The following is a 57,671-nucleotide window of genomic DNA, read 5'->3' on the forward strand; positions in this document are numbered from 1 at the left end:
CTTCCAGTGCCGCCGCCGCCGCCGCAGATTCCTGCACCAGCGAGGCGTTCTGCTGCGTCACGCGATCCATCTCGGCGACCGCCAGACCCACCTGGTCGATACCGCGGCTCTGCTCGTCAGAAGCAGAGGCGATTTCGCCCATGATGTCGGTCACGCGGGTTACCGCACTGACGATCTCGCCCATGGTTTCACCGGCGCTCTCAACCAGGGTAGAACCCAGCTCAACGCGACCCACGGAGTCTTCAATCAGGCTCTTGATCTCGCGGGCTGCCTGGGCGCTGCGCTGCGCCAGGTTACGCACTTCACCGGCCACCACCGCAAAACCACGACCCTGCTCACCGGCACGCGCCGCTTCAACCGCGGCGTTCAGCGCCAGGATGTTGGTCTGGAAAGCAATACCGTCGATCACGCTGATGATGTCGGCAATCTTCTGCGAACTGCCGGCGATGTCAAGCATGGTCTGCACCACGTTATCCACCACTTTACCGCCTTTCTGCGCGGTTTCGGACGCGCTCAGCGCCAGATGGCTAGCCTGACGGGCGTTCTCGGCGTTCTGCTTCACGGTAGCGGTCAGCTCTTCCATGCTGGCAGCGGTCTCTTCCAGGGAAGCGGCCTGCTGCTCGGTACGGGAGGAGAGATCGTTGTTGCCCATGGAGATTTCGCTCGCACCGCTGTAAATGGCATTGGCGCCATTACGCACGTCGCCCACGGTACGCATCAGTTCAGCCTGCATATGACGCAGCGTATCGGCCAGCTGACCCATCTCGTTAGAGCCTTCCACCTCGATGCGCTTCACCAGGTCGCCGCTGGCGATATGGCGAATGCTGTCGGTCAGGCGGTTCAGCGGCACGATCAGGGCGTGACGGATGCCACCCCAGACGGCAACGATCACCACCAGCACCAGGATCAGCACGCTGAGCAGGATCCAGATGGCCTGGCTGTAGGAGCTGTTGCTGTCATCGACGGCAGTCTGGTACAGATGATCGTTCTGCTGCAAATAGTTAACGTACTGCTTCTCAAAACCGTCCTGGTAGCTCTGGGTAGGCTGATCGAAGAACTCGTTAATCTTGCCTGCGCCCAGGAGCTGGATCAGCTCGGCCAGCGCACCGTGATAGATGTCGTAGTTACGTTTGATTTCCAGCGCGGCGCCTTCGCTCTGACGCGGGTCACGCGGCAGGGCTTCGTATTCCGCCCAGCTTTTTTCCGCCTGCTTCAGGGAAGCAGAAGCAATCTGCATCAGATCGTTTACGGTCGCACCGCTACCGATGTTGTTCTGATCCATCATGTAGCGGATACCCGCGCGGTTCAGGGTATTACGGGTTTGCAGCAACGCGACCCAGCTGCTGTTAAGCGTGGATTGTTGCTGACGAATGGTTTGCAGGACGGTGAAGTTTTCTTTGTCATGCTTTAAGGCATTAAAGAAAAGACCACCGGATGTGAGTTGTAAAAGGCCAAAAATAACCAAAACCAGCAATAAGCTGGTAAAAATCTTGATACGATTTAACATGATTTCTCATTCCACCAGACAGGTACAGAATTTTCGGCCTGGGAAGCGAAAACTTTACGGAAATCGTGCTGATGAGCGAACGTCCCTACTCATCTTCCTGTCTGGCATTCTGCCGATCGCCCAGTGCAATAAACTCCCGCAGCAGCGCGGTCAGCTGTTGCATCTTCTCTGGCGAATATTGCGCCTCGAGTTGCCGGTAAACCTCTTCCACCTGCGCCTGCGCGTTTTCATACAGCTTCTGCCCGGTCTGCGTCAGGGAGACGTACAGCTTGCGCTGGTCGTTGAGCGGCTTTAAGCGCAGCACCAGCCCGTCGCGCTCCATGCGCGTGAGGATGCCGGTCAGGCTCGGACGCAGAATGCAGGTGCGAAAAGCCAGATCGTGAAAATCCATCGACGGGTGTTCCGCCAGCACGCGTACGATCCGCCACTGCTGCTCCGTCAGATTGTGCTGCTTGATAATCGGGCGAAAAAAAGTCATCGCGGTTTCCCGCGCCTGGAGTAGTGCGATAGTTAACGAATCGTGCATGGCGCTCCCACCTCAACATCATTAATAACGAAACAATCAATGCCTCATGCGGCTTTCCGGCACCTGCGGCGCGGACAAAAAGTCTAACAGATATCACATAAAAATATTATGTCGATGATTTATAAAATAAAACTAAAACACATGTAAATTTATTGTTATTGATATCACAAATTATTTACTTCTGTTTGCCAAATGCACAGCGAGGGGCTAAAACCTAATCATTAACATATTAATGAACTCAAAACCCGTTAACCGGGCCTGAGGAGAAAGGAATGAAAGGTACTGTTTTCGCGGTGGCACTCAATCACCGCAGCCAGCTCGACGCCTGGCGCGACGCATTTAACCAGCCCCCTTACAACACGCCGCCGAAAACCGCCGTCTGGTTTATCAAACCGCGCAATACCCTGATCCGCTCCGGCGATGCCATCCCGCATCCCGAAGGCGAACAGGTGCTGAGCGGCGCGACGGTCGCGCTGATTATTGGTAAAACCGCGAGCAAAATCAGACCGGAAGAAGCCGCCGACTACATTGCGGGGTACGCGCTGGCGAACGAGGTAAGCCTGCCGGAGGAGAGCTTCTACCGCCCGGCGATCAAAGCCAAATGCCGGGACGGGTTCTGCCCCGTGGGTGAAAGCGCGTCGATTAATAACGTCGATAACCTGACGATCGTCACCGAGATCAACGGCCAGGAAGTGGATCGCTGGAGCACTGCCGATCTGCAGCGCAACGCCACCACCCTGTTGAGCGAACTGAGCGCCTTCGCCACCCTCAATCCGGGCGACGCCATTCTGCTGGGCACCCCGCAGTCCCGCGTGGCCCTGCACCCGGGCGACCGCGTGCGCGTGCTGGCTGAAGGGCTGCCGACGCTGGAAAACAGCGTGGTCAACGCCCGCGAGCTGGCAAAAGAACGCACCTTCGCCTGGCCGCTCTCCACCAGCGGCACGCTGTTTGCCCTGGGGCTGAACTACGCCGATCACGCCAGCGAGCTGGACTTTAAACCGCCCACCGAGCCGCTGGTATTTATCAAAGCGCCGAACACCTTTAACGAGCACAACCAGACTTCCGTGCGCCCGGACAACGTCGAGTACATGCACTATGAAGCCGAGCTGGTGGTGGTGATCGGCAAAACCGCGCGTAACGTCACCGAAGCCGACGCCATGGACTACGTGGCGGGCTACACGGTCTGCAACGACTACGCGATCCGCGATTACCTGGAAAACTACTACCGTCCGAACCTGCGGGTGAAAAGCCGCGACGGCCTGACGCCCATCGGCCCGCAGATCGTCGATAAATCGGCGATTGCCGATCCGCACAACCTTACCCTGCGCACCTGGATCAACGGCGAGCTGCGTCAGCAGGGTAGCACCGCGGATCTGATCTTCAGCATCCCGTTCCTGATCGCGTATTTGAGTGAGTTTATGACCCTGCAGCCGGGCGACATGATCGCTACCGGCACGCCAAAAGGGCTGGCCGACGTGCGCCCGGGCGATGAAGTGGTAGTGGAAGTGGAAGGCGTTGGCCGTCTGGTCAACCGGATTGTCAGCGAGGAGGCAAAGTAATGAAAAAGATAAACCACTGGATCAACGGCAAAAACGTGGCGGGTAGCGAGACTTTCCACACCACCAACCCGGCTACCGGCGAGGTGCTGGCGGAAGTGGCCTCGGGCGGTGAAGCCGAAATTAACCAGGCGGTAGAGGCGGCGAAAGCGGCGTTCCCAAAATGGGCCAACCTGCCGATGAAAGAGCGCGCGCGCCTGATGCGCCGTCTGGGCGATCTCATCGACCAGAACGTGCCCGAGATCGCGGCGATGGAGACCGCCGATACCGGCCTGCCGATCCACCAGACTAAAAACGTGCTGATCCCCCGGGCGTCGCACAACTTCGAGTTCTTCGCCGAAGTGTGCCAGCAGATGAACGGCAAGACCTACCCGGTCGACGACAAGATGCTCAACTACACCCTGGTGCAGCCGGTAGGCGTTTGTGCCCTGGTGTCACCGTGGAACGTGCCGTTCATGACCGCCACCTGGAAGGTTGCGCCCTGCCTGGCCTTGGGCAATACCGCGGTGCTGAAGATGTCTGAACTCTCCCCGCTGACCGCCGACCGTCTGGGCGAGCTGGCGCTGGAAGCCGGTATTCCGGCAGGCGTGCTGAACGTGGTGCAGGGCTATGGCGCAACGGCAGGCGACGCGCTGGTGCGCCATCACGATGTACGCGCCGTCTCCTTCACCGGCGGCACCGCCACCGGACGCCGCATCATGCAGACCGCCGGACTGAAAAAATACTCGATGGAGCTGGGCGGCAAATCTCCGGTGCTGATTTTTGAGGATGCCGATATCGAACGCGCCCTGGACGCCGCCCTGTTCACCATCTTCTCGATCAATGGCGAGCGCTGCACCGCCGGCTCGCGCATTTTCATTCAGCAGAGCATCTACCCGGAATTCGTCAAACGCTTTGCCGAGCGCGCCAACCGCCTGCGCGTAGGCGACCCGACCGATCCGAACACCCAGATTGGCGCACTCATTAGCCAGCAGCACTGGGAGAAGGTCTCCGGCTATATCCGCCTCGGCATTGAAGAAGGTGCCACCCTGCTGGCGGGCGGCCCGGACAAACCAGCCGATCTGCCTGCCCACCTGAAGGGCGGCAACTTCCTGCGTCCGACAGTGCTGGCGGATGTCGACAACCGCATGCGCGTGGCCCAGGAGGAGATCTTCGGCCCGGTGGCCTGCCTGCTGCCATTTAAAGATGAAGCCGAAGGGCTGCGGCTGGCGAACGACGTGGAGTACGGCCTGGCCTCCTACATCTGGACCCAGGACGTCAGCAAGGTGCTGCGCCTGGCCCGCAACATCGAAGCGGGCATGGTGTTTGTGAACACCCAGAACGTGCGCGATCTGCGCCAGCCGTTTGGCGGCGTGAAGGCCTCCGGCACCGGCCGCGAAGGCGGGGAATACAGCTTTGAGGTGTTCGCGGAGATGAAAAACGTCTGTATCTCCATGGGCGATCATCCGATCCCAAAATGGGGGGTATGAGATGGGCAAGTTAGCGTTGGCCGCAAAAATTACTCACGTGCCGTCGATGTATCTCTCTGAGATACCGGGTAAAAACTTTGGCTGCCGTCAGGGGGCTATCGACGGACATAAAGAGATCAGCAGACGCTGCCGCGAGCTGGGGGTCGATACCATCATCGTCTTCGACACCCACTGGCTGGTAAACAGCGCCTACCACATCAACTGTGCGGACCATTTTAAAGGCATCTACACCAGCAACGAGATGCCGCACTTTATCCGCGACATGACCTACGACTACGACGGCAACCCCGAGCTGGGCCAGTTGATTGCCGACGAAGCGGTAGCGATGGGCGTGCGCGCCAAAGCGCACAACATCCCGAGCCTGAAGCTGGAGTACGGCACCCTGGTGCCGATGCGCTACATGAATGACGATAAGCACTTCAAAGTGGTCTCCATCTCGGCGTTCTGCACCGTGCATGACTTTGCCGACAGCCGCAGGCTGGGCGAGGCCATCGTCAGCGCCATTGAAAAATATGACGGCACCGTGGCGGTGCTGGCCAGCGGCTCGCTGTCGCACCGCTTTATCGACGACCAGCGCGCAGAGGAAGGGATGAACAGCTACACCCGCGAGTTCGATCGCCAGATGGACGAGCGGGTGGTGAAGCTGTGGCGCGAAGGCCAGTTCAGGGAGTTTTGCAGCATGCTGCCGGAGTATGCCGACTACTGCTACGGCGAAGGCAATATGCACGACACGGTGATGCTGCTCGGCATGCTCGGCTGGGACAACTACGACGGTAAGGTGGAGTTTCTCACCGAGCTGTTCCCCAGCTCCGGCACCGGCCAGGTTAACGCCGTCTTCCCTCTGCCCGCTTAAGGACGCCCCATGCCGCACTTTATTGTCGAATGTACCGACAACATCCGCGAGCAGGCCGACCTGCCGGGCCTGTTTGCCCGCGTCAACGAGGCGCTGGCCGCCACCGGGATCTTCCCCCTCGGCGGGATCCGCAGCCGCGCGCACTGGGTGGACACCTGGCAGATGGCCGACGGCAGGCACGATTACGCCTTTGTGCACATGACGCTGAAAATCGGTGCCGGGCGCAGCCTTGAGAGCCGTCAGCAGGTGGGTGAGATGCTGTTTGCGCTGATTAAAGACCATTTCGCCGGGCTGATGGACGCCCGTTACCTGGCGCTGTCGTTTGAAATCGAAGAGCTGCACCCGACGCTGAACTTTAAGCAAAACAATGTGCACGCCTTATTTAAGTAGCGCGCCCTCACGCCCGGTGGCGCTTCGCTTACCGGGCCTACAACGTCAACGACCCCGAACCGTAGGTCGGGTAAGCGAAGCGCCACCCGGCACAGCAGCACCGAACCGTAGGCCGGGTAAGCGAAGCGCCACCCGGCAACAGCAGCACCGAACCGTAGGCCGGGTAAGCGAAGCGCCACTCGGCAACAGCAGCACCGAACCGCAGGCCGGGTAAGCGTAGCGCCACCCGGCAATGCCACAGGAAACCGCCATGCTCGACAAACAGACCCATACCCTGATTGCCCATCGCCTGCATCAGGCGGAACAGACCCGGGAGCAGATCCGCGCGATCTCGCTGGATTACCCGGCGATCACTATTGAAGACGCCTACGCCGTGCAGCGCGAATGGGTGAGCCTGAAAATCGCCGAAGGCCGCACCCTGAAGGGCCACAAGATCGGCCTGACTTCAAAAGCGATGCAGGCCAGCTCGCAGATCAGCGAGCCGGACTACGGCGCCCTGCTCGACGACATGTTTTTCCACGACGGCAGCGATATCCCCACCGACCGCTTTATCGTCCCGCGCATCGAAGTGGAGCTGGCCTTCGTGCTGGCGAAACCGCTGCGCGGCCCGAACTGCACGATGTTCGACGTCTATAACGCCACGGATTACGTCATCCCGGCGCTGGAGCTGATCGACGCCCGCTGCCACAACATCGATCCTGAAACCCAGCGCCCGCGCAAAGTGTTCGACACCATCTCCGACAACGCCGCCAACGCCGGGGTGATCCTCGGTGGCCGCCCGATCCGCCCGGACGAGCTGGATCTGCGCTGGATCTCCGCCCTGCTCTACCGCAACGGGGTGATCGAAGAGACTGGCGTCGCCGCGGGGGTGCTCAACCACCCGGCCAACGGCGTGGCCTGGCTGGCGAACAAGCTGGCGCCGTATGACGTGCAGCTGGAGCCGGGACAGATCATCCTCGGCGGCTCCTTCACCCGCCCGGTCACCGCCAGCAAGGGCGACACCTTCCATGTCGATTACGGCAACATGGGCTCCATCAGCTGCCGCTTTGTATAAGGAAAGAGCATGAATAACGCCTTTAAAGACGCCCTGAAAGCCGGAACACCGCAAATCGGCTTATGGCTGGGGCTGACCAGCAGCTACAGCGCCGAACTGCTGGCCGGAGCAGGCTTCGACTGGCTACTGATCGACGGCGAGCACGCCCCCAACAACGTGCAAACCGTCCTGACCCAGTTGCAGGCCGTGGCCCCCTACCCCAGCCAGCCGGTGGTGCGCCCGTCGTGGAACGATCCGGTGCAGATCAAACAGCTGCTGGATGTGGGCGCGCAGACCCTGCTGGTGCCGATGGTACAGAATGCGGACGAAGCGCGTCTGGCGGTGCGCTCGACACGTTATCCGCCTGCGGGCATTCGCGGCGTCGGCAGCGCGCTGGCGCGAGCGTCACGCTGGAACCGCATTCCCGATTACCTGCATCAGGCCAATGAGGCCATGTGCGTGCTGGTGCAAATTGAAACCCGCGAGGCGCTGAAGAACCTGCCGCAAATCCTGGACGTGGACGGGGTGGACGGCGTCTTTATCGGCCCGGCGGATCTCAGCGCCGACATGGGCTTTGCCGGTAACCCCCAGCACCCGGAGGTGCAGGCCGCCATTGAGCAGGCGATCGCGCAGATCCGTGCCGCGGGTAAAGCCCCCGGCATCCTGATGGCCAACGAACAGCTGGCCCGTCGCTACCTCGAACTCGGGGCGCTGTTTGTTGCCGTCGGCGTGGATACCACCCTGCTCGCCCGTAGCGCCGAGGCGCTGGCGGCACGCTTTATCGATAAACCGGTTACGTCAGTTAATAACAATAAATCCGTCTACTAAACGTAAGATCTGGAGCGCACCATGACGACCTCTACCCTGCAAGATAATAAAGCCGTTGAACATCGCGTCATTAATAAGCTGTTCCGTCGTTTGATCGTGTTTCTCTTTATTCTGTTCGTCTTCTCGTTCCTCGATCGCATCAACATCGGCTTTGCCGGGCTGACGATGGGGAAAGATCTGGGCCTGACTTCAACCATGTTTGGCCTGGCCGCCACGCTGTTTTACGTCACCTATGTATTGTGCGGGATCCCCAGCAATATCATGCTGGCGAAGATCGGCGCGCGCCGCTGGATCGCCGGGATCATGGTGGTGTGGGGCATCGCCTCGACCTGCACCATGTTCGCCACCAGCCCGCAGACGCTCTACGTTCTGCGTATGCTGGTGGGCATTGCCGAAGCCGGCTTCCTGCCGGGGATTTTGGTCTATCTGACCTGGTGGTTCCCCGCCTATCATCGCGCCCGCGCCAACGCGCTGTTTATGATCGCCATGCCGGTGACCATGATGCTCGGCTCGATCCTCTCGGGCTATATTCTGGCGCTGGACGGGCTGTGGAACCTGAAGGGCTGGCAGTGGTTGTTCCTGCTGGAGGGACTGCCGTCGGTGGTGCTTGGCGTGGTGACCTGGTTCTTCCTGAACGACACGCCGGATCAGGCCACCTGGCTGGACGACGAAGAGAAGCAGACCCTGAAAACGATGATCGCCCGCGAGCAGGAGAACGCCGTGGCGCATGCCGCTACGCCGCGCTCGACGCTACGTGAAGTGCTGACTCCGGCGGTGCTGCTCTACACGCTTGCCTATTTCTGTCTGACCAACACCCTGAGCGCCATCAACATCTGGACGCCGCAGATCCTGCAGAGCTTTAACACCGGCAGCAGCAATATCGTGATTGGCCTGCTGGCGGCGATCCCGCAGTTTTGTACCATCCTTGGCATGCTGTGGTGGAGCCGCCGCTCGGACAGGCTGAAAGAGCGAAAAAAGCACACCATCCTGCCGTATCTCTTCGCAGCGGCGGGATGGATGCTGGCCTCGGCCACCGATCACAGCCTGATCCAGCTGCTTGGCATCATCATGGCCTCAACCGGATCGTTTACCGCCATGGCGATCTTCTGGACCACGCCAGATCAGGTTATTAGCCTGCAGTCCCGGGCGGTGGCGCTGGCGGTGATCAACGCCATCGGCAACGTCGGCTCCGCCGTCAGTCCGCTGCTGATTGGCATCCTGCGCGATGCCACCGGCAGCTTCAGCTCCGGGCTGTGGTTCGTCGCCGGGCTGCTGGTCGTGGGTGCGCTGGTGCTGACGCGTATTCCGATGTCCCGGCAGGAGAGCCGTGCAAGCGTGCCAGACATAGCGACGCAGAAGATCCACTGAGGAGCGGTTATGTGCCAGAGCCCGATTACCAATATCGACATCAGCAAAGAGTACGACGAGAGCCTGGGTACGGACGATGTGCATTACCAGTCCTTTGCGCGTATGGCGGCCTTTTTTGGCCGCGATATGCAGGCCCATCGCCACGACCGCTATTTTCAGATGCACTTTCTTGATACCGGGCAGATCGAGCTGCAGCTGGACGATCACCGCTACTCGGTGCAGGCCCCGCTGTTTGTCCTCACCCCGCCATCGGTGCCGCACGCGTTTTATACCGAATCAGACAGCGACGGACACGTACTGACGGTGCATGAAGATCTGATCTGGCCGCTGCTGGAAGTGCTCTATCCCGGCACCCGGGAGACCTTCGGGCTGCCGGGCATGTGCCTTTCATTAGCCGATAAACCGGATGAGCTGGCGGCGCTTTCTCACTACTGGAGGTTGATTCAACGGGAATCCACCGCCCAGCTTCCCGGGCGGGAGCATACACTGGTGCTGCTGGCCCAGGCGGTGTTTACCCTGCTGCTGCGCAACGCCAGTCTTGACGATCATGCGGCCAACGGCATGCGCGGCGAACTGAAACTGTTCCAGCGTTTTAACCAGATGGTCGACGGCCACTTCCACCAGCACTGGACGGTGCCGGATTACGCCAGCGCGCTGCACCTTACCGAATCGCGCCTGACCGATATCTGCCGCCGCTTCGCCAACCGCCCGCCGAAGCGGTTGATCTTCGACCGCCAGCTGCGCGAAGCCAAGCGGCTGCTGGTCTTTTCCGACAGCGCGGTAAACGAGATTGCCTGGCAGCTGGGGTTTAAAGACCCGGCCTATTTCGCCCGATTTTTTAACCGGCTGGTGGGGTGCTCGCCGAGCAGGTATCGGGCGCAGAAGGTACCGGTGTCTTAACTCTTACTCCCCTGAAATAGCCAGGTTCGCTCTTTCCAAGATGGCGCTATACTTACCGAAGCTATGTAAATATTGATTTACGTGCACCCCTTCAGATACTGCTCTGCAGAGGGATCTGATGTGATTTTGCATGCTGGGCAAGGATAAGGTAGATAGTAATCCCACTTACTGAAAGGGCGCTCTTGGTAACTAGATGTGCCCTAAATAGCTGCGCGGAATAGTAGATCACTGAAAGGGAACTCAGCCCGGATTGTGCGATCTGATCAATCGCCAAACCAACCAAAATCACCAACCGGACTGAGCGATGCCGATCATAGTACCAATACCCCGTGGCGAACGACGCCTGATGCAGAAAGCTATTCATAAAACGCGTGATAAAAATCATGCCCGCAGACTCACGGCCATGCTGATGCTTCATCGGGGTGAACGGGTCAGCGATGTTGCCAGAACTCTCTGTTGTGCCCGTTCATCCGTTGGTCGCTGGATTAACTGGTTTACGCACTCAGGTATTGAAGGCCTGAAATCCTTACCCGCAGGGCGCTCCCGACGCTGGCCTTTTGAACATATCTGCACCCTGTTACGTGAGCTGATAAAGCATTCTCCCGGCGATTTTGGTTATCAACGTTCACGCTGGAGCACCGAATTACTGGCAATAAAAATCAATGAGATAACCGGTTGCCAGTTACATGCAGGAACCGTTCGCCGCTGGCTGCCATCTGCGGGGCTTGTATGGCGCAGGGCCGCGCCAACTCTGCGTATCCGTGACCCACATAAAGATGAAAAGATGGCGGTAATCCACAAAGCGCTGGATGAATGCAGCGCAGAGCATCCGGTATTTTATGAAGATGAAGTGGATATCCACCTTAATCCTAAAATCGGTGCGGACTGGCAGTTGCGCGGACAGCAGAAACGGGTAGTGACGCCGGGGCAGAACGAAAAATACTATCTGGCCGGCGCACTGCACAGTGGCACGGGTAAAGTCAGCTACGTGGGCGGCAACAGCAAAAGTTCAGCGCTGTTTATCGCTCTGCTGAAGCACCTGAAAGCCACTTACCGGCGGGCGAAAACAATCACGCTGATCGTTGATAACTACATTATCCATAAAAGCCGCGAAACACAGCGCTGGTTGAAAGCAAATCCCAAGTTCAGGGTAATTTACCAGCCGGTTTACTCGCCGTGGGTGAATCATGTGGAACGGCTATGGCAGGCACTTCATGACACGATAACCCGTAATCATCAGTGCCGCTCAATGTGGCAGTTACTGAAAAAGGTCCGCCATTTTATGGAAACCGCCAGCCCATTCCCCGGAGGAAAACATGGTCAGGCAAAAGTGTAGCGGTATTAGGCGCAGCTATTTAGGCATTAATCATAATTAGTGTAGCTACAGGATTCTAACAAATAAAATTCAGCTGCTTGCCGTAGGGAACCTTGCGGTTAATTATAAAGATTCTGTCGTTTATACAGAAAAATATTTGAAAATAGATTTCCTCAAAAATAAATAGATAACTTTTGCCTTGTTTATGAGGCTGTAATTATGAAGAGAAGTATGCTTTGCATGAGTATGGCAGGGATTAGATAAGTAGAAACTTCTCTCATATCATTTTATTCAGCATTGGCTGCGAATTATCAGCGTGAAAACAGATATACAGTCTGTTTTATTGATTTGTAAGTATCCGTATAATTAAGTTATTTGCTTTTGAAGCCCTTTCAAAAATAAGCGGAGGCATTCCTTCCTGTTGAGTATTTTAGGAAACAGACCACCCTGCATCATTTAAAAATGTTTATCGTTCGGGCAGACAGAGCACTCTTTAGTCTGATATTGGCAGTTGAACGATAGTCAGGAAGGTAATTTCTCATATATTAACACGTTCTTATCAGTTATACTCATTAAGAGTATTATACAGAATGCTATTAAACTCACTATCATTCTTTAACAGATATCAGCCCACCGAAACTAAAGTCTTTCAATCACGCTGTCTTGGCCTCCCTCTGCGAGATTTATCGGGTATTGAGCTGAATCTGCTGAGAACTCCATCAGGCTTTTGCTCTGTCTTTGCCATATAGCTGAGAATATATTTCATGGCTTTCACACCCGATTCGTTATCATGTTCAGTCATCTCTTCACTCCTGACTCTATAATGGCGCTGAGGTGTGCATCGATGGGCGTACCCTTCATTGTCAGTGACACTCTTCCACTGTTTCTCTATCTCAAGGAATATCGGCCAGGCTTTATTACGTAACTGTCCATTAATGAATACTGCACAGTGAGCATGATAGCGATGATCCGTTCCATATTCGGCCACCCAGGTATAACCGGCAATGCCATTGATATCGACTAGCCGGGTTTCCAGTAGAACCATATCGGCACACAGGCCATGAACATCCTGATGAGTGAATTCAGATAAGTGACTCAGATAAGCAAAGTCAATTCTCAGCAGAATAAGCTTTGAATATCTTCGGAAGAGATTATCAACATGATGGTGTAACTGAGATTCCAGTTCAGGGTTTGTCGGGTGATTAGGATTTGTAATACGGTGTGCTCTCATGGTGTATCCCTCATTATGTCGTTTCATGAACATGTGAGGAGGACGTAAGTTTTAATCTGATTGATGTTGGTGACGGTTTTAATGGGTTTGCTTGTGAGGGTTAATATTCATAGCGGGACAGATATTATTCAGAATAACAGTAATAACCTTATTTAATCCTAACTGCCTCACACTTTGGGTTACGGTATCCAATCCATCTTTTTACGCCTCTGTTTATCAGGCTCCAACGGCAGAAAAGCTCCCACCGCAGACTCGTAAAACTGTGTGGTTAAATCGCAATTTTTACACTCATTGAGACTGGTTCATATCAGTGATGATAAAGCTCGGGTGTTCAAGTAAGTCACGCTGAATTCTTGATAAAAGCGCTATAGTTTTATGATAAAACAACCATAAAATCACTCGAATTCATGATAAAATCACGGTGTGAATTTTTTGAATAGGTGAGTACTAATGGATCGTGATTATGTTTCAGAAAAAGATGTCAGAAAATGCCAGTTTTATGTTCGCTACATTGAACAGGTTAATAATGCAAAAATAAAGGTTAAAACTGACTTTAACTGGAATGATAAATCCGGGAATGTTGATGAAACATGCTACTGGATTAATAACGTTCTTAATTCTTCCTTTAGGGGAGATGAAAGAGATATAAACGAGTTCGTGAAAAGAATGGAGTCCTTCTGCAAAGATGAAATTTTACCACTAACAGAATTTGACTGAATTAAAAATAACAAAAGGATTTGTTTATGGTTATGGCATCAAACTATTCATTATAGTTACAGACGTGGTGATGCATTTCCAGAACACAGGGGGAGATTCGAAGCTCTGGTAGAATATTTTGATTCCCTGAATGAATCAGGCAACCGAAAAAGAGAATTACTCAACAACTTCAAAGGTGACTGGCAAAGAAAAGAAAATACATCTGACCCATTTGTTAATGAAAGTGCAGATGTAATAAATTATCTGTGGCGTTACTCAATAAAACTGCATGATAATATCACCAGACACTTCTCCCCGATTAGTGATGAAGACAGGAAGATATGCCTCACCGGTTTTTATGATTGCATTCTGGATACACCAGAGAAAAAAGAGTTGTTTCTGCGAAAGATAAAAAGCGCACTGTCCTCGCATAAACACCGGGAAAAGGCGGGCAAGGGCAATATTAATAAGAATTTTTTGCTATCCCTGAATAACAATGAAAAACTGAATGAGATGATTATGCTCGCTGGAATCAAACGTGATGATTTTATGAATCGCCTGATTGCTGAGGAATATGAAAGGCATAAAAGTAAATTTGGACAATTTTAAATAATTCTCAGCTATATATTACTCCAGTGAATCTGCGAGGGATACGTAAGTATTCCTCTTCTTTTAGCTATTCACAAAGGTGATATCTATGGACGAAAAGTCTGCATTTAAGCTGTTACACTCCCCCCTTGAAATCCTGCCCTCAACTGTAGCCCAGGGGATTATCCAGCGTCTGGACAGTGTCATTAATTACCAGCCAGTGATTGGTATTATGGGCAAAACGGGGGCGGGAAAATCCAGCCTGTGTAATGCCCTATTTCAGAAGCCGGTATCAGCAGTTGGTCATTCCCGGGCCTGTACTCGTGAACCCCAGCGTTTTCACTTAAAGGCGGGTAACCGCATTGTGACGCTTATTGATTTGCCCGGTGTGGGAGAAAGTCAGGAATATGATGAAGAATATCGTGCACTATATCAGTCAGTATTGCCTGAGCTGGATTTAATACTATGGCTGATTAAGGCAGATGACCGGGCGCTGTCGGTTGATGGGGAGTTCTGGCATAATGTCTTACGACCCGGCACACAACATAGCGATAAGGTTCTGGTTATCGTTTCGCAGGGAGACAAAACAGAACCCTGTCGTGAATGGGATGGTGCGTTGAATACGCCTTCAGCTGCTCAATTAGTTCACATGCAGGATAAAACTGACGTTATTCGCCTCTTATTCCGTGCCCCGTCACTCCCTATCGTGACAGTCTCTGCGGACACTGGCTGGCAAATGCAGGCGCTGGTAGAAAAAATGTTTAAGTCTCTTCCCGCCCGCTCCAGCAGTGCGGTCAGTTCCCTGGTTAACCCGCTTTACCGTAACGAAACCGTATTAAAAAAAGCCCGTCAGGATTTCGGTGATGTGCTCGATGAAACGCTGAGCGCGTGCGTTGATGAGTTTCCGCTTCCCCGCGCGGTCACCCATGTTGTCCGCAAAGTCATTGATACCTTAGTCAGCACAGCCCGCAGCATCTGGAATTTCTTCTTTTGACTCCCTCACGGCTTCTGCCACAGGCAGAAGCCGTGAGCCCACTATCAGAGAGCCCATTATGACCCAATTAGCATCCCGCTTTGGTGCGGTGAATCTCGTTCGTCGTGACCGTCCTTTAACCCATGAGGAACTCATGCATTATGTACCGAGTGTATTCAGCGAAGAAAACATGAATCCCGCAGCGCGCGTTATACGTACATTCCCACTTTCACACTGCTGGATAATCTGAAGAATGAAGGGTTCCAGCCCTTCTTTGCCTGCCAGACCCGTGTCCGGAATCCGGATAAACGTGAACATACCAAACATATGCTTCGCCTGCGTCGTGAAGGACATGTTACCGGTAAACAAGTTCCGGAGATCATTTTGCTGAACAGCCATGATGGCTCCAGCTCCTATCAGATGTTGCCGGGTTTATTCAGATCAGTTTGTCAGAATGGTTTGATTTGCGGAGAGAGTTTTGGCGAGGTGCGCGTGCCTCACAAAGGCAACGTGGTGGAGAAAGTCATTGAGGGGGCGTACGAAGTGCTGGGCATCTTTGACCGTGTGGAGGAGAAACGCGATGCCATGGAAACCCTGTTGTTACCTCCACCCTCCATGCAGGCGTTAGCACAAGCGGCATTAACCTGGCGTTTTGGGTAGACTACCTTCTGCACATTATTAGCGTTGTTGTGACTTCAACACGGCAATTTATCGCTATCCTGCTACTTAACACATTTAATCCTGAAATTAAGGATATGAAAGATTAAACCGCTTCATTGCACGTATTATCGGGCGTTATTCCGGTTAGAGGATCATTATTAATACCTGTTGCCGGTCACGTCGGAAATGACGGTGATAATATTCCATATAGTCTCATTAATGATTGCAGTGATGCAGCGAACCTGGGCTTACGCGTCTACATCTACCAAAGCCTGTTAAATCAGCAGAATATTGATCTGTCTGGCCAGTATGCACGCTGAGATGCAGCTTTCCAGAGCCGTGTTGACTAACAGCTTTACGACCACATCTCATGATTCTTTCTTTCCTTGTACAGGCCGCTGTTGCACGCAACAGCGATTTTTTTAATTAAAGGAGCTGCTGTGTCTCAACTGACTTTCGTGTCGAATCTATCGATCAATGAACAACGCCTTATCCATCGCGCGCTGCGTCTGCTGGAGAAATACCGGCGCCAACCGGGGCAGTCATTTACTTCCGCCAGCATGACTAAAGCCTGGCTGCAATTAAAAATGGTCAGCCAGGAGCGGGAAGTTTTTATCGTGATGTATCTCGATAACCAACATTGCTTGCTTGAGCAGGAAACGCTTTTTGCGGGCACACTCAGTCACACCGAAGTGCATCCCCGAGAAGTCGTTAAAGCAGCTCTGCGCCATAATGCGGCGGCAGTCATTCTGGCGCACAATCATCCTTCGGGAACGGCCGACATTAGCCTGGCTGACCGGCATATCACTCAGCGGTTAGTAAAGGCGCTTGCTCTGGTGGATATACGGGTACTAGATCACATCGTCGTGGGGAGTGAAGTTGTGTCTTTTGCCGAACAAGGCTGGTTATAAGCATACCAGCTTATAAATGGAGGGGTAATTACGTCGTTTTCAATCTTTGAGGAATGGGAGGCTGCAAAGTGCTCCCATCCCGCACTTTGGGGTAAGACTGGTTCAGTAAGGAAACTGGCTGCATAACCTGGATGACAGGGCTGGTTTAACGGGAAGTTTTAACCCGTAGCACTTCAAAAACTTGGCCTGACTTTTCCGCTGTTCATAGAAAAGCTGGAAGCAATGCTGTTTTCCGGTGAGTTAAATCCACGCCAACAGCATCAGGTGGCGAGTCATTTTCCCGGGCTGACCTGCATAGCGGAGACTTAAGCCGGTTACGGCTACGTTTATATCGCTATTTATCCTCAGGCTTCAGACTATTGAGGCAGAAATGATTCTTAATGATGCGATGTATTGCATGACTGAACGCTAAGAACAGGTTGGCAATGATTTCAGTGGATTCACCAGGCAGGAACAAGCTCTGTTAATGACGATCACCGACGTCCTGAATGCCACGCGAGCGACTGGATTAATAATTAGTTAAATGTTTCAAGCCCCTTTTCTGACTTTTACCTCAGCGTCTTTCTCTCTTTTTCCTCCTTGCCTATCGCGCCTGCCATTTCTGGGAGCTTTTTTGTAGTGATTAACTAAAACGGAACTACCACCGCAGCGACATAATCCTTCCCCTTAGCCTCCTGGCCGCGAATTTCTCTTCGTGCTAACCATCTCTCAAAGGAATAAATGATAAAAATTCAGACCGGTATCTCCGGTAAAATCCACCCCGATCACAAAACCCGTACCCGCCTGAAAAGTACCCGCCGTTGACCCAATCGTCCCTTCACGTCCCGCCTCTCTCACGCTTCAATTAAACAACAAAAACAACACATAAATTTAACATTTAATATCCGATAAATACTGAAGAGGTCGCCATGAAACCTGAAGATTTCCGCGCTAGCACTACCCGCCCGTTAACCGGCGAAGAGTACCTGAAGAGCCTGCAGGATGGCCGGGAGATCTACATCTACGGCGAACGCGTAAAAGATGTGACCACCCATCCGGCGTTTCGCAATGCGGCGGCCTCGGTCGCGCAGCTGTACGATGCGCTGCACAAACCCGACATGCAGGACACGCTGTGCTGGAACACCGATACCGGCAGCGGCGGTTACACCCATAAGTTCTTCCGCGTGGCGAAAAGTGCCAACGACCTGCGTCAGCAGCGCGATGCCATCGCCGAGTGGTCACGTTTGAGCTACGGCTGGATGGGACGCACCCCGGACTACAAAGCGGCCTTTGGCTGTGCGCTGGGCGCTAACCCGGCTTTTTATGGTCAGTTCGAGCAGAACGCCCGCAACTGGTATACCCGCATTCAGGAAACCGGCCTGTACTTTAACCACGCTATCGTCAACCCGCCGATCGATCGCCACAAGCCGGCCGACGAAGTGAAAGATGTCTATATCAAACTGGAAAAAGAGACCGACGCCGGGATCATCGTCAGCGGCGCGAAAGTGGTCGCTACCAACTCGGCGCTGACCCACTACAACATGATTGGCTTTGGCTCGGCGCAGGTGATGGGCGACAACCCGGACTTCGCCCTGATGTTTGTTGCCCCGATGGATGCCGAAGGCATGAAGCTGATCTCCCGCGCCTCCTACGAGCTGGTGGCCGGCGCGACCGGCTCCCCTTACGACTACCCGCTCACCAGCCGCTTCGACGAGAACGATGCGATCCTGGTGATGGATAACGTGCTGATCCCGTGGGAGAACGTGCTGATATACCGCGATTTCGACCGCTGCCGCCGCTGGACCATGGAGGGCGGATTCGCGCGAATGTACCCACTCCAGGCCTGCGTACGTCTGGCGGTGAAGCTCGACTTCATCACCGCCCTGCTGAAAAAATCGCTGGAGTGCACCGGTACGGCCGAGTTCCGCGGCGTACAGGCCGATCTGGGTGAAGTGGTGGCCTGGCGCAATATGTTCTGGGCGCTGAGCGACTCCATGTGCTCGGAAGCGACCCCGTGGGTGAACGGCGCATACCTGCCGGATCACGCGGCGCTGCAAACCTACCGCGTCATGGCGCCGATGGCCTACGCGAAGATCAAAAATATCATCGAGCGCAACGTCACCAGCGGCCTGATCTACCTGCCGTCCAGCGCCCGAGATCTCAACAACCCGCAGATCGATAAATACCTGGCGAAATACGTGCGCGGCTCCAACGGCATGGACCACGTGGAGCGCATCAAGATCCTGAAACTGATGTGGGATGCCATCGGCAGCGAGTTCGGCGGCCGCCACGAGCTGTATGAGATCAACTACTCCGGCAGCCAGGACGAAATCCGCCTGCAGTGTCTGCGCCAGGCGCAGACCTCCGGCAATATGGACAAGATGATGGCGATGGTCGACCGCTGCCTGTCTGAGTACGACCAGAACGGCTGGACGGTTCCGCACCTGCACAACAACACCGATATCAACCTACTGGACAAGCTGCTGAAATAAGGCAGCGGGAGGTCACTATGCAACATGATGAACAACGCCTGCGTTTTCGCGATGCTATGGCCAGCCTCTCTGCGGCGGTCAATGTCATTACCACCGACGGTGAAGCCGGACGCTGCGGCATCACCGCCACCGCAGTCTGCTCGGTAACGGATACCCCGCCGTCGGTAATGGTGTGCCTGAATGCCAACAGCGCCATGAACCCCGTTTTCCAGGGTAACGGCAAGCTGTGCATTAACGTGCTTAACCACGAACAGGAGCTGATGGCGCGGCATTTTGCCGGGATGACCGGCATGGCGATGGAGGAGCGGTTCACTCTCTCCTGCTGGCAAAAAGGGGTGCTGTCCCAGCCGGTGTTAGACGGGGCGCTGGCAAGCCTGGAAGGTGAGATTAGCCAGGTACAGACCATCGGCACCCACCTAGTCTACCTGGTGGCAATCAAAAATATCCACTTAAGTGAGGACGGACACGGGCTGATTTACTTTAAACGCAGATTTCATCCGGTGTTGTTTGAGCAAGAAGTAACCGTTTAATTCCCTCCCCCCAGCCAGTTGCACTCGCGGCTGGCTATTTTTTAGACGATTTAGTTTACCTTAGAAATAATCACTTACATTAATTCCCATAGTCCAATAAGAATTTTCTCGCCCCCCCAGAGTTAATAGGCTTTTGCTATTTTTACGTGTTTGATGTCCAATTTGAATGAATTTCAAATGACAGATTACTCCTAATTATGTAATCTTCGGCACACAAACATTTTAGTGAATAATAAAAGTCAAATTAGTTGTTGGCTGAATAGTACCCCTGCGTCATTACAATTAAAGTTGCTCATTTTTTAGCCGGAATGGTACATTTCCGTGCGGTAGCCTACCCTTTTTTTTGGATTTTCTTACTTAACGCCTGCGTTTTTGCTTCTCCTGCGCCTGCAAGATTTCTCAGCTGGATTGCTATTAAAATCAGCTGAATACCATCAAAGTTTTATATCACATTCCAGTTTTAGAATTGTTGGAAAATATTGATCTTATGAAGAACGCAACTCGCCTTCTGGTGATTTCGCTCGCCCTCATGCTGAGTGGCTGTGCATATTCCCCGAAGCAGGTTGAAGCATCCCGACCGCTTGTGAATCAGACTGCTTCTACCGACCTCCAGGCTATGGCAGCCAACCTGCAACAACCTCTGAACACACTGCCGCAGGGCGCCGCGCTCAGCGCCAATGGCAGTACATACACTTTAGGCCAACGCTATGTCTCTGCCCTTGGGCTGGAATGCATTGAACTGCTGCGTAACCGCAACTACAACCAGTCCCAGCGCGGTGTGACCTGCAAGAGCGGTGAAACCTGGTATCTGGTACCGCAGCTGGAACAGGCTTCCGCCAGTAACCTGCTTGCCGTGCAATAATTTTGAAGAGAAATGTTGTGAAGATAACGAATTTACGGCAATTGAGTACCGTTCTGTTGCTGGCCTGCTTCTCCTGCGCCTCTTTCGCCGCCCCCAACCAGCAAGATGCCCAGGCTTTTGGCATGAACACTCCGGCAGATAACGGCGATGGCCGACTGCAGCTTGGCGGCGAGCAGGCAATGAGCGGCCAGGCGAATACCTCCTCTACCACCGGGACTTTCGCGCAGCAAAACCGCCAGGGCATGTTACTGCCGGGCGAGTCCGACGTGCGTAAATTGCTCCCGCAGTCTGAGTCTGGCCTGCCCCCTCCTTACGGCGCCAACCTGTTTGCCGGTGGCTATGAAACCGAGCGCAGCGACGGCTTAAACGATAATTACCTTATCGCTCCCGGGGATAAGCTGAACATCTGGATCTGGGGCGCTGTGAATTTCTCCAACGTCGTGACCGTTGATAATCAGGGCAATATTTTCATTCCTGATGTCGGGCCGATTAATGTGAAAAACGTTGCGGCGAGTAAGGTTAATAACTTAGTCACCAGTCATATCAGCGAAGTGTTCACCAATAACGTTAATGTTTACGTTAATTTATTGACCGCGACGCCGGTCAGCGTATATGTCACCGGGCCGGTGATCCGCCCTGGACAATATGCCGGACAGTCATCCGACAGCGTTTTATATTTTCTGAAACGCGCCGGAGGGATCGACTCCGACCGCGGAAGCTATCGTCACATTAAAGTATTGCGCCAGAACCGCGTCATCCAGCAGATCGACCTGTACGAGTTTATGCAGCAGGGCAGAATGCCGAAGCTGTCGCTGAAAGATCAGGACGTGATCCTGGTTGAACCGCAGGGGCCGATGATCAACGTGGCGGGTAAAGTGCGTAACCCGTTCCGCTTCGAGCTGAAGAACAGCACCGCGCTGGGCTCTGAACTGATCGACTACGCCCTGCCGCTCGCCAAGGTGAGCCACGTGGGCGTGATTGGCGATCGCTCCAACGGTCCGTTCTCGGTCTATATGCCGTATAAAGATTTCGACCGCATTCAGCTGAGCGACGGCGACAAAGTGCTGTTCAACGACGACATGCATGCGCAGGTGTACGACGTGCAGGTGATGGGCAGCTACCGTGGACCGTCTTATTTCACCGTGCGTAAAGAGACCCGTCTGCACGATCTGCTGAACCACATCCCGATTGACCCGAACATGGGGGATTACGGCTCGATCTACATCATGCGTAAGAGCGTGGCCGCGCGGCAGAAAGAGATGCTGGAAGATTCCCTCAACCGCCTGGAGCGCAGCGTGTTTACCGCGCCAGCCAGCTCCGACGGTGAAGCCTCCATCCGTACCAAAGAGGCCGAGCTGGTGATGCGCTTCGTGGAAAAAGCCCGCAAGATCCAGCCGCTGGGCAAAGTGGTGGTTTCCGATAAGGGCGTGATCGCCAACATCCTGCTGGAACAGGGCGACCAGATTGTGATCCCGAACAAAACCGACCTGATTCAGGTGGGTGGCGAAGTGATGATGCCGCAGGCGGTGGTCTACAACAAAAACGCCAGTCTGGAAGACTACGTGGCCTGGGCAGGCGGCTTTACCGACCGTGCGAACGACAGTCGCATTGCCGTGGTCCATGCCAACGGGCTGATGGAGTTTAAAGACGGCGGTGATGTGATGCCGGGCGATCAGATTCTGGTCATGCCGAAAGTGGACAGCAAGATGATGCAGTCCATCAAGGACATCACTCAGGTCATCTATCAGGTTGCCGTGGCGGCCAACGTGGTCCTGAATTAACCCTCAAAGCGGGCTCGCTTCATCGCGGGCCCGTTCTGTTACATCGGCCTTCTTATGCTTAAACCTGTTCTCAATCAAACGCCCCGCAGCTCGTTCCAGGTGCTGCGCGATGTGACGTTTGGCCTGCTTATTCGTGAACTGAAAACAAGATTTGGCAGTTATCGGCTGGGGTATGCCTGGGCGCTGCTGGATCCGCTGTTGATGATTGGTGCTTTTAGTTTGATTTTTGGCATGCGCGGGCATAGCGGATTTGGTGGAGCTCCGGCACCACTGTTTATTACTGCAAGTTATCTGCCTTTCCTCTTCTTCAGGAATGTGGTCAGCAAACTGCAATCTGCCGTTAATGCGAACAAGGGCTTGTTTTGCTACAGACAAGTTACCCCCTTCGCGACCTTTGTTTCCCGTTTTATCCTCGAAACAGTTATTGGCATGGTTGTGGGCTGCGTACTGGTACTAGGATTGCTGTGGTTTGGTTTTGATGCCATCCCCAGCGACCCTTTAGAGGTCGTTCTTATCTATTTCATGTTAATGATCTTTTCGTTTTCGCTGGGCATTATTTTTTGTGTACTGGGTAATTTATTTAAAGAAGCTGATAAGTTCCTTAGCCTGCTGATGATGCCCTTGATGTTTATCTCCTGCGTGATGTACCCCCTCGCGACCATACCCTCAAATTATCAACACTGGTTTTTGTGGAACCCGTTGGTTCATGCCGTTGAGCTAATCCGAAGCAGCTGGATCTCCGGCTATGCCAGCCCGAATGTAAGCGGGATGTATTTTTCGGCTGTAACGTTGGTACTGCTGACGTTCGCGATGAGCTGTTACCGCCTGAGTCATCGTCGCTTGATTGCCAGCTAAAGTAGAATAAGCATGATCATTCTGGAAAACGTCTCGAAGTATTACCCCACCAAATTTGGTCGCAACTACGTTCTGCGTGACGTGAGCATCACGTTACCCCGCGACCGCAATATCGGTATCTTAGGCGTCAACGGAGCAGGAAAATCTACTCTGTTGCGTCTGCTGGGCGGGATGGATATGCCCAGTAAGGGAAAACTGACACGTCACTGTCGTGTATCTTGGCCTCTGGCGCTAAACGGAGGTTTTCAGGGCAGCATGACCGGGCGTGAAAATACACGTTTTGTCTGCCGGATTCATGGCGTTCGCGATACGCTGGCTATCGAAGAGTGGGTAAAAGAGTTCTCGGAAATTGGTCAACATTTTGAACTGCCGATTAAAGGCTACTCCAGTGGAATGAGATCAAAATTTTCCTTTGCTGTCAGTATGGCCTTTGACTTTGATATCTACCTGACCGACGAAATTATGTCAGTGGGCGACGCCCGCTTTAAACAAAAATGTATTGATGTTTTTAACCAAAAACGCGAGACCGCCAGTTTGATCATGGTCTCGCACGATATGAAAAACTTACGCCAACAATGCGATATGGGTATTTTGCTGCGCAACAGCACCCTTGAGTTGTTCGACGATATCGAAGATGCCATCCGTATTTATCAGGAACTATAACAAGCCCAAAAATCATGATTCAGCCAACCCGCTCTAACAAATCCTCCGGTTTGATGCGCAAGCTAAATAAATTAAAGACCAAACCCAAACATTTCATTGTTGACTCCAGCGGTTTCAAGCTTGCCCACCGCTCATGGAAAAAGAGCCTTAAACTCGGCAGTTTTTTATGGGTAGTAGTATGTTTTGCTATTGCTGCGCTTTATTTCTGCGTCATTGTTTCGGATCGCTATGTCAGCCGGGCAGAGCTGGTAGTTAAGCAGGCCGACCAGATCAAAATGTTGCCCGATGCTCTGTCGATGCTGGGAATTGGTGGCAGTAATCATGAAGACATACTGATCATTCAGGATTACCTTAAATCCCCCGATCTACTCGACAAACTGGATAAAGAGCTGGGTTTGAAAGCCCATTATCAAAGTTCTAAAGTCGATTACTTTTCCCGCCTACCTGATAATGTCAGTCGGGAAGAGTTTATTAAATATTATCGTCAGCACCTGTCATTACATCTGGATGAGTTATCTGGCGTGCTGACGATTGAGCTACAGGCATTTGATCCTGCCTATGGGCAGCGCGTTGTTGCATTGATGCTCCAGGAATCTGACCGATTTATTAATAAACTGGGGCATCAGGTAGCGTTGGAACAGCTGGCCTTCGTCGAGAAAGAAGTCGATCGCGCCTATCAGCGTGTGCAGACTGAGAAAGCTAAAGTCCTCGATTTCCAGAATAGCCATCACCTTATCAGCCCGGAGTCGACCAGCAGTGCACGTCTTGGTGTAGTAAGTCAGATTGAAGCTCAACTGGCACAACAACAGGCCCAGTTAAAACAGCTGCAAAGCTATATGAAAGAAACCGCCCCAGCTGTTGTTTCCGTGCAGGCCAGGGTTGATGCCTTAACGCAGCAACTGGCTCAGGAGCAATCCAGACTTACCGGTGCTGATAAAGATGCGATGAACGAAGTGACGGCTCGCTATATGGATGTGCAAACCCAAGCGACCCTGGCGGCAGATCTGTATAAAACCGGACTGATTAGCCTGGAACAAGCTCGCGTGGAGGCGTACCGCAAACTTAAGCACCTGCTGGTTATCAGCCAGCCAACGCTGGCAGAAGACGCAGAGTATCCACGTCGTCTCTACAACCTTCTGACCACAGGGGTTCTACTCTGCTTGCTATATGGTCTGATTGTGATGGGTATTGCGACTCTGCGTGAGCATCAGGACTGATTATGTCGAACAACCTTTAAGTTCTACATCGCATCCCTACATAAAAGTATTTTGTAATATAAACTTTAGAAAAAATTAAAAGGGGGGGGTGATAAATCATCATAAAACCACATACCCTTTTTTCAACATTAGGATTCAAAGAGCAAAGCAAATAATATAGCAGAAATCATTTAACCATTAAAGGATATTCAACGCATAAGGAGATTATAACTTGCATGATAATTATAGCTGATTTTATAAATTAATAATTACATAAAATTAGCAAATACAACAGGGAAAATTCATGAACATGCCCGTATTTACAGGCTTCGTAGTGTAGCAGGTTCTCAAATTTTGAACTTTATGAGTTAGCGCTATCACACAACAATCAATTATCCGATGATCGATTTGTAGATCATTTTCAGTGTTTTCTAATACCTCCATAGACAAATTGGAGGTCCAACGATGAGTAACCAGCACCCATTTATGCATTTCGATGCCATCCCAGATTATCGCCAACAAGGTAAAGTCGAGCACAAGTTAACTGATATCATTTTGTTAACAATTTGCGCGGTGCTTTCCGGTCAAGATGACTGGAAAGCTATCCATCTTTACGGCACTAGATGGTTAGATTTTTCTCAAACGCTTTGGTGATTTTAGTCATGGTGTTCCCTCTGCCATTACCATTGCAAGAGTGATGGGAATGATTAGCGCGACACGCTTACAAAAAGTGTTTTATCGAATGGATGAAATCCTGCTGTGAACTGACGGACGGTGAAGTGATCGCCATAGACGGTAAAACCGTGCGTGGCTCTTATGATGATTCCCGTGGGCTTGGTGCTATCCATATGGTTAATGCGTTTGCGACAGAGAATGGCGTGTGCCTTGGACAACATAAAGTTTACGAGAAGTCCAATGAGATAACCGCTATCCCTGAGTTGCTTCAACTGCTTGATATATCGGGTTGTTTAGTCACAATTGATGCGATGGGATGCCAAAAGAAAATCGCGCAAAAGATCCTTGAAAAACGCTGATTACTTGCTGGCCGTGAAAGGAAATCAAGGCCGACTTGAGCAAGCTTTTGATAACTATTTTGATATGAGCATGCTGCAAAAACATGATGGTGATTCTTACAGTACCCAAGAAAAATCGCGAGGCAGACAGGAAACACGACTGGCTTTAGTGAATGAAGATTTAAGTGTTTTGGGCGATCTTGAGTTTGATTGGCCAGGGCTAAAAACGATGGGAATTGTGGTATCGATTAGACAAGAATCAGCAGTGGCCCAAGAGTCAGAAGTAACGGTGCGATATTATATTAGTTCGAAAGCGCTCAGTGCTAAAGAATTGTTAAATGCTTCACGCTCGCACTGGTTAGTCGAGTCGATGCATTGGATGTTGGATACTGCATTTGGTGAAGATGCTTGCCGTAAACGAGCGGAAGAACGAGCAGAGAATTTCGCAAGGATCAGACAGATGTGTTTAAACATGCTAAAAAGTGAAACGACACTAAAAGCGAGTATTAAACACAAAAGAGCGATGTGCGCGATGGATCCGGAGTACCTTTTGAAGGTTCTGGGAAGCCTTTATTTACGGGAATGTTCATGATTTTTCCGTGTATATGAAATCGACAGCACCACAAGTGGTCGCCGTAGAAACCAGCGTTAATGCACTGAATAAGCAGCTCCAGCAGGAGCAGGGGAAATTAACCGGAGTCGATAAGGATGCCATGAACGAAATCACGGCCAGTTATCAAGAGGTTCAAGCCCGTGCCTCCTTGGCCGCCGATTTTTATAAAACCAGCTTGATTAGTTTGGAGCAAGCTCGGGTGGAGGCCTATCGTAAAATTAAACATCTTTTAGTTATCAGCCAACCCACGTTGGCGGATAAGGCTGAATATCCACGCCGTCTCTATAACTTGGCCACAGTCGGCGTTCTCCTTTGCCTGTTTTATGGCTTGGTCGTGATGGGCCTTGCGACTTTGCGTGAGCATCAGGACTAAACAAAACTTTGGACACATCTATCGAGACCCCACATCTCTTGTATATCGATAAATAGGAACTGTGTATCGACATAGAGATGTTATATTTTCATATGAATTATTTTGAGGAATATTTGTGAATATATATGTATCAGGTGGAATAGCACCCAACATAGAAAAATATGACAATCATAGAATACAATACATTCCATATGAGGATTGGTTGTCTAAATTAAATAATGATAGCCCAAATGACATTGTCATTTGGCAATATCAATATCCTTGGCACAATGAAGAAAGAAATTGTTTGTTGAGTTTCGAAGTAATGGATGAGTGGTGTATCCAGCAACAGGTCATCATAGACTTGATTAAAAAAGAAAAAAAGGCTATTTTTGTATTTAATCAAGAAAACGTTTCAATATCTGATGCATTAAAAAAGATACTAGATCCAGCAGGTGCTGGAAGTGAATCATTATTTCCTGAAAATAAAAATAGTGACATCGATAAACATTTTCTTAGTCTAATAAGTGTATGGGGTGAATCATATTGGAATATAATAAAAAAATTAGAAAGGTTATCCTTTTTGCCCAATGACATCAAACAAGTCAGAAGAAAAAAATTCGCAGCTAAACATAAAGAAATTTTAGAATATTGGCTAAATTTTCTATCGTCAACACGTCAGCTTCATAATGAAAATATAGCACTCAAAAATAAAATATCTCAACGTGTTGATGAATTGGCAAAATTAACCGCTATGTTAGAAAATGCTCATGTGGCCATAAGCGCAGAAAAACAAAAAAATACAACCATTACCTCTATGATGGATGCGAACTCTGCCGAGTTAATAACAGTTATACAGCAATTAAAAGAAAGGGATTGCAGAGTTTCTGATGTGCAAAAAAAATATGAGATACTTCAGGGACAGTATGAAAAAGCTAAAGATTTGTTCAATAATAAAAATGCTATTCTCGAAAATAAAATAAAGGAAAACAATAGTAAGATCGATGGGCATTTAGAAGAGATTAATCTGCAGAAGCAAGAGATAGCTAATCTGAAAAACGAAATTAACATTCAAAAAGAAAAGAATGAGAAAGTAAATAATAAATGCTCCTTCCTGGTGGCTGAGATAGAAGCGAATAAGCAATCAATTAATAACCGATACTCTGAGCTCGCAGCTATCACCAGTATGCTAGAAGCCTCGAAAAGAGAAGCAATAAATTTACGTGAACAACTTGCGGCAGCAAATGAAAAAAACATTGAAATTAAAAATAGTATTTCATGGAGGGCAACTGCACCTATACGTGCATTGCGTCACCCCACGAAGCTGAAAAAAGATAAAAAAATCAAAAAAATTGAAGAAACAATTAATCTGATTAAAAGATCTAACCTTTTTGATGCGCAATGGTATTTAGAGCAAAACCCAGATGTTAGGGATTCAAAAATCGATCCTGCTCGTCACTATTTGCTATTCGGAGGGTTCGAAAGACGAGACCCATCAACAAATTTCTCCAGTCAAGGCTACCTAGAATTATACCCAGATGTTAAAGAAAGGGGCATAAACCCTCTTGAACATTATATTCGTTATGGTGTAATAGAAGAAAGAACTGTTGTTAAAACAATAGATTTAAAATAATTTGCATGGGTGCAATATGTTAGAAAGTGATGTTATAGATTTAATTGATAAATCTGGCTTATTCAATGATGAATGGTATATGAATGAGTATCCAGATGTTGCTGCCACTGGGCTCTCCTCACGAGATCACTTCGTTAAATATGGTATTCATATTGGACGGAATCCAGGTCCAAAATTCGATGCTGATTATTATTTAAAACAAAATCAGGATGTAAAAAAAGCAGGTATTAACCCTCTGATTCACTATATTAAATACGGAATGAAAGAAGGGCGCCCCCCCGTATCTACAATTATAACAGAGCGCGACTGTGCTATCCGAATAGATATTATTGTTCCTGTATATAATGCATTAGATGATGTTAAAAATTGCCTTCACTCCTTAAAAGAGAAGCGAGATGGGTATGCCGTAAGAATCATTGTTGTTAATGATGGCTCTGATGAAGAGACTACAAATTGGCTTAGAAAATATTGTCATGGGGATAGTATTTTTGAGCTGCATGAACATTCGGTAAACCGAGGTTACACTCAGGCAGTTAATACCGGCCTGCGAGTGTCTGATGCTCCTTATATCATTACTCAAAATAGTGATACGATAGCTACTCATGGATGGCTACGTGGTCTGGTTCGCTGTATTAATTCTTCGGATAAAATAGGTATTGTTGGCCCCTTGTCTAATGCCGCCAGTTGGCAAAACGTTCCGAATTTATATGATGAAAATAGGAATTTTGCAGTCAACGACATACCCAATAACTTGAAGCCTGATGAAATGGCTGCCTTAGTGGCCAAGGTATCTGAAAGATGTTATCCAAAATTACCATTTGTTAATGGCTTCTGCTTTATGATAAAAAGAGAAGTCATTGACAAAATAGGAATCATGGATGAAGAGAACTTTCCTATCGGGTATGGGGAGGAAAATGATTTTTGTATTCGTGCTGCTGATGCTGGTTATGAGCTTGCAATTGCTGATGATACATATGTATATCATGCTAAATCAAAAAGTTTTGGCCATAGTCGTCGAGCGAAGCTATCTAAGCAAGGCTCTGATAATTTAAAGAAAAAACATGGTCATGAAAAGTTTGCATCCCTTGTTGAAAAGGTAAAAAATACTACTCAACTCGATAGAGTTCGCTCGAACATTACATCTGCTTTAGAGCACAGCCATACCTACTGCCAGACAAGACCACAAAATATCATGTCAATGAAAATTCTCTTTCTCCTGCCGGTGAAAGGGGGAAGTGGTGGTGCTCATTCCGTGGTTCAAGAAGTCACGGAAATGCGCAGATTAGGTATGGATGCTAATATTGCTGTAAGGAAAGTAGATCTTACACACTTGCGTGACCTCTACCAAGATATTGATGATGTGAATGGGATTTTTATTGGATTTGAAAATGATAATTTGATTCACATTAGTGAAAAATTTGATGTAGTAGTGGCAACCATATTCACATCTGTGTCTTTGCTTAAGAAAATAATTGATGTAAATCCACATATCTTGCCGGCTTATTATGCACAAGATTATGAACCAATGTTTTTCCCTGAGGAAAGTGATAATTGGCATGTTGCTCGTGAATCATATACCTTGATTCCTAACTCCCTTGTTTTTGCAAAAACCCATTGGATTGCTGATAAAATAAAGCAAGAGCACAGTGTGAAAGTTTTTAAGGTTTCACCAAGTATTGATCATTCTACATATAAACCAACTAAAAAAGTAGATGATAACTTCATTCATATATCAGCAATGATAAGGCCACAGACTCCGCGGCGTGGTGCTGAGAGGACTATGAGGTTATTTTCTCGATTAGCGAAGATACATAAAGATAAAATTATCTTTCATCTTTTTGGATGTGAAAGTAATGATGAGCGTTTTAAATCCTTGCAATGTGATTTCGAGTTTGAAAATCGTGGAATATTAAAAAGGCCAGAAGTGGCTTCACTGCTCTCGCAAAGTGATATCTTTGTTGATCTTTCTGATTATCAGGCGTTTGGGCGTACGTCACTCGAAGCGATGGCATGTGGTGCGACAGCTATGTTGCCAATACATGGTGGGGGAGACGAGTATGCTCGAGACAATATTAATGCGATTGTTGTCGATACTTTCGATGAGGATGTTTGCTTTAATAGAATGAATGAGTTATTGCTAGATCTTGATAAGATTAGGAGCATGCAATCCGCTGCGTTATTGACGGCAGCTAGTTTCTCGGTACATCAAGCTGCAATATCTGAGATATGTCTATTTAGTAAAGAGTTAGCTAAACATAGAGATAAATATCCCAAAAAAGATAAACCTGTGCTGATGTTGATGCCAGAACGGCGTGGTGATGATTTGCCAACAGAAGGTGGGTATGTGCGAGTTGTATTGCCATATACTCACCCAAGTGTACAGCGTTATTGGCGTGTGATAGAACTAAAAGATCATACGTTGCCTGAGCCTGGCTCGGCACATTCTATTGTGATTCAGCGTCATGCAGGTTCATTAACTGTAGCCGAACTCGAATCATGGTTAGTAAAGTGGCGTGCTGCTGGAGGCCGGTTTATTTATGAAATTGATGATGATCTGCTTGATGTTGAAGGATTAATCCAGAGAGGATTTAAAGACAATACTGAGTTACTTGTACAGAAGGTCCGTTGGTTGGCCAGTAATGCCGATGTTGTGATGGTTTCTACCTCTGAATTGATGAAAATTTTTTCTGCATATAACTCGAAAGTGTATCTGGTTCCTAATTTGCTAGACGAAGAGTTATGGCGTATCGGTAAACCAAAACTCACCGGTAAAGGGATTTATCAACGGAAAGATGGGGATCCTATCAGAATTGGTTATGTTGGGAATCCTACCGATCTTGCTAACCTTGAGATGATTGCTGATGCAATGAAAAAAATTGAGCAAGAGTTTGGTGAGAAAGTTGAGATTGAGGTCATTGGTGGTTTCCAAAATACGAAGCCACTTTTTGGAAAACGGGTTGGATTACCCAAAAAAGATGACTACCCAAATTTTGTAGATTGGTTACAAAGAAGAGTGCATTGGGATATAGGTATTATCCCACTAATTAATAGTGGTTTTAGTAAAGGTAAAAGTCACCTTAAATTTATTGAGTATACAGCACTGAGTCTATCTGTTGTGGTGTCAAATATTGAAAGTGATAGTGGTATATACCGTAATTATGAGAATGCTATCGTAGTGGATAATACAGTAGAACAATGGTATGAATCTTTAAGGCAGTTGATAATAAGTATTGAAAGTAGAGATAAAATATTAAAGAAAGCTAAATCGGATTTGATTGAGATGCATTGTATTGGTAGTTCAGACACTCTGGTTAGTGTTATAAAAAACAATTTAGAATAATTTGGAGGGACGATGAAATATATTAAAAGAGAAAATGTATTAAGATTGAAGATGGCTGACTTCATAACAAAGATCACTTCTTTTGAGAGTGATAATACACCACCTCTTTTTTATTTTTCTTGTTGCATAGATAGTCCGACACAACCAATTTCAACCATCTTTTATCCCAATAAAAAAGATCAAAGAAGTAGCCTAAATTCCTCGTCACTGCGCTTGCGTGCAGAAAATGTTAAACCAGAAAACTGGACAGACCTAAAATATAACCAACCAATGGATTTAATTTGCTATTTCGGAAAGGATATGTTTTTAACTCCAGGAGGTTATAAACAACCACAGTATCTTCCATCAACAACCAAAATAAATGGGCGTAGAATCGGTTTATTTAGTGGTGGTGCTGGGGTGTTTCTCAAAGATGGCAGTATAATCGAACCCACATTCTCAACCCAAGATTCGCATCTATCTCTTTCGTCAGATTATTTTTACGAAAAAGATGGCGAAATATTTAAGCGAGATGTGGTAACTCTCCATGAGGATACAGTTGAAGGCTTATGTTATTTTTTAGGTAATTTATTGCCACACTGGGGACATTTTTTACTTGATGGCATATCAAGGCTTTGGTTTTTACTTCGTTTACCTAATGAGCTGAGAGAAAAATTAAAGTTTATCTGTTATGATAATCATATTCCCACTTGGGGATGGGAGCTTTTAAATGCTTTCGGAATAAATGAACGTAATCTCATTTTTATGAAGAAAGGCATGCTAGTAAAAAATCTAATTATGCCTTTAGAGTCCTATCGAACCCATATATCAGCTAGTTCAGAATTTCAATGCGTATTTGACACAATTAGAGATTTTTACTGTAATCGATTAGATGTAAAACCAACAAGAAAAGTTTATTTATCTAGGCGTAACCAATTGGCAAGGAGGTTGTCAAATGAGAGTTGCATTGAATCGCTACTATCTTCGGAAGGTTATGAAATAATTATTCCTGAAAGCTTAAGTGTCGCTGAGCAGGTTCAGTTAGCTGCGTCGTCCAAGATTTTGATAGGAACTACAGGCAGTGGACTATATTTAGCCGCTTTTCAAAAGCGAGGTTCGTCAACAATAGTTATCCATCCTAATGATTTCCTTCTTTTTGATGATTTTATATTGAGCGCTATTGGTCATAGGAACGCATTTTTTATCTCAGGCGGTGATCAGGTTACTAATGGTAGTAGTAAAAAGGCGCGAAGAGAATCTTCATGGGAGTTGATGGTTGATAATCATCTAAAAGAGTTTATATCTGAGATATCCTCCTAGTTTATACAATTTCCTTATAGGATTAATATGAAAATAACAATTTCCGGTACTGGTTACGTCGGTCTTTCCAACGCGGTATTGCTGGCCCAGCACCATCAGGTGATTGCGCTGGATGTGGTACCAGAAAAAGTTGAGTTGATTAATCGCCGTCAATCTCCCATCGTTGATAAAGAGCTGGAGCATTATCTGGCCAACAAGCCGCTGAATCTTAGAGCAACACTGGATAAGTTCGAGGCCTATGAAGCGGCCGAGTTTGTGATTATTGCCACCCCCACCGATTATGATGCCGAGACCAACTACTTCAATACCGGTACAGTCGAGGCGGTGATCCGCGATGTGATAGCCATTAACCCCCATGCGGTGATGGTGATCAAGTCGACCATCCCCGTGGGCTTTACCGAGCGGATGCGCAGTGACTTGGGCACCGAGAATCTGATCTTCTCCCCCGAGTTCTTGCGCGAGGGCAAGGCGCTGTATGACAACCTACACCCTTCCCGTATTGTGGTGGGTGAGTGCAGCGAGCGGGCCAAACGGTTTGCCGAGTTGTTGCAAGAAGGGGCGATCAAGCAGGACATTCCGGTATTGCTGACTGGCAGCACCGAGGCGGAAGCCATCAAGTTGTTTGCCAACACTTATCTGGCGATGCGGGTGGCCTATTTCAATGAGCTGGATACCTATGCCCAGTCTCATGGCCTGGACAGTCGCCAGATTATCGAAGGAATTGGCCTGGATCCGCGTATCGGCAGCCACTACAACAACCCTTCCTTTGGTTATGGCGGTTACTGTCTGCCCAAAGATACCAAGCAGTTACTGGCCAACTACAACAAGGTGCCCAACAACCTGATCCGCGCCATCGTCGATGCCAATACCACTCGCAAAGACTTTATTGCCGACAGTGTGCTACGCCGGAAACCCAGAGTCGTAGGCATCCATCGCCTGGTGATGAAGGCGGGCTCCGATAATTTCCGCTCTTCTGCCATTCAGGGCATTATGAAGCGGATTAAGGCGAAGGGAATTGAGGTGGTGGTTTTCGAACCGACCATTCAAGAGGATGCCTTCTTTAACTCTCGTGTTATTCGTGATTTGACAGAGTTTAAGGCATTGTGTGATGTGATCCTATGTAATCGGATGGACAGCGATTTAGTTGATGTGGCAAATAAAGTTTATACGAGAGATTTGTTTGGCTCAGATTGAATTAGTGTAATAAAGAAGTGGCTCATCTTTAGGTAACAGGTGTGCGCATTTTTGTTGTAATACGGTTTATTTAATAGAGAGTTTTTTTTGAGATTATTTATTGCAGCTATTGTCAAAAATGAAATTGACTCATTACTGGAGTGGATCGCTTTTCATCGGGTTGTAGGTGTTAGTGGCTTTATTATTGCCGATAACGGAAGCACTGATGAATCTCGCCCGCTCTTGGCTGCTTTGGCAAAATTGGGTATTGTCACTCTACTCGATCATCCAACTATTGGGGAAGAAAAACCCCAGCTGCCTGCTTATGAGCGAATTTTGCGCACTTGTGGTAAAGAAGTAGAATTACTGGCTTTTATTGACGCCGATGAATTTTTATTACCTTTATCTCCGGATTTGGGTTTGGTCGATTTTTTCAATTCTCGATTCCAAGATGAGAGTGTTAGTGCCGTCGCGCTGAACTGGGCTAATTTTGGTTCCAATGGCGAGTTGTTTGCCGAAGAAGGTTTGGTCACGGAACGCTTTACCAAGCGGGCACCACAAGCGTTTAATGTCCACCACAACTTCAAGAGTATTGTTAGACCACACCGTGCTGCCCGTTTCCACAATCCTCATTTCGCCGAGTTGCGTTACGGTCGTTATGTTGATGCTCGTGGTGATGATTTAATTTTGCATGCTAAACACGGAAAAGGGGTCAGTGCAGAAGTGATTTGGGACGGGGTGCGTGTCAATCACTATGTTGTTAAATCGCTTGAAGAGTTTCTGCTGGGCAAACATCTCAGAGGTAGTGCTGCAACAGCTAATCGGGTCAAGCATAAGGCCTATTTTATGGCTCATGACCGTAATGATGAAACCTGCTTATTGGCTGCCACACTGATGCCGAAAGTAAAGGCTGAAATGCATTTTCTGGTTGAAAAAATTGCAGCATTGCCTCTAGACAATCCGGCTCCAAGTTCTTCCTGGTTGGCAACAAAAATAAAAAAATTGAAGGGATAACTTATTTGTATTGACCTTCTTTACTCTCCTGTCTGGTCCGTCAATTTCATGGAAAAACGGGGAGCCTTCTTGTTCGATGGTGAATCTTGTTATGCATAGCGATAGCCATTGGCAGCCTCTTCTGCTGCCCGACTCTTCTTCTTTACAGGCCGGTTGGTTATTCATTCAGGGCATTATTCGCTCACGCCAAGGGCGAGGGGAAACTCGCCTGCGCTGGCTTTGTAATCACGGGTTGTGGCATCAACAGCTACTTCCTGTTTCGCGACGTGGCACGCTTCACGAACTGGTTTATCTACCAACGGGGGCGCGTCAAATAGCGCTGCAGGCCAGCAGTAATGGCGCCGATTGTCAGTTTGAACTCACTCGGTTGTGTATGGTTTCTCGTGTCCAAAGCATCTGGCGTCGATTACGACGTGTATGGCCGTTTTATCGATCCCTGAGCGCCCAAAAACGTCAGCGCTTAGGTTTGTCATGGCACTTGTGGCTCACTGATTTATCGCAAGCCTATCAATTGGTAGGTCGACTGCGTGATGATCGACCCCTGCATGACTATGAGCACTGGCTAGCGAGTTTCGATATTCTGCATCCCGGTGATCACCAAATGATTACCCGTCTGCTCACTCGTTGGGAAGATTTGCCCCATATATGTCTGCATCTGGTCGGCGCAGGGGATGAACATGCGCGTGGGCAGACCTTAGCTAGTATTCAAGCGCTTTTGTATCCAGAAGATCACATCACGCTGAATGAGCATTTTGAGGCCGGGAATAAATCCAATCGGCCCGTTGGCGAATGGCAATGGGCAATTCCTGTTGGTGCCGTACTTGCTCCTGCTGCTTTATTTTGGGTGGCTCATCAGTTGCGCTTAACCCCGAATGTGAAATGGATCTACGGGGATGATGATGTGTTGGCCGAAGACGGAAAACGCCATTCGCCAAATCTTAAATCTGCTTGGAATGAAACTCTGCTGCACAGCCAGAATTATATTGGTTGGTGCGCGTTATGGCAGCAGCAAGGTTCTGGCATAGTGCCTTTTGATTGGTCAGCATGCCACCAGCGATGGTTACAACTGGCGCAACTATATGATGCGCCCAGTATTGCTCATATCCCGGCATTGCTGATGCACCTTCCAGCTATATGCATCCATCAGAATGATTACGCAAGTATCCAGGGTCAGGAGAGTTGTGTACCAGCTGGAGTAACGCTAGAGCCAGCGGCCCATGGCATTTGCCGATGGCGCTGGCCATTACCTGCTCAGTTGCCTCTCGTATCTGTGATTATTCCGACCCGAAATGGTTTAGCTCATCTTCGGCCCTGCATTGAAAGCTTGGTGCATCGAACTTGCTATCCCAATTTGGAAATCATTGTGGTGGATAATCAGAGTGATGATGTCGAAACGCAGGCTTATTTCTCCCATATTTCACAGATCTACAAAGTGCGCATTCTTCCATTTGATCAGCCGTTTAACTATTCAGCCATCAATAATGTTGCGGTGAATGCGGCTAAGGGTGAGTTGATTTGCTTATTGAATAACGATACCGAAGTGATTACTCCCGGCTGGTTAGAAGAAATGGTATCCCACCTGCTCCGTCCTGGGATTGGGGCTGTAGGCGCTAAACTCTACTATGGAGATGGCCGAGTACAGCATGGTGGAGATGCTGTTGGACCAGGTGGTTGCGCCGATCATTTGCATTGTGGGTTGCCCTCCGGTGCATCCGGCTACCAGCGTAGGGCTGTGAGCACTCAAGAACTTTCTGCAGTTACAGCAGCATGCTTGTTGACCTATCGCAATCTTTATCAAGCTGTTGGTGGATTGGATGAAATTAATTTGCCTGTAGCTTTCAATGATGTGGACTATTGCTTACGGATACGAGAGGCTGGTTGGCGGATCGTCTGGACACCCTTTGCTGAGCTTTACCATCATGAGTCTGTTAGTCGTGGTAAAGATGTTTCTCTTGAGCAGCAAGTGAGAGCCAAAAGAGAGTTGGATTATATGCGCACTCGCTGGAAAAAGCGGCTGGAAGTTGATCCTTACTACAATCCTAATTTGAACTATGACCGACCTGATTTTTCTCTCAGTCGTTCACCACGAGTTTCTTTACCATGGATGAAGTAATTAAACGATTGATGTTTAAACCCTATGTTTCTCTTGGTAGGTCACGGTTAAAGATGCCTCAAGGTGCAACCGCGCCTGCCGAGAGACTTTATATTTTGCACGAAGGGGAGTCAGCAACGTTGGCTTATTTTTCGTTGTCGATTAGGACCCGTTATCCACATTGTGATGTGCATTATCAGGATATCCATTTGCCTCCAGAGCCGATTGCTCCTGGGGATGTGTTGATTGTAATCCGTTATATGCCTCGTTCTTGGCAAGTATGGCTCGACAGGCAGATGATTAACATTCATCTCATCGTCTATTTCATGGATGATGATTTATTGGATCATCAAGCTTTATCTGCATTGCCAAAGTCTTATCGGAAAAAAATTCTTAAACGGGGTGCTGAGCAACACGCTTGGATTAGTCTGCACTGTGATCAGCTTTGGGTTTCAACGCCATATCTTGCCAAAAAATATCGACATTTGGATGCAGTTCTTATTTCCCCCAGTCCTTGTGTTAGTTATTTGCAGCGACAGAAACCTGTACGTCTTGCCTATCATGGTACTAGCGCTCATCGAGAAGAGAAACAGTGGTTACGCTCCATCATGGAGGGGGTTTTAGCCGCTCGGGAAAATGTTACTTTTGAGTTGTTTGGTGAGTTTGATGTGTATAAAACATATCGAGACCTACCAAGAGTAAAAGTAATGCATCCTATGAGTTGGAATAATTATCTGGCTTATACAATGACGCATGAGGTTGATATTGGTTTGGCTCCTCTTTTGCCAAGTGAATTCAACGCGGCGCGGGGTGCGATTAAGTTTTTTGATTTTGCTCGCATGGGCGCATTTGGTATATATACTAATGTGGCACCGTATTCAGACGTAATTTCTCAAAACGTCGATGGATTACTTCTTGAAAATAATATTGATATCTGGGTCTCCTCACTGTTGCTGCTAATTGACAATCCAGAAAAACGCGCATCATTAGTATCGCAGGCAATTCAAAAAGCTCAGCGGTTGAGTTCCTCACTGAATGTTAAACTATTGTGCGAGGATGTGTCTTAATGTCGAAAAAGCCAGCGATTTATTTGTAAATCTTGTGCAGCGTGATTTTATAGTGTAAATGTTTGTTTAGGTGTTTGCGCCGTCCGCGCGGGGTATTGTACTGAATCGCCACGGGTTTAACAGACACCTCAGAGTCATTTAAGATGGCTTAAAGAGAGGTGCCCATGAGCGGTAAGCGTTATCCCGAAGAGTTTAAAATTGAAGCAGTCAAACAGGTTGTTGATCGCGGTTATTCTGTTGCCAGCGTTGCAACACGTCTCGATATCACCACCCACAGCCTTTATGCCTGGATAAAGAAGTACGGTCCGGATTCTTCCGCTAATAAAGAACAGTCAGATGCTCAGGCCGAGATCCGCCGTCTCCAGAAAGAGCTGAAGCGGGTTACCGACGAACGGGACATATTAAAAAAAGCCGCGGCGTACTTCGCAAAGCTGTCCGACTGAGGTACGCCTTTATCCGTGACAACACCTGTTGCTGGCCTGTTCGCCTGCTCTGTCGGGTGCTGGATGTTCATCCCAGTGGTTTTTACGCCTGGCTTCAGCAGCCGCATTCACAACGCCATCAGGCAGACCTGAGACTGACAGGACAGATTAAACAGTTCTGGCTGGAATCGGGATGCGTCTATGGTTATCGCAAAATCCATCTGGATCTGCGGGACAGCGGGCAACAGTGCGGAGTGAACAGAGTCTGGCGACTGATGAAACGTGTCGGGATAAAGGCTCAGGTCGGATACCGGAGCCCGCGGGCACGTAAAGGCGAGGCCAGTATCGTGTCGCCCAACAGGCTCCAGCGACAGTTCAATCCGGATGCTCCGGATAAGCGTTGGGTAACGGACATAACCTACATCAGGACCCACGAAGGCTGGCTGTATCTTGCCGTGGTTGTTGATCTGTTCTCACGCAAAATTATCGGCTGGTCCATGCAATCCCGGATGACAAAGGACATTGTCCTGAACGCACTGCTGATGGCTGTATGGCGCCGTAATCCCCAAAAAAACAGGTGCTGGTTCATTCGGATCAGGGCAGTCAGTACACAAGCCATGAGTGGCAGTCGTTCCTGAAATCACACGGCCTGGAGGGCAGCATGAGCCGTCGCGGTAACTGCCATGATAATGCGGTTGCAGAAAGCTTTTTCCAGTTGTTGAAACGCGAACGGATAAAGAAAAAGATCTACGGAACGCGGGAAGAAGCCCGCAGCGATATTTTTGATTACATCGAAATGTTTTATAACAGTAAGCGTCGGCATGGTTCCAGCGATCAGATGTCACCGACAGAATATGAAAACCAGTATTATCAACGGCTAGGAAGTGTCTAGATTATCCGTGGCGATTCAGTACAGTTGATAATGGCATTTTATTGGTTGAACGCCACTAACTCAACATAACGATTATTCATTGTAAGTTTAATTGGTTCGACACTGTCCAATGCTAATTTATTTGATGAGGCTTTGATTTTCCAGTGACAATTTGGGTTTGCAGCCAAGGTCTTTACGCTCGTCGAACGGTATTAAATGCTCTGTTTAACCATCCAATCGAACAGTTAAATTCAGCATCTACTCCCGCGGTGACGGATATATTCGCTGGCTGGGGGCAAAAGGCGAACACCCAGCGGATTAAGCAGCAAGCCCAAGAATACGGGGTGCCGTACTGGCAGCTGGAAGATGGGTTTATCGGCTATATCGGCCATCCCGCTCGTGGTGGCAAGGCCGTGTCGCTGGTGGCAGATCCCATCGGGATCTATTACGACGCCAGAACGCCGAGCCATCTTGAGCAATTAATTGCCGCACCTTGTGACCCAGGGAAAATTCATGAACATGCCCGTATTTACAGGCTTCGTAGTGTAGCAGGTTCTCAAATTTTGAACTTTATGAGTTAGCGCTATCACACAACAATCAATTATCCGATGATCGATTTGTAGATCATTTTCAGTGTTTTCTAATACCTCCATAGACAAATTGGAGGTCCAACGATGAGTAACCAGCACCCATTTATGCATTTCGATGCCATCCCAGATTATCGCCAACAAGGTAAAGTCGAGCACAAGTTAACTGATATCATTTTGTTAACAATTTGCGCGGTGCTTTCCGGTCAAGATGACTGGAAAGCTATCCATCTTTACGGCACTAGATGGTTAGATTTTCTCAAACGCTTTGGTGATTTTTAGTCATGGTGTTCCCTCTGCCATTACCATTGCAAGAGTGATGGGAATGATTAGCGCGACACGCTTACAAAAGTGTTTTATCGAATGGATGAAATCCTGCTGTGAACTGACGGACGGTGAAGTGATCGCCATAGACGGTAAAACCGTGCGTGGCTCTTATGATGATTCCCGTGGGCTTGGTGCTATCCATATGGTTAATGCGTTTGCGACAGAGAATGGCGTGTGCCTTGGACAACATAAAGTTTACGAGAAGTCCAATGAGATAACCGCTATCCCTGAGTTGCTTCAACTGCTTGATATATCGGGTTGTTTAGTCACAATTGATGCGATGGGATGCCAAAAGAAAATCGCGCAAAAGATCCTTGAAAAAAACGCTGATTACTTGCTGGCCGTGAAAGGAAATCAAGGCCGACTTGAGCAAGCTTTTGATAACTATTTTGATATGAGCATGCTGCAAAAACATGATGGTGATTCTTACAGTACCCAAGAAAAATCGCGAGGCAGACAGGAAACACGACTGGCTTTAGTGAATGAAGATTTAAGTGTTTTTGGGCGATCTTGAGTTTGATTGGCCAGGGCTAAAAACGATGGGAATTGTGGTATCGATTAGACAAGAATCAGCAGTGGCCCAAGAGTCAGAAGTAACGGTGCGATATTATATTAGTTCGAAAGCGCTCAGTGCTAAAGAATTGTTAAATGCTTCACGCTCGCACTGGTTAGTCGAGTCGATGCATTGGATGTTGGATACTGCATTTGGTGAAGATGCTTGCCGTAAACGAGCGGAAGAACGAGCAGAGAATTTCGCAAGGATCAGACAGATGTGTTTAAACATGCTAAAAAGTGAAACGACACTAAAAGCGAGTATTAAACACAAAAGAGCGATGTGCGCGATGGATCCGGAGTACCTTTTGAAGGTTCTGGGAAGCCTTTATTTACGGGAATGTTCATGATTTTTCCGTGATCGTGCAGCCCGGTGAACGCCGTCTGATCGATCGCCTGCTGGCCCGCTGGGGCAACCTGCCCCGCGTCTGCCTGCATCTGGTAAACGGCGGCGATGAGGCATCACGCCAGCGCACGCTCGAAAGCATCGCGGCGCTCTGTTACCCGGCCACGCATATCACCGTGCTGGAGCACCCCTCTGATAGTGTAAGGCCAGAGGGAGAATGGCAGTGGGCCATTCCGGTTGGGCCGGAACTCGCTCCGGCCGCATTAGTGTGGCTGGCGCACCAGCTGCGCCAGACGCCAGAGGCAAAATGGATCTACGGCGATCACGATCTGCTGGATGAAAAAGGAAAACGCCACTCGCCGGACTTCAAACCGGACTGGAACGAAACCCTGCTGCACAGCCAGAACTATGTCGGCTGGAGTGGCCTCTGGCGGGAACAGGGTACCTTCGCCATCCCGCAGGACGGGGGTGAAAACTACCGCGGCTGGTTGCAGCTGGCCCGGCAGCTCGCGCCCAAAGATATCGCGCATATCCCCGCCCTGCTGATGCACGTCCCGGACGCGCTGGTGCAGCACGATGGCTACGAAACCCTGGCAAACCAGCTGCAAGATTTACCCGTCGGGGTAACGCTGGAGTCGGCTCCGCACGGCATCTGCCGCTGGCGCTGGCCGCTGCCGGAACAGCTTCCCCGGGTGTCGGTGATCATCCCCACCCGCAACGGACTGGCGCATCTCAGGCCGTGCATTGAAAGCCTGGTGCAGCACACCCGCTACCCGAATATCGAAATCATGGTGATGGATAACCAGAGCGACGATCCCGACACGCTGGCTTATTTTGGCTACATTACCCGGGAGTACGGGGTGCGGGTTATCGCCTGGGACCATCCGTTTAACTACTCTGCGATCAACAATGCGGGCGTGCGCGAGGCCACGGGCGAGCTTATCTGCCTGCTCAATAACGACACCGAGGTGATTAACCCGCAGTGGCTGGATGAGATGGTCTCCCACCTGCTGCGCCCGGGCGTCGGCATCGTGGGGGCAAGGCTCTTCTACGGCGATGGCCGGGTCCAGCATGCGGGCGATGCCGTCGGGCCGGGTGGCTGCGCCGATCATTTTCACAGTGGGCTGGCCGCCGATGAACCCGGCTACCAGCGCAGGGCGGTGAGCGCCCAGGAGCTCTCCGCCGTAACGGCGGCCTGTCTGCTCACCCATCGCCAGCTCTTTTTATCCCTTAACGGCTTAGATGAAGTTAACCTGCCGGTGGCCTTTAACGATGTGGATTACTGTCTGCGGGTCGGCGAGGCTGGCTGGCGTATCGTCTGGACGCCCTTTGCCGAGCTGTATCACCACGAGTCGGTCTCCCGCGGCAAAGATGTCACGCCAGAACAGCTGGCACGCTCCCAGGGTGAGCTGCGCTATATGAAAAAACGCTGGGCGCAGCGGCTCACACACGATCCCGCATACAATCCCAACCTGAGCTATGACCGACCCGATTTCTCATTAAGTCATGCTCCTAATGTGGTGCTGCCATGGACGAACTGATCAGAAAGGCACTCTTTAAACCGTATCTGAAGTTGAATAAGCAAAGCAGCGAGACGCCTGCTGACAACTGGGCGTGCCGCTCTCTGTTGATTCTGCATGAAGGGAATTCACCGACGCTGGCCTATTTTGAAGCGGCCATCCGGAGTCGCTTTCCCGGCGCGGTCTGTCAGCTGGTGGATACCTTAACCACGCCCACTATCGACGTGGATAAAGGGGCGGCCATTGTGGTTATCCGCTTTATCTCCGCCGAGTGGCAGCGCGAAATTGCGCGCAACATCGACGATCTCTCACAGGTGGTCTACTTCATGGATGACGATCTGTTTGACCCGTCCGCGTTAGGGGCGCTACCCAAAGCCTACCGGACGAAGATCATTCGTCGTTCTGCGGCCCAGCATCGCTGGATCACCTCGCACTGCGACAGTATTTGGGTGTCGACGCCCTACCTGGCCAGTAAATATGCCCACCTCAACCCCGATGTGGTGCCCGCGCAGCCCACGCCGCTGCTGCTGGCCGTTAAGCAACCGGTAAAAATTGCTTACCACGGCTCCAGCTCGCACCAGGCCGAAAAGTACTGGCTGCGTGAGGTGATGGGCGGGGTGCTGGCCCAGTGCCCGCAGGCCAGCTTCGAAATCTTTGGCGAACACGAAATCTATAAGCTCTATCGCGATCTGCCGCGCGTGACGGTACTGCATCCCATGAGCTGGCAGAACTATCTGGATTACACCCAGCATCACCGAATCGATATCGGTCTGGCGCCGTTACTGGCGTCAGAATTTAATATGGCGCGCGGGCCGGTAAAATTTTATGATTTCGTTCGCATGGGCGCAGTGGGGGTTTACAGCAACTGCGCGCCCTACAGTGACTTTATAGAGCAAAATATCAATGGCGTGCTGCTGAATAACGATCCACAGAAGTGGATCGATACCCTGGCGCTGCTGGTGAATTCCGGGCAAAAACGTCAGACGCTGGCGAAAAATGCGAAGGAATACTCGTACTCGTTAATCAGTTAAAAACGGGACGGCAAGGGAAATAATGATTTCCACCCTGTAACAGGCGTTGTATTTCAGACTGCCTGCCGCTAAAACACGGTCTGAACGGATAGCAGAGATTGTGTTCTGGTGACCATTTCATTCAATAGAAAAGTAAAAATCGCTTATGAAAATCCTTGTAACCGGTGGAGCCGGTTTTATCGGTTCTGCTGTTGTTCGCCATATCATCCGGGATACGCAGGATGCGGTGATCAACCTTGATAAGCTTACCTACGCGGGCAATCTGGAATCGCTGGCCGAGGTCGCAGCGAGCGACCGTTACGCCTTCGAACAGGTGGATATCTGCAATCGTGCAGAGCTGGATCGGGTCTTTGCCACCCATAAACCGGATGCGGTGATGCATCTGGCCGCCGAGAGCCATGTGGATCGCTCCATTACCGGCCCGGCTGATTTTATCGAAACCAATATCGTTGGCACTTACACGCTGCTGGAAGCGGCTCGCGCTTACTGGAGCGAGCTGGATGAATCCCGCAAGCAGGCGTTCCGTTTCCACCACATCTCCACCGACGAAGTGTATGGCGACCTGCCGCACCCGGATGAAGTGAGTTCGGGTAGTGAGCTGCCGCTCTTTACCGAGACCACGCCGTACGCGCCAAGCAGCCCGTACTCCGCGTCGAAAGCCTCCAGCGACCATCTGGTGCGCGCGTGGCGTCGTACCTATGGCCTGCCGACCATCGTCACCAACTGCTCCAACAACTACGGCCCGTATCACTTCCCTGAGAAGCTGATCCCGCTGGTGATCCTCAATGCGCTGGATGGCAAAGCGCTGCCCATCTACGGCAAAGGCGATCAGATCCGCGACTGGCTCTACGTTGAAGATCATGCCCGTGCGCTCTACACCGTAGTGACCACCGGCGTGGTGGGCGAGACCTACAACATCGGCGGCCACAACGAGAAGCAGAACCTGGACGTGGTACACACCATCTGCGACCTGCTCGACGAGATGGTGCCGAAAACCGGTTCTTACCGCGACCAGATCACCTACGTGACTGACCGCCCGGGCCACGACCGCCGCTACGCCATCGATGCCAGCAAAATGAGCCACGAGCTGAACTGGCAGCCGCAGGAGACCTTTGAGTCCGGCATCCGTAAAACCGTGCAGTGGTATCTGGATAACCAGCAGTGGGTCAACAACGTGAAAAGCGGCAGCTATCAGGACTGGATCGCGAAGAACTATCAGGAGCGTAACTGATGCATATTCTGCTGTTCGGCAAAAATGGCCAGGTAGGCTGGGAACTGCAGCGCGCGCTGCTGCCGCTGGGTCGTATCACGGCGGTGGATTTTGACTCTACCGATTACTGCGGTGACTTCAGCAACCCGGAAGGCGTGGCCGAGACCGTGCGTCTGCTGAAGCCGGACGTGATCGTCAACGCCGCCGCGCATACCGCGGTGGATAAAGCCGAGAGCGAGCGCGACTTCGCCGAGCTGCTCAACGCCACCAGCGTTGCCGCCATCGCCAAAGAAGCCGAGGCGCTGGGCGCCTGGCTGGTGCACTACTCCACCGACTACGTCTTCAACGGCAGCGGTGAAAAACCCTGGGTAGAGACAGACCAGACCGCGCCGCTGAACGTCTACGGCGAAACCAAGCTGGCGGGCGAACAGGCTGCCGCGCTCTGCTCCCGTCATCTGATCTTCCGCACCAGCTGGGTCTATGCTGCCCGTGGCGCCAACTTCGCCAAAACCATGCTGCGTTTTGGTAAAGAGCGCAGCGAGATGTCGGTCATCAACGATCAGTTTGGTGCACCGACCGGCGCAGAGCTGCTGGCCGACTGCACGGCCCATGCGATCCGTATCGCGCAGGATAAACCCAACGTTGCCGGGCTTTATCACCTGATCGCCTCAGGCACCACCACCTGGTTCGACTATGCCCAGCGGGTATTCGCGACCGCTCGCGCGGCGGGCGTTGAGCTGGCTGTCACTCAGGTGAACGCGGTTCCGACCAGCGCCTTCCCGACCCCGGCTAAGCGTCCACATAACTCACGCCTCGATACCAGCAAGTTCCAGCGCACCTTCGGGATGACGCTGCCGGACTGGACGATCGGCGTTGATCGCATGCTGGCTGAAATTCTTGGAAAGTAAACGCATCAAGGTATGCTATGCGTGCCTTGTTTTAGCGACACGGACCTTTGTCAGGGAGCGGCTTTTTTAGCTTCCCTTTACAGCAATCAAACAGATGGTAGTGAGGGCGTTGCGCCCCTCTACAGCAAAACAGAAGAATTGAAGGATTATGAGCAAGCGTAAAGGTATTATTCTGGCCGGTGGGTCAGGGACTCGTCTCTATCCGGTCACCATGGCGGTGAGCAAACAGCTGCTGCCAATCTACGACAAACCGATGATCTACTACCCGCTGAGCACCCTGATGCTGGCAGGTATCCGCGATATCCTGATCATCAGCACCCCACAGGATACGCCGCGCTTTGAGCAGCTGCTGGGCGACGGTAGCCAGTGGGGCCTGAACCTGCAGTACAAAGTGCAGCCAAGCCCGGACGGTCTGGCCCAGGCCTTTATCCTCGGCGAAGAGTTTATCGGCGACGACGACTGCGCGCTGGTGCTGGGCGACAACATCTTCTACGGTCACGATCTGCAAAAACAGCTGGAAGCCGCCGCAGCGAAAACGGCGGGTGCCACCGTCTTTGCCTATCATGTACAGGATCCGGAGCGTTATGGCGTGGTGGAGTTTGACCATGCAGGCACTGCCATCTCCCTGGAAGAGAAGCCGCTGGAACCGAAGAGCAACTATGCGGTTACCGGCCTCTACTTCTACGACAACCGCGTGGTTGAGATTGCCAAAAGCCTGAAACCGTCGCCGCGCGGCGAGCTGGAAATCACTGACGTGAACCGCATCTACCTTGAGCAGGGGAATTTGTCGGTCGCCATGATGGGTCGTGGTTATGCCTGGCTTGATACCGGCACCCACGAGAGCCTGATCGAGGCCAGCAACTTCATCCAGACCATCGAAACCCGTCAGGGGCTGAAAGTGGCCTGTCCTGAAGAGATTGCCTACCGTCTGAAGTTTATCGATGCTGAGCAGGTGCGCAAATTAGCCGCGCCGCTGGCGAAGAATGCTTACGGGCAATATCTGCTGAAAATGCTCAAGTAGTCATCATTAACTCCTGGGGCGTTAAGCCCCATTTATGAATCAGGCCGTAATCATGAACGTAATTCAGACCGCCATTCCCGACGTCTTCATCTTTGAGCCGAAAGTGTTTGGCGATGACCGTGGTTTCTTCTTCGAAAGCTTTAACCACCAGCAGTTCGAAGCGGCTATTGGCCGCAGCGTAAACTTCGTCCAAGACAACCACTCCAAGTCCTCTAAGGGCGTATTACGTGGCCTGCACTACCAGCTGGCACCGCATGCGCAGGGCAAACTGGTGCGTTGCGTGGCCGGTGAAGTGTTCGACGTGGCGGTGGATATCCGTAAAAGCTCCCCGACCTTTGGTCAGTGGGTGGGCGTGCACCTGTCTGGCGAGAACAAGCGCCAGCTGTGGATCCCGGAAGGTTTCGCCCACGGCTTTATGACCCTGAGCGACACCGCAGAGTTCCTGTACAAAACCACCAACTACTATGCGCCGGAGAGCGACCGTGGCATCCGCTGGAACGATGAGACCATTGCGATTACATGGCCGGAAATCGACAGCGAGATCCTCACCTCCGCCAAAGACAGCGTTGCCAAATCCTTCCCTGACGCAGAGTACTTCTGAGTCACACGCCCCGCAGTGACGCGGGGCGTTTTCTGATGCACAGAGCGCACATGAAATTCTACACAGGTTCAGCCGGGATCCTGGCCCGAAAGGCACAGCTTGAGCCGATGCTTGGCCGCCCGTTACACGCCTTTAAAAGCGGCATGGAACTGGCGCAGGACGATGTACTGGTCGGCTGGGGCCAAAAAGCCAATACCCGCCAAATAAAACAGAAAGCCCATGAACGCGGGCTGCCGTACTGGCAGCTGGAAGATGGCTTTATCGGGTATATTGGCCACCCCGCCAGAGGGGGCAAGGCCGTCTCCCTGATCGCCGATCCTGTGGGAATTTACTACGACGCTCGCCAGCCCAGCCGCCTTGAGCAGCTGATCGCTACGCCCTGCGATGCAAAAATGGTGGCGCGGGCGGAAGCGCTGACCCGCGAGCTGCTGCGCCTGGGCATCACCAAGTACAACTGTTACGCCGCAGACAGCGGGTTACCCGATGCGCTGGCAGCCCGCCTGCACAACGATCCTCGCCCTAAGGTGCTGCTGATTGACCAGGTGGCGGGAGATCTCTCCATTCCCGGCGCGCTCGCAGCCACTGAGGATTTTGAGGCGATGGTCGCGGCGGCGCGGCGTAACCACCCTGGCGCCCGCCTGCTGTTGCGCACCCACCCGGACACCCGGCTGGGCAAGAAGCGCGGCGTGCTGGCGCAGATGCAGCTGGACGACGTGGAGCTGGTCACCGATCACTGCCATCCCCACGCCCTGCTGAATGAAGTGGAGGCGGTCTATACCGTCTCCTCGCAGATGGGGTTTGAAGCCCTGCTGCTGGGCAAAGCGGTCTACTGCTTCGGCATGCCGTTTTACGCTGGCTGGGGGCTGACCCACGACAGCAAAACCTGCCCGCGTCGCCAGGCGCAGGTGAGCCTGCCGCAGCTGGTGGCAGCGGCGCTGATCCTCTATCCCCGCTATCTGGACCCGGTTCTGGACCAGCGCTGCGAAGTGGAGCAGGTGCTGCAGATTATTGCGGGACAGTTGACCCCCGCCCCGCGCTATCGCCGTCTCTATATGGTGGGCTTCTCGCTGTGGAAACGCGCCTTTATGCGCGCCTTCTGCCAGCCGCTGGCCACGGAGCTGCACTTTGTGCGCACCCCGCCTGCCCAGCTGGCAGACGACGAGCAGGTGCTGGTCTGGGGTAGCCGCTACCCTGAACTGGCGAACCCGATCCGTGTAGAAGATGGCTTTATCCGCTCCCGCGGGCTGGGTTCGAATCTGTGCCGACCTTCCTCGCTCTCCATCGACCCGGTGGGGATCTATTTTGACAGCCGCCGTCCGAGCGGGCTGGAGCAGTTGCTTAATCAGCAGCCGCTCAGTGAGCAGGAGCTGGAACGCGGTGCCGCGCTGGTGGATCTGCTCCGCCAGCATGGGGTCAGCAAATATAACGTCGGTACCGTGCAGCCCTTCATGCCGCCAGGCGACGGGCGTGCGCTGGTGCTGGTAGTGGGCCAGGTGGATGGCGATGCCTCAATCCTGACCGGCAGCCCGGTGATCCGTAGCAACGAGCAGCTGCTGTGGGCGGTGCGCGCCGCCCGGCCGGACGCGCATATCCTGTTTAAACCGCACCCCGACGTGGTGGCGGGCAACCGGGCCGGGGCTATCTCGGCCGAATGCCTGGCACGCTGCGTTGACAGCCAGGTGCTGGATCTCGGCCTGACCAGTCTCTATCCCCATGTCGATGAGCTGCACACCATGACCTCCCTCAGCGGGTTTGAAGCGCTGGTCCAGGGGGTGAAGGTCACCACCTGGGGCCAGCCGTTCTACAGCGGCTGGGGGCTGACCGAAGATATCCATCCTGCTGAACGCCGTCAGCGCACCCTGCCGCTGGCCGCGCTGGTCTATCTGACGCTGGTCGCCTATCCGCGCTACATCGACTGGCAGAGCGGCCTGTGGATGAGCCCGGAGCAGCTCATCCGCCAGCTGGCGGTGCAGGGAAACTCATCCTCGCAGAAAGCCAGCCGCTGGCAGCGCTGGCAACTCAAACTGAGCTATCTGGCTCAGACGCTTCGCTAGAAAACTAGTTATCCCGATTTATTAAAGAAAAGCGGTCATCAAGTCGCTAACAAACATGTCTCATCAACGGAACCGATCTGGGAAAAACAATGGAAGAGCAAGCTATCCGCCATCTGCTGAATGGCCGCCGATATCTTTTATTACAAGGACCAATGGGCCCCTGCTTTTCACGTCTGGCAAGCTGGTTGCAGAGCAGCAACCGTGAAGTGAAGCAGGTCTGCTTTAATGCCGGGGACTCATGGTACGCCGCGAAAGAGACCGCGCTGCACTACACCGGCTCAGTAAAAAATTTTGCCTTCTGGCTGCGCGAGTTACATAAAACCTACCCCTTCGACACCATCGTCTGTTTTGGTGACTGTCGCCCGATGCATATCGAAGCGAAGAAGTGGGCGCGCAGCAAATCCATCGATTTTCTGGCGTTTGAAGAGGGCTATTTCCGTCCCTTCTACATCACCCTGGAAAAAGGGGGCGTGAATGCCTTCTCCTCGATGCCCATTGATGCGAAGTATTATCGCGAGCAGCCGCTGCCGGAGCTGAAAACCCCAACGCCGTGGAAACCGAGTTCCTTTAACCGTGCCGCCCATGCCATGCTCTACTATGCGGCGGGCTGGTTTGGCCGCCATCGCTACCGGGGCTACCGCCACCACAAGTCGTTCTCCCCGTGGTATGAGATGCGCTGCTGGTTCCGCGCCGGTCGCCGTAAGCTGTGGTATCGCTGGCAGCAGCGCCACATGCTGAGCCATATCACTGAAAAACTGGATAACCAGTACTACCTGGCAATTTTGCAGGTCTACAACGACAGCCAGATTATTCATCACAGCCCGTATAAAGACGTGCGTGACTATATTGAAACCGTGATCCGCTCCTTTGCCCGCCATGCGTCGAAAGAGCGCTATCTGGTGTTCAAGCATCACCCGATGGATCGTGGTCACCGTTTTTACGGCATCCTGATTAACAAGCTGACCGAAAAGTATGACGTCAGCGGCCGGGTGCTCTATGTCCACGATCTCTCCCTGCCCGCCCTGCTGACCCACACCCGGGGCGTGATCACCGTGAACAGCACCGCCGGCCTGTCGGCGCTGATCCATAACAAGCCGCTCAAGGTGATGGGCAAAGCGCTGTACGACATCGAAGGGTTAACCTGGCAGGGGCCGCTGAACCAGTTCTGGCAGGCGGATTTTGCTCCCGATGCAAAACTGTTCCAGCGTTTTCGTACCCACCTGCTCTATCAAACGCAGATCAACGCCGTCTTTTACGGCAAGTCCGACTGGCTGAACATCCCGACAGAAATTCCCCTGACGACACCGCTTGCCGATTCCGAGCTCGAACGCTAATTCATCTCCACGCCGGGGAAATTGCCCCGGCGGATCCGATCTCTACCGCGCTTTTATCCCGCCGCTGTAAAAATCCCTAATGTTTATCCCAATTCTGGCCGTTATAACCTAAGACAAATTTTTATGCCGAATTCTGTACTGACATATTTTGTCAGCCGCACCGGCATAATGTTCACAGCAATGGCTTAAATAACGGGAAAGCATATATGACAATTCCGACCAGGAGTCGCTCGGCTGAAAGGTTGGTTGATATTCTGCTGGAGCTCCATTTACACGGCGTGGTTAACCGCCAGGCATTGATGCATAAATTTAATATCACTGAGCGCACGGTTTATCGCGATCTGAATGCCCTTTCGCCCATTGTGGAGCACACCGGAGACGGGCAGTACCGGCTTATTCATGCTCTTCAGGTGCCTGACGCACCCGGCGCGATGCATCGTCTGTTACCGACCCTGGAAAAAGCCATTAAGCACCGGCAAGTTTGCCAGATCCTGTATAAAGATAAATCGCGACTGATTAAACCCTATAAACTAATTAACAAAAATAACCTCTGTTATTTACAAGCCACTGATAATAACAAACTGAAATCATTTAGCCTGAGCCTGATCCAGTGGCTGGATATTCGCAGCGACAACTTTATTCCGGATAATAAGATCCTCGAATTAGTTGAAACCAGCCTTGAGCCCTGGGTCAGCGAAGAGACTTTCGAGGTGGATATATTTATTCCTGCGAGCATGGCGCACTATTTTAAGCGTCGCGAGCTGCTGCCCGGTCAGGAGATGTTGAGCGACGGACAGCAGGGGATCACCCTGCGCTGCCGGGCCGCACATGAGAACCAGATCCTGCCGCTGCTCTTCTACTGGCTGCCCAACGTTCAGGTGCTGGAACCGGCCTGGCTTAAGCAGAAGTTTGTCGCCATCCTGGAAAGCTATCTGGCAACGGAGCTAACCGAAGTAGAGTGATCCTCCTCACACAATTTTCCCCACTGACGGCGAGCCTGAACCACTCGCCCTCCCTGTAGACCGCTCATCCCGCCATACAACCACTCACCGATTTACCCTCCTTTACGCGCGTAAGGCTCTGGCAAGATCGCCTCAGCATTACTCAATATCTCTCACAGCGAACCATGACCCTTTTTTCATCTAAAAAACCAGGTTTTATTATGGACATTAAAAAACTACTTAAGCACGTTCCCTGGCTGCTGCTCGGGATCCTCGGTGCCTGTTGCCTTGCCGTCGTCGCCCTGCGCCGCGGGGAGCACATCAGCGCCCTGTGGATCGTCGTGGCCTCGGTATCGGTCTATCTGGTGGCGTACCGCTACTACAGTCTCTATATCGCGCAGAAGGTCATGAAGCTCGACCCGACGCGTGCCACCCCGGCGGTCATCAACAATGACGGCCTGAACTACGTGCCAACCAACCGCTACGTGCTGTTTGGTCACCACTTTGCCGCCATCGCAGGCGCGGGCCCGCTGGTCGGCCCGGTGCTGGCCGCACAGATGGGCTACCTGCCGGGTACCCTGTGGCTGCTGGCGGGCGTGGTGCTGGCGGGGGCGGTGCAGGACTTTATGGTGCTGTTTATCTCTTCCCGCCGTAACGGCGCGTCTCTGGGTGAGATGATCAAAGAAGAGATGGGCCGCGTGCCGGGGACTATCGCCCTGTTCGGCTGCTTCCTGATTATGATCATCATCCTGGCGGTGCTGGCCCTGATCGTGGTGAAAGCCCTGGCCGAAAGCCCGTGGGGCGTGTTCACCGTCTGTTCCACCGTGCCGATTGCGCTGTTCATGGGGATCTACATGCGATTCCTGCGTCCGGGCCGCGTGGGTGAAGTGTCGGTGATCGGTATCGTGCTGCTGGTGGCGTCTATTTACTTCGGCGGCGTCATTGCGCATGACCCGAACTGGGGCCCGGCGCTGACCTTCAAAGACACCACCATTACCTTCGTGCTGGTTGGCTATGCCTTTGTCTCTGCCCTGCTGCCGGTATGGCTGATTCTGGCGCCGCGTGACTACCTGGCGACCTTCCTGAAAATCGGCGTGATCGTCGGGCTGGCGATCGGCATCGTGATCATCAACCCTGAGCTGAAAATGCCTGCGGTGACCCAGTACATCGACGGTACCGGTCCACTGTGGAAAGGCGCCCTGTTCCCGTTCCTGTTTATTACTATCGCCTGTGGCGCGGTCTCTGGCTTCCATGCCCTGATTGCCTCCGGCACCACGCCGAAGCTGCTGGCGAACGAAAACGACGCCCGCCTGATCGGTTACGGCGCGATGCTGATGGAGTCCTTCGTGGCGGTCATGGCTCTGGTGGCGGCGTCCATCATCGAGCCGGGTCTCTACTTCGCGATGAACACCCCGCCTGCGGGCCTGGGCATTACCATGCCAAACCTGCATGAGATGGGCGGTGACAATGCGGCGCTGATCATGGCGCAGCTGAAAGACGTGAGCGCCCACGCGGCGGCAACCGTCAGCTCCTGGGGCTTTGTGATCTCGCCTGAGCAGATCATGCAGACCGCGAAAGACATCGGTGAACCGTCGGTGCTGAACCGTGCCGGTGGCGCGCCAACCCTGGCAGTGGGTATCGCCCACGTGTTCCACAAAGTGCTGCCGTGGGCGGACATGGGCTTCTGGTACCACTTCGGTATTCTGTTCGAAGCGCTGTTCATCCTGACCGCGCTGGATGCAGGTACTCGTGCAGGCCGCTTTATGCTGCAGGACCTGCTGGGTAACTTCGTGCCGTTCCTGAAGAAAACCGACTCGCTGGTGGCCGGCATTCTGGGTACTGCGGGCTGCGTCGGCCTGTGGGGCTACCTGCTGTATCAGGGCGTTGTCGACCCGCTGGGCGGCGTGAAGAGCCTGTGGCCGCTGTTCGGGATCTCTAACCAGATGCTGGCAGCCGTTGCCCTGGTGCTCGGCACCGTGGTGCTGGTGAAGATGAAGCGCACCAAATACATCTGGGTGACCGTGGTGCCTGCCCTGTGGCTGCTGCTCTGCACCACCTGGGCGCTGGGTCTGAAACTGTTCAGCACCAACCCGCAGCTGGAAGGCTTCTTCTTTATGGCTAACCAGTACAAAGAGAAGATTGCGGCAGGCGATGAGCTGACTGCCCAACAGATTGCCAACATGAACCATATCGTGGTGAACAACTACACTAACGCGGGTCTGAGCATTCTGTTCCTGGTGGTGGTCTACAGCATCATCTTCTACGGCATCAAAACCTGGATGAAAGTGCGTAACGCCGACGGTCGTACGGATAAAGAGACCCCGTATGTACCGGTACCGGAAGGCGGCGTGAAGACCTCTTCACACCATTAATCCACTCTCCTCTCCCTTTGGGAGAGGGTTGGAATACTCACAGGCCCGGCAAGCGTAGCGCCGCCGGGCTTTTTCTATCTGGATGGCACAATGTTTGGTAACTTAGGCGAAGCTAAAAAATACCTCGGTCAGGCAGCGAAAATGCTGATTGGCATCCCGGATTATGACAACTACGTTGAACATATGAAGACCAACCATCCGGATAAGCCGTACATGACCTACAACGAATTCTTCCGCGAGCGTCAGGAAGCGCGCTACGGCGGAGGAGGAGAAGGCGGCGTACGCTGCTGCTAAAGGAGAGACCATGACACCGATTGCCGTTACCCTACTCACCGGCTTTCTCGGCGCGGGCAAAACCACCCTGCTGCGCCACATCCTGAACGAACAACACGGCTTTAAAATCGCGGTCATCGAAAACGAGTTCGGGGAAGTCTCGGTTGACGACCAGCTGATTGGCGATCGCGCCACCCAGATCAAAACCCTGACCAACGGCTGCATCTGCTGCACCCGCTCGAATGAGCTGGAAGACGCCCTGCTCGACCTGCTCGACAGCCGCGATCGCGGCGAGATCGACTTCGACCGCCTGGCGATCGAGTGCACCGGCATGGCCGACCCCGGCCCGATTATTCAGACCTTCTTCTCTCACGAGATCCTCTGCCAGCGCTACCTGCTGGACGGCGTGATCGCCCTGGTGGACGCGGTCCACGCCGACGACCAGATGAACCAGTTCACCATCGCCCAGTCGCAGGTGGGCTACGCCGACCGCATCCTGCTGACCAAAACCGACGTGGCGGGTGAGAGCGAGAAGCTGCGCGAGCGCCTGACGCGCATTAACGCCCGCGCGCCCATCTTTACCGTTACCCATGGCGATATCGATCTCGCCCAGCTGTTCAATACCAACGGCTTTATGCTGGAAGAAAAGGTGACCTCGAAGCCGCGTTTCCACTTTATGGCCGACAAGCAGAATGATGTCTCCTCTATCGTGGTTGAACTGGATTACCCGGTGGATATCAGCGAAGTCTCCCGGGTGATGGAGAACCTGCTGCTCTCCTTTGCCGATAAACTGCTGCGCTACAAAGGCATGCTGTGGATCGACGGCGAGCCGAACCGCCTGCTGTTCCAGGGCGTCCAGCGCCTCTACAGCGCCGACTGGGACCGCCCGTGGGGCGAGGAAGCGCCGCACAGCGTGATGGTGTTTATCGGGATTGAACTGCCGGAAGAAGAGATCCGCGCGGGGTTTGCCGGATTGAAAAAATAACATCTGCACTCCCTTTTCTCCAAAAGGGAGTGGCTTCTTTGCGGCGCAGATAACGATGAATCAATGTAAATAAAGGTTATAAACTGTAAAGCTGAAAATGGATTACGTAATGATAATAATCACCATTATTTCGTTGCTCACTATTTTCTATGCTCTATTCAGCGTCTGTTTAGGGAATAAACTAAATCGATCTTAAACACCTTGAGATCAATGATTGACCCCGCAACAAAGTCACCATTTCGCAACAATAACACTGAAATAAATTCACACAATCAGCATAAAAATCCGACCCTGATCACATTTGCAGTCATAAACGTCGCTTGTTAAGGTGCCCTCAGATTAATTTGATGACGAGGCATAAAACATGAAAAAGCTTAATATTCTTCTCCTTTCCGCGCTGACTGCGGTATCAGGTTCTGCCCTGGCCATGGGCGGCAGCATTGAACAGGGTAAAAACTTCACCAACCTGAATGTGGAAATGGGTAAATCCTCATCCGGTCTGTATACCGAAGGTCACTGGCTCAAAAATACCGATGACGGCACCCAGACCGGTGGCGTTGGCGTTGGCTACAACTTTGAAGTCGGCCCGGTGATGCTGAATGCAGGTGCGAAAGCCATCTACGTTGGTCCGAAAAAAGGCGATAACGGCGTGGCATTCCCGGTCGGCGGCGGCGTGAACGTGGCGCTGACGGACAGCATTAACCTGTTCGGTGAAGGTTACGTTGCCCCGGACGGCCTGAACAACAGCGTTAAAAACTACGTTGAAGCAAACGGCGGCGTCAGCTGGACGCCGGTCAAACCGGTTACGCTGAAAGTGGGTTACCGCCACGTAAGCGTTGATGGCAAAGACAATCGTCCAAACCACACTCTGATTGACGGCGCCTACGTTGGCGGCGGCGTGAGCTTCTAACCCAACAAACTGCCGGGTGGCGCTGCGCTTACCCGGCCTACAAAACCGTAGGCCCGTGCAAGCGCAGCGCCGCCGGGCGAAACGGCACTCACTCTTACCGCTGTACCTGCAAAATCTCCTGCGACTCCTGATGCGCCGCCACCTCCTGCGGGGTTAACCACAGCGGTTTACGCCCGAAGGTTTCATACAGTTTTTGCTGATCGCGATAGTGCTTATCCGGCGTACCGTCCGGGGCGATAAAGCCGCTCTGTCCGGGTGCCATCACGTCCCATGCCAGAACCGGTGCTTCCTGCGAAGTCGGCGAGAAGACAATCATGTCGTTTTCCGTGCCGCGATTCTGATACTCCGCCTGATGGACGGCCTCTTCCGGCGCCGCCTGCGGAACGCCAAAGAAGTTACTGGCGCGGAAGGTCAACGCCATCGCCGGGGTTTTCCACTGCGTAATATCGTTGCCGTACTGCTGCGACAGCGTCTGCCAGGCTTCCTGCAGAGCAGCAAGGATCACCTCCTGCTGCGGCCTGCCGCCGAACAGATCCACCGCCTGTGGGATCGCAGATTTTTCCCCCTGCAACGCTTCATACAGCACTTTCGCCCCCACGCTGATATTCAGCGATCCGGTCGGCCCGTCCTGCGTGGTTTCGTAGCCGC

General features: G+C 51.5%; 47 protein-coding genes and 4 pseudogenes (2 of these 51 cut by a window edge). 46 read left to right on the plus strand and 5 right to left on the minus strand.

What is annotated here, in order from left to right:
- Nucleotides 1-1,507: the 5' portion of a methyl-accepting chemotaxis protein gene (gene tsr / locus LRS40_RS03870; protein ID WP_231313119.1), read on the minus strand. It extends 158 nt beyond the left edge of the window; only the first 1,507 of its 1,665 coding nucleotides appear in the window; the start codon lies at nucleotides 1,505-1,507; the stop codon falls past the left edge of the window.
- Nucleotides 1,508-1,592: 85 nt separating this feature from the next.
- Nucleotides 1,593-2,033 carry a homoprotocatechuate degradation operon regulator HpaR gene (hpaR, locus tag LRS40_RS03875; RefSeq protein WP_231313120.1) on the minus strand — a complete coding sequence of 147 codons (441 nt, stop codon included), beginning with the start codon at nucleotides 2,031-2,033 and terminating at the stop codon, nucleotides 1,593-1,595.
- A gap of 272 nt (nucleotides 2,034-2,305) precedes the next feature.
- On the opposite strand from hpaR, the gene hpaG reads away from it, so the two are divergent.
- From hpaG to LRS40_RS03895, 4 genes are read left to right on the plus strand one after another with little or no spacing between them, the layout of a single operon-like run.
- On the plus strand, nucleotides 2,306-3,592 hold the full coding sequence (gene hpaG / locus LRS40_RS03880; protein WP_231313121.1) for a 4-hydroxyphenylacetate degradation bifunctional isomerase/decarboxylase: 1,287 nt from the start codon (nucleotides 2,306-2,308) through the stop codon (nucleotides 3,590-3,592).
- Complete coding sequence (hpaE, locus tag LRS40_RS03885) at nucleotides 3,592-5,058, plus strand: 5-carboxymethyl-2-hydroxymuconate semialdehyde dehydrogenase (protein WP_231313122.1); 1,467 nt, start codon at nucleotides 3,592-3,594, stop codon at nucleotides 5,056-5,058. The genes hpaG and hpaE overlap by 1 nt, the downstream gene beginning before the upstream one ends.
- A gap of 1 nt (nucleotide 5,059) precedes the next feature.
- A complete protein-coding gene (hpaD, locus tag LRS40_RS03890) occupies nucleotides 5,060-5,911 on the plus strand; it encodes a 3,4-dihydroxyphenylacetate 2,3-dioxygenase (protein ID WP_231313123.1) in 852 nt (283 codons plus the stop codon).
- Between the two features lie 9 nt (nucleotides 5,912-5,920).
- Nucleotides 5,921-6,301, plus strand: coding sequence for a 5-carboxymethyl-2-hydroxymuconate Delta-isomerase (locus LRS40_RS03895; protein ID WP_231313124.1), 381 nt, complete (start codon nucleotides 5,921-5,923; stop codon nucleotides 6,299-6,301).
- A gap of 37 nt (nucleotides 6,302-6,338) precedes the next feature.
- On the opposite strand, the gene LRS40_RS03900 is transcribed toward LRS40_RS03895, so the two are convergent.
- On the minus strand, nucleotides 6,339-6,572 hold the full coding sequence (locus LRS40_RS03900) for a hypothetical protein (RefSeq protein ID WP_231313125.1): 234 nt from the start codon (nucleotides 6,570-6,572) through the stop codon (nucleotides 6,339-6,341).
- Here LRS40_RS03900 and hpaH point away from each other — a divergent pair.
- From hpaH to LRS40_RS03925, 5 genes are all read left to right on the plus strand, one after another.
- A complete protein-coding gene (hpaH, locus tag LRS40_RS03905) occupies nucleotides 6,552-7,355 on the plus strand; it encodes a 2-oxo-hept-4-ene-1,7-dioate hydratase (RefSeq protein WP_159340101.1) in 804 nt (267 codons plus the stop codon). The two genes, LRS40_RS03900 and hpaH, sit on opposite strands and share 21 nt — an antisense overlap.
- A 9-nt stretch (nucleotides 7,356-7,364) precedes the next feature.
- On the plus strand, nucleotides 7,365-8,162 hold the full coding sequence (gene hpaI / locus LRS40_RS03910) for a 4-hydroxy-2-oxoheptanedioate aldolase (protein WP_231313126.1): 798 nt from the start codon (nucleotides 7,365-7,367) through the stop codon (nucleotides 8,160-8,162).
- 21 nt (nucleotides 8,163-8,183) lie between these two features.
- Entirely contained in the window at nucleotides 8,184-9,530 is a 1,347-nt protein-coding gene (hpaX, locus tag LRS40_RS03915; protein WP_231313127.1) for a 4-hydroxyphenylacetate permease, read from the plus strand.
- Nucleotides 9,531-9,539: 9 nt separating this feature from the next.
- The gene (gene hpaA / locus LRS40_RS03920) at nucleotides 9,540-10,430 is read left to right on the plus strand and encodes a 4-hydroxyphenylacetate catabolism regulatory protein HpaA (RefSeq protein WP_231313128.1); all 891 of its coding nucleotides are present in this window, start codon (nucleotides 9,540-9,542) and stop codon (nucleotides 10,428-10,430) included.
- A 304-nt stretch (nucleotides 10,431-10,734) separates the two neighbouring features.
- Nucleotides 10,735-11,766: an IS630-like element ISEc33 family transposase gene (locus tag LRS40_RS03925; RefSeq protein ID WP_001395480.1), complete on the plus strand. Its 1,032-nt coding sequence runs from the start codon at nucleotides 10,735-10,737 to the stop codon at nucleotides 11,764-11,766.
- A 628-nt stretch (nucleotides 11,767-12,394) separates the two neighbouring features.
- Here the strand turns inward: LRS40_RS03925 and LRS40_RS03930 are convergent.
- The gene (locus LRS40_RS03930) at nucleotides 12,395-12,976 is read right to left on the minus strand and encodes an inovirus-type Gp2 protein (RefSeq protein WP_231313129.1); all 582 of its coding nucleotides are present in this window, start codon (nucleotides 12,974-12,976) and stop codon (nucleotides 12,395-12,397) included.
- Nucleotides 12,977-13,426: 450 nt separating this feature from the next.
- On the opposite strand from LRS40_RS03930, the gene LRS40_RS03935 reads away from it, so the two are divergent.
- The 37 genes and pseudogenes from LRS40_RS03935 to LRS40_RS04115 all read left to right on the plus strand — a co-directional run bounded on the left by LRS40_RS03935 (nucleotide 13,427) and on the right by LRS40_RS04115 (nucleotide 57,023).
- On the plus strand, nucleotides 13,427-13,693 hold the full coding sequence (locus LRS40_RS03935; protein ID WP_231313130.1) for a hypothetical protein: 267 nt from the start codon (nucleotides 13,427-13,429) through the stop codon (nucleotides 13,691-13,693).
- Between the two features lie 676 nt (nucleotides 13,694-14,369).
- Nucleotides 14,370-15,254, plus strand: coding sequence for a GTPase family protein (locus LRS40_RS03940; RefSeq protein ID WP_231313131.1), 885 nt, complete (start codon nucleotides 14,370-14,372; stop codon nucleotides 15,252-15,254).
- A 58-nt stretch (nucleotides 15,255-15,312) separates the two neighbouring features.
- A pseudogene (locus tag LRS40_RS03945) lies at nucleotides 15,313-15,890 on the plus strand (DUF932 domain-containing protein); the annotation flags it as partial.
- Between the two features lie 443 nt (nucleotides 15,891-16,333).
- Nucleotides 16,334-16,804, plus strand: a complete 471-nt coding sequence (radC, locus tag LRS40_RS03950) for a DNA repair protein RadC (protein WP_231313132.1) — start codon at nucleotides 16,334-16,336, stop codon at nucleotides 16,802-16,804.
- 222 nt (nucleotides 16,805-17,026) lie between these two features.
- Entirely contained in the window at nucleotides 17,027-17,113 is an 87-nt protein-coding gene (locus tag LRS40_RS24745) for a hypothetical protein (protein WP_370649954.1), read from the plus strand.
- A gap of 599 nt (nucleotides 17,114-17,712) precedes the next feature.
- A complete protein-coding gene (gene hpaB / locus LRS40_RS03960) occupies nucleotides 17,713-19,275 on the plus strand; it encodes a 4-hydroxyphenylacetate 3-monooxygenase, oxygenase component (RefSeq protein ID WP_231313133.1) in 1,563 nt (520 codons plus the stop codon).
- A gap of 17 nt (nucleotides 19,276-19,292) precedes the next feature.
- Nucleotides 19,293-19,805, plus strand: a complete 513-nt coding sequence (locus LRS40_RS03965) for a 4-hydroxyphenylacetate 3-monooxygenase reductase subunit (RefSeq protein ID WP_231313134.1) — start codon at nucleotides 19,293-19,295, stop codon at nucleotides 19,803-19,805.
- 487 nt (nucleotides 19,806-20,292) lie between these two features.
- Nucleotides 20,293-20,667, plus strand: coding sequence for a hypothetical protein (locus LRS40_RS03970; protein WP_231313135.1), 375 nt, complete (start codon nucleotides 20,293-20,295; stop codon nucleotides 20,665-20,667).
- A gap of 17 nt (nucleotides 20,668-20,684) precedes the next feature.
- Nucleotides 20,685-22,448, plus strand: a complete 1,764-nt coding sequence (locus LRS40_RS03975; RefSeq protein WP_231313136.1) for a polysaccharide biosynthesis/export family protein — start codon at nucleotides 20,685-20,687, stop codon at nucleotides 22,446-22,448.
- A 54-nt stretch (nucleotides 22,449-22,502) separates the two neighbouring features.
- On the plus strand, nucleotides 22,503-23,303 hold the full coding sequence (locus tag LRS40_RS03980) for an ABC transporter permease (RefSeq protein WP_047721817.1): 801 nt from the start codon (nucleotides 22,503-22,505) through the stop codon (nucleotides 23,301-23,303).
- A gap of 12 nt (nucleotides 23,304-23,315) precedes the next feature.
- A complete protein-coding gene (locus LRS40_RS03985; RefSeq protein WP_231313137.1) occupies nucleotides 23,316-23,966 on the plus strand; it encodes an ABC transporter ATP-binding protein in 651 nt (216 codons plus the stop codon).
- 14 nt (nucleotides 23,967-23,980) lie between these two features.
- Nucleotides 23,981-25,183, plus strand: coding sequence for a sugar transporter (locus LRS40_RS03990; protein WP_094337631.1), 1,203 nt, complete (start codon nucleotides 23,981-23,983; stop codon nucleotides 25,181-25,183).
- 444 nt (nucleotides 25,184-25,627) lie between these two features.
- A pseudogene (locus LRS40_RS03995) lies at nucleotides 25,628-26,767 on the plus strand (ISAs1 family transposase).
- A 13-nt stretch (nucleotides 26,768-26,780) separates the two neighbouring features.
- Entirely contained in the window at nucleotides 26,781-27,161 is a 381-nt protein-coding gene (locus LRS40_RS04000; RefSeq protein WP_231313138.1) for a hypothetical protein, read from the plus strand.
- A 115-nt stretch (nucleotides 27,162-27,276) separates the two neighbouring features.
- Nucleotides 27,277-28,773: a hypothetical protein gene (locus LRS40_RS04005; RefSeq protein ID WP_231313139.1), complete on the plus strand. Its 1,497-nt coding sequence runs from the start codon at nucleotides 27,277-27,279 to the stop codon at nucleotides 28,771-28,773.
- A 16-nt stretch (nucleotides 28,774-28,789) separates the two neighbouring features.
- Entirely contained in the window at nucleotides 28,790-32,113 is a 3,324-nt protein-coding gene (locus tag LRS40_RS04010) for a glycosyltransferase (RefSeq protein ID WP_231313140.1), read from the plus strand.
- Nucleotides 32,114-32,125: 12 nt separating this feature from the next.
- Nucleotides 32,126-33,412, plus strand: a complete 1,287-nt coding sequence (locus LRS40_RS04015) for a DUF563 domain-containing protein (RefSeq protein ID WP_231313141.1) — start codon at nucleotides 32,126-32,128, stop codon at nucleotides 33,410-33,412.
- A gap of 27 nt (nucleotides 33,413-33,439) precedes the next feature.
- Nucleotides 33,440-34,606, plus strand: coding sequence for a nucleotide sugar dehydrogenase (locus LRS40_RS04020; RefSeq protein WP_231313142.1), 1,167 nt, complete (start codon nucleotides 33,440-33,442; stop codon nucleotides 34,604-34,606).
- 87 nt (nucleotides 34,607-34,693) lie between these two features.
- Nucleotides 34,694-35,599, plus strand: a complete 906-nt coding sequence (locus tag LRS40_RS04025) for a glycosyltransferase family 92 protein (RefSeq protein WP_231313143.1) — start codon at nucleotides 34,694-34,696, stop codon at nucleotides 35,597-35,599.
- Nucleotides 35,600-35,690: 91 nt separating this feature from the next.
- Nucleotides 35,691-37,712 carry a glycosyltransferase gene (locus LRS40_RS04030; RefSeq protein ID WP_370649955.1) on the plus strand — a complete coding sequence of 674 codons (2,022 nt, stop codon included), beginning with the start codon at nucleotides 35,691-35,693 and terminating at the stop codon, nucleotides 37,710-37,712.
- Nucleotides 37,700-38,758, plus strand: a complete 1,059-nt coding sequence (locus LRS40_RS04035) for a glycosyltransferase family 1 protein (protein WP_231313145.1) — start codon at nucleotides 37,700-37,702, stop codon at nucleotides 38,756-38,758. Before LRS40_RS04030 ends, LRS40_RS04035 begins: the two co-directional genes overlap by 13 nt.
- A gap of 164 nt (nucleotides 38,759-38,922) precedes the next feature.
- Nucleotides 38,923-40,072 (plus strand): annotated as a pseudogene (locus LRS40_RS04040) (IS3 family transposase).
- Between the two features lie 143 nt (nucleotides 40,073-40,215).
- On the plus strand, nucleotides 40,216-40,632 hold the full coding sequence (locus LRS40_RS04045) for a hypothetical protein (protein ID WP_231313146.1): 417 nt from the start codon (nucleotides 40,216-40,218) through the stop codon (nucleotides 40,630-40,632).
- A gap of 93 nt (nucleotides 40,633-40,725) precedes the next feature.
- Nucleotides 40,726-41,867 (plus strand): annotated as a pseudogene (locus LRS40_RS04050) (ISAs1 family transposase).
- 7 nt (nucleotides 41,868-41,874) lie between these two features.
- The gene (locus LRS40_RS04055; RefSeq protein WP_231313147.1) at nucleotides 41,875-43,404 is read left to right on the plus strand and encodes a glycosyltransferase; all 1,530 of its coding nucleotides are present in this window, start codon (nucleotides 41,875-41,877) and stop codon (nucleotides 43,402-43,404) included.
- The gene (locus LRS40_RS04060) at nucleotides 43,392-44,414 is read left to right on the plus strand and encodes a glycosyltransferase family 1 protein (RefSeq protein ID WP_152044266.1); all 1,023 of its coding nucleotides are present in this window, start codon (nucleotides 43,392-43,394) and stop codon (nucleotides 44,412-44,414) included. Before LRS40_RS04055 ends, LRS40_RS04060 begins: the two co-directional genes overlap by 13 nt.
- 145 nt (nucleotides 44,415-44,559) lie before the next feature.
- Nucleotides 44,560-45,645 carry a dTDP-glucose 4,6-dehydratase gene (rfbB, locus tag LRS40_RS04065; protein ID WP_231313148.1) on the plus strand — a complete coding sequence of 362 codons (1,086 nt, stop codon included), beginning with the start codon at nucleotides 44,560-44,562 and terminating at the stop codon, nucleotides 45,643-45,645.
- Nucleotides 45,645-46,532 (plus strand): dTDP-4-dehydrorhamnose reductase, encoded by an 888-nt coding sequence (rfbD, locus tag LRS40_RS04070; protein ID WP_231313149.1) that lies wholly within the window; start codon nucleotides 45,645-45,647, stop codon nucleotides 46,530-46,532. The genes rfbB and rfbD overlap by 1 nt, the downstream gene beginning before the upstream one ends.
- Before the next feature lie 148 nt (nucleotides 46,533-46,680).
- Nucleotides 46,681-47,553, plus strand: a complete 873-nt coding sequence (gene rfbA / locus LRS40_RS04075) for a glucose-1-phosphate thymidylyltransferase RfbA (protein ID WP_231313150.1) — start codon at nucleotides 46,681-46,683, stop codon at nucleotides 47,551-47,553.
- A 52-nt stretch (nucleotides 47,554-47,605) separates the two neighbouring features.
- Nucleotides 47,606-48,154 (plus strand): dTDP-4-dehydrorhamnose 3,5-epimerase, encoded by a 549-nt coding sequence (rfbC, locus tag LRS40_RS04080; protein WP_142488107.1) that lies wholly within the window; start codon nucleotides 47,606-47,608, stop codon nucleotides 48,152-48,154.
- 50 nt (nucleotides 48,155-48,204) lie between these two features.
- Nucleotides 48,205-50,208 (plus strand): capsular polysaccharide biosynthesis protein, encoded by a 2,004-nt coding sequence (locus LRS40_RS04085; protein WP_231313151.1) that lies wholly within the window; start codon nucleotides 48,205-48,207, stop codon nucleotides 50,206-50,208.
- An 89-nt stretch (nucleotides 50,209-50,297) separates the two neighbouring features.
- Nucleotides 50,298-51,542 carry a capsule biosynthesis protein gene (locus LRS40_RS04090; protein ID WP_231313152.1) on the plus strand — a complete coding sequence of 415 codons (1,245 nt, stop codon included), beginning with the start codon at nucleotides 50,298-50,300 and terminating at the stop codon, nucleotides 51,540-51,542.
- A gap of 206 nt (nucleotides 51,543-51,748) precedes the next feature.
- Nucleotides 51,749-52,504, plus strand: coding sequence for a YafY family protein (locus tag LRS40_RS04095; protein WP_231313153.1), 756 nt, complete (start codon nucleotides 51,749-51,751; stop codon nucleotides 52,502-52,504).
- Nucleotides 52,505-52,704: 200 nt separating this feature from the next.
- Entirely contained in the window at nucleotides 52,705-54,855 is a 2,151-nt protein-coding gene (locus LRS40_RS04100) for a carbon starvation CstA family protein (RefSeq protein WP_231313154.1), read from the plus strand.
- 90 nt (nucleotides 54,856-54,945) lie between these two features.
- Nucleotides 54,946-55,149, plus strand: coding sequence for a YbdD/YjiX family protein (locus tag LRS40_RS04105; RefSeq protein ID WP_032616354.1), 204 nt, complete (start codon nucleotides 54,946-54,948; stop codon nucleotides 55,147-55,149).
- 10 nt (nucleotides 55,150-55,159) lie between these two features.
- On the plus strand, nucleotides 55,160-56,113 hold the full coding sequence (yjiA, locus tag LRS40_RS04110; RefSeq protein ID WP_231313155.1) for a GTPase: 954 nt from the start codon (nucleotides 55,160-55,162) through the stop codon (nucleotides 56,111-56,113).
- Between the two features lie 364 nt (nucleotides 56,114-56,477).
- Entirely contained in the window at nucleotides 56,478-57,023 is a 546-nt protein-coding gene (locus tag LRS40_RS04115; protein WP_231313156.1) for a YfaZ family outer membrane protein, read from the plus strand.
- Between the two features lie 94 nt (nucleotides 57,024-57,117).
- Here the strand turns inward: LRS40_RS04115 and LRS40_RS04120 are convergent, their stop codons facing one another.
- Nucleotides 57,118-57,671 carry the final stretch of a penicillin acylase family protein gene (locus LRS40_RS04120; RefSeq protein ID WP_231313157.1) on the minus strand. 1,984 nt of this gene lie beyond the right edge of the window, so 554 of the gene's 2,538 nt are visible here — the last part of the coding sequence; its start codon lies beyond the right edge, outside the window; the stop codon is at nucleotides 57,118-57,120.

Origin of the sequence: Leclercia sp. G3L (genome assembly GCF_021117075.1) — a bacterium.
In the GTDB taxonomy this organism is placed as follows: domain Bacteria; phylum Pseudomonadota; class Gammaproteobacteria; order Enterobacterales; family Enterobacteriaceae; genus Enterobacter; species Enterobacter adecarboxylatus_C.

Excerpts from the sequence above, each read along its gene's own strand:
- LRS40_RS03970 (WP_231313135.1), top strand. The coding sequence starts at position 20,293 with ATGAAGAACGCAACTCGCCTTCTGGTGATTTCGCTCGCCCTCATGCTG.
- LRS40_RS04015 (WP_231313141.1), top strand. The coding sequence starts at position 32,126 with ATGAAATATATTAAAAGAGAAAATGTATTAAGATTGAAGATGGCTGAC.
- LRS40_RS03980 (WP_047721817.1), top strand. The coding sequence starts at position 22,503 with ATGCTTAAACCTGTTCTCAATCAAACGCCCCGCAGCTCGTTCCAGGTG.
- LRS40_RS03965 (WP_231313134.1), top strand. The coding sequence starts at position 19,293 with ATGCAACATGATGAACAACGCCTGCGTTTTCGCGATGCTATGGCCAGC.
- LRS40_RS04115 (WP_231313156.1), top strand. The coding sequence starts at position 56,478 with ATGAAAAAGCTTAATATTCTTCTCCTTTCCGCGCTGACTGCGGTATCA.
- LRS40_RS03940 (WP_231313131.1), top strand. The coding sequence starts at position 14,370 with ATGGACGAAAAGTCTGCATTTAAGCTGTTACACTCCCCCCTTGAAATC.
- LRS40_RS04020 (WP_231313142.1), top strand. The coding sequence starts at position 33,440 with ATGAAAATAACAATTTCCGGTACTGGTTACGTCGGTCTTTCCAACGCG.
- LRS40_RS03990 (WP_094337631.1), top strand. The coding sequence starts at position 23,981 with ATGATTCAGCCAACCCGCTCTAACAAATCCTCCGGTTTGATGCGCAAG.
- LRS40_RS04105 (WP_032616354.1), top strand. The coding sequence starts at position 54,946 with ATGTTTGGTAACTTAGGCGAAGCTAAAAAATACCTCGGTCAGGCAGCG.
- hpaB (WP_231313133.1), top strand. The coding sequence starts at position 17,713 with ATGAAACCTGAAGATTTCCGCGCTAGCACTACCCGCCCGTTAACCGGC.
- LRS40_RS04060 (WP_152044266.1), top strand. The coding sequence starts at position 43,392 with ATGGACGAACTGATCAGAAAGGCACTCTTTAAACCGTATCTGAAGTTG.
- LRS40_RS24745 (WP_370649954.1), top strand. The coding sequence starts at position 17,027 with ATGCTGTTTTCCGGTGAGTTAAATCCACGCCAACAGCATCAGGTGGCG.
- LRS40_RS03985 (WP_231313137.1), top strand. The coding sequence starts at position 23,316 with ATGATCATTCTGGAAAACGTCTCGAAGTATTACCCCACCAAATTTGGT.
- rfbA (WP_231313150.1), top strand. The coding sequence starts at position 46,681 with ATGAGCAAGCGTAAAGGTATTATTCTGGCCGGTGGGTCAGGGACTCGT.
- LRS40_RS04085 (WP_231313151.1), top strand. The coding sequence starts at position 48,205 with ATGAAATTCTACACAGGTTCAGCCGGGATCCTGGCCCGAAAGGCACAG.
- LRS40_RS04035 (WP_231313145.1), top strand. The coding sequence starts at position 37,700 with ATGGATGAAGTAATTAAACGATTGATGTTTAAACCCTATGTTTCTCTT.
- hpaA (WP_231313128.1), top strand. The coding sequence starts at position 9,540 with ATGTGCCAGAGCCCGATTACCAATATCGACATCAGCAAAGAGTACGAC.
- hpaR (WP_231313120.1), bottom strand. The coding sequence starts at position 2,033 with ATGCACGATTCGTTAACTATCGCACTACTCCAGGCGCGGGAAACCGCG.
- hpaI (WP_231313126.1), top strand. The coding sequence starts at position 7,365 with ATGAATAACGCCTTTAAAGACGCCCTGAAAGCCGGAACACCGCAAATC.
- hpaE (WP_231313122.1), top strand. The coding sequence starts at position 3,592 with ATGAAAAAGATAAACCACTGGATCAACGGCAAAAACGTGGCGGGTAGC.
- yjiA (WP_231313155.1), top strand. The coding sequence starts at position 55,160 with ATGACACCGATTGCCGTTACCCTACTCACCGGCTTTCTCGGCGCGGGC.
- rfbC (WP_142488107.1), top strand. The coding sequence starts at position 47,606 with ATGAACGTAATTCAGACCGCCATTCCCGACGTCTTCATCTTTGAGCCG.
- LRS40_RS03900 (WP_231313125.1), bottom strand. The coding sequence starts at position 6,572 with ATGGGTCTGTTTGTCGAGCATGGCGGTTTCCTGTGGCATTGCCGGGTG.
- LRS40_RS04000 (WP_231313138.1), top strand. The coding sequence starts at position 26,781 with ATGAAATCGACAGCACCACAAGTGGTCGCCGTAGAAACCAGCGTTAAT.
- LRS40_RS04010 (WP_231313140.1), top strand. The coding sequence starts at position 28,790 with ATGTTAGAAAGTGATGTTATAGATTTAATTGATAAATCTGGCTTATTC.
- rfbD (WP_231313149.1), top strand. The coding sequence starts at position 45,645 with ATGCATATTCTGCTGTTCGGCAAAAATGGCCAGGTAGGCTGGGAACTG.
- LRS40_RS03895 (WP_231313124.1), top strand. The coding sequence starts at position 5,921 with ATGCCGCACTTTATTGTCGAATGTACCGACAACATCCGCGAGCAGGCC.
- LRS40_RS04090 (WP_231313152.1), top strand. The coding sequence starts at position 50,298 with ATGGAAGAGCAAGCTATCCGCCATCTGCTGAATGGCCGCCGATATCTT.
- rfbB (WP_231313148.1), top strand. The coding sequence starts at position 44,560 with ATGAAAATCCTTGTAACCGGTGGAGCCGGTTTTATCGGTTCTGCTGTT.
- LRS40_RS04030 (WP_370649955.1), top strand. The coding sequence starts at position 35,691 with ATGCATAGCGATAGCCATTGGCAGCCTCTTCTGCTGCCCGACTCTTCT.
- hpaH (WP_159340101.1), top strand. The coding sequence starts at position 6,552 with ATGCTCGACAAACAGACCCATACCCTGATTGCCCATCGCCTGCATCAG.
- LRS40_RS04095 (WP_231313153.1), top strand. The coding sequence starts at position 51,749 with ATGACAATTCCGACCAGGAGTCGCTCGGCTGAAAGGTTGGTTGATATT.
- LRS40_RS03935 (WP_231313130.1), top strand. The coding sequence starts at position 13,427 with ATGGATCGTGATTATGTTTCAGAAAAAGATGTCAGAAAATGCCAGTTT.
- LRS40_RS03925 (WP_001395480.1), top strand. The coding sequence starts at position 10,735 with ATGCCGATCATAGTACCAATACCCCGTGGCGAACGACGCCTGATGCAG.
- LRS40_RS04100 (WP_231313154.1), top strand. The coding sequence starts at position 52,705 with ATGGACATTAAAAAACTACTTAAGCACGTTCCCTGGCTGCTGCTCGGG.
- hpaG (WP_231313121.1), top strand. The coding sequence starts at position 2,306 with ATGAAAGGTACTGTTTTCGCGGTGGCACTCAATCACCGCAGCCAGCTC.
- hpaX (WP_231313127.1), top strand. The coding sequence starts at position 8,184 with ATGACGACCTCTACCCTGCAAGATAATAAAGCCGTTGAACATCGCGTC.
- LRS40_RS03930 (WP_231313129.1), bottom strand. The coding sequence starts at position 12,976 with ATGAGAGCACACCGTATTACAAATCCTAATCACCCGACAAACCCTGAA.
- hpaD (WP_231313123.1), top strand. The coding sequence starts at position 5,060 with ATGGGCAAGTTAGCGTTGGCCGCAAAAATTACTCACGTGCCGTCGATG.